This window comes from Acinetobacter sp. YH12254 (genome assembly GCF_013417415.1).
In the GTDB taxonomy this organism is placed as follows: domain Bacteria; phylum Pseudomonadota; class Gammaproteobacteria; order Pseudomonadales; family Moraxellaceae; genus Acinetobacter; species Acinetobacter pseudolwoffii.
Genome location: NZ_VPEB01000011.1, coordinates 1 through 45,372, shown reverse-complemented (window position 1 = coordinate 45,372; position 45,372 = coordinate 1). Strand labels below are relative to the sequence as shown.

The window sequence follows — 45,372 nt, the reverse complement described above, 5'->3', positions numbered from 1 at the left end:
TGAAACTTTATTACTCTCATATAATTAAACCACTGATTTTCTATTCAAATATTTCAAAACAAAATATGCAAATTTGAATCTTAAACCACCACCTTAATCTGCTATAATTTGTACATCATACTGATGTACAAATTGGTGGAAAAATATGACTAACTTAGCAACAGAACGAATAAATGTTCGTTCAACTGTAGATGCAAAGAATGTAATTGAGCAAGCTGCGAATTTATTGGGTCTTAGTGTGAGTTCCTTTATGATCCAGTCCTCATTTGAACGAGCAAAAGAATTACTTAAATCTAATCACGAGTTAAAAGTAAATAATGCTGATCGTGATATGTTAATGAATTTGCTTGAAAATCCACGCCCTGCAAATGATGAGATGAAAAAATTAATGAGTTTATTGGATGAAAATTGAGGTTTTACAAGCCCATCATCAGAAAAAATCATTTAATTGTGGGCAAGATGATTTAAACAAGTTCATCAAACAATACGCATCTCAGCATCAGAAATCAGGAACAAGTAAAACCCATGTTGCTATTGATGATGATACACAGCAGGTGCGAGGATTTTATTGCCTATCAAGTACCTCTATTGGATTTGATGGGGTTGATGCGGTTCTCACTCAACGATTACCTCGTTATCCACTCCCTTGTGTAGTTATAGGTCGCTTTGCCGTTGATCAAACTGCCCAAGGGCGAGGAATAGGAAAAGTGCTTTTAGCACATGCGCTTAAACAAGTTTCAAAAGTTGCTCAAATTATTGGTGTAAATTTTATTGTAATACATGCCAAGGATCAAAAAGCGATGGAATTTTATCAGCGTTTTGGCTTTATTTCATTAACATCAAATCCATTAACATTAATATATCCAGTGAGTGAAATACCTAATTTTAATTAAATGGCCTACTAGCAACAGGAGTGACTAGTAGTAGATTACGAACAAGAATAGGTGACGGACTTATTCAGCAATTTGCAATTTATGAAGACTAATGAGGAAAAGTCAGTTTTTCTCAAGCTGATTGATAAAAAACCCTAGGAAAATTAATATTTTGGCTACCAAACAATTCAATAGTAGCTCATTTTATTCTAGAGTTTTCACTGGAATTTAAAATCATACTTTCAAAAGTAAAGAATGAAACTTTATTTTTTTAAATTTTTCACAATAAGATGAAACATTTTAAAATTAACCAGAATAAATATAATTAAATTATAAATATCAATAATTTGAAATAAAAAATATAAAACAAAATATAAATTTCTGGAAAAAAGTAATAAAGATACATACCATATTGAATAATAAACAACCTAATGATATGCTCAAAAATATACTAAAGCAGGTTAAAAAAATATGTTAACCAAAGAGCAACAACTAAAATGGATAAAAGAAGGACGTGGTCAAGGCTTTCTAAGTAAATACAAACCCTTCTTGACAGTTAAGGATAATAAATCCCTAAACAACCGCTCAAGTCGAGTATATGGCTATAAAACCGGTCGAACTCATCACTTGTTTTCAGATTTAGAACTCGCTGTTTTTTTGATTTTAGATAGAAATATTTTTATCAAAGATATTCGAGAACAAATGCCACTGAATTTAAAAGAAACTGAGGATTTGGCGCGTACTTTTTCCCTTTATCATCCAATGAAAAATGGTATTGCACAAACACTAGTTTCTACATTTTTTATTGTCAGTGAAGCTACTAATGCTCCCCCTGTTTATGTCATCAGAGCTATTTCTCATACTGAATTAGAAAATTTAAATATTCTTGAAAGTCTCGAGTTAGAAAGACGCTATTGGCAAAAAGAAAATATCCCTTGGTATCTTGTTACAGAAAAAGATATCCCTCTGACGGTCGTTGATAATATTAAATGGTTATATCCTGCAAATTACTCAGAAAGTAAAAATCACACTCCAGATAAAATCAACTTCTATTATCAGCAATTTATAAGAAATTCTCATCTGAGTCTAATTGAACTATCAAAATATATTGATGTTCAATATTCATTAGAACCAGGAGAATCACTATTAGAAATCCGCGAGCTCATTGCTCAGAGGTACTTCGTATTTGATATCAACATTAGTTATAGAAAAATCACATGTGGCAATATAAAACTCAGTGAACAAGATTCATGGGAGGTCATCTGCAATGCTTCGAATCAATGATGTTTATGAGCTTGATGAGAAAAAGTATCGCATCCTCAAAGTATATACAGATCATATAATTTGGATAGAACTTGAAAATCAAAAAGCTTTACCTGAATTGTATACAAGATCTACACTCATCGAGGCAATTGAATCGGGCAACATAAAAATTACTACAGATCCTTTTGAAGACATGTCTTTGATGGTATTAGAAGAAAACTCTGTCTATCAAATCAAACGTGACAAGAATTTAGCTATTATAAAACCTATAATTGAACATGAAAAATTTTATGATTCAAACATACGTGCATCTTTGATTAATGAAATTGTAAATCAAAAGATTACCACTAAACAGACTATATATCGCTTACTTCGCCAGTATTGGCAAAGAGGAATGACCCCCAATGCCTTAATCCCTCAGTATTACAATTCTGGAGGAAAAGGTGTTAAAAAGGCTGTAAATAATAAAAAATTAGGTCGCCCTCGTATTATTTCTGAAGGGACAGGTGCTCTTATTGATGAAGATATTGAAAGACTATTTAGGAGAGTCATCAATCAGTACATGCTCAATGAAAACAAGCATACTCTACCCTACACATATCGTAAGTTTCTTAGTATATATCAAAGCCTATATCCCGACATTATTGAAACTGAAGTCCCATCAATCTGGCAATTAAAATACTTTTATGATCGTGAATATAGTCCTATTCTAAAAATAAAATCACGAACTAGTAAAATTGAATATTTAAAAGACAAAAGAGTTTTATATTCAACAGTTAATACACATGTTCTCGGACCAGGATCTCGTTACCAAGTAGATGCTACGATAGCTGACATCTATCTTGTTTCTGACTCAGATAGAGGCTGCATTATTGGACGTCCAACCATTTACTTTATGATGGATGAATTTAGCCGTATGGTTACTGGCATGTACGTGGGATTAGAAAATCCATCTTATGTTACGAGTATGCTAGTTCTTCGTATGGCGATGTCTGATAAGGTCGATTATTGTAAAAAATTTGATCATGAGATTACTTTTAATGATTGGCCATGTATTGGATTACCTGAGGCAATCTTGGCAGATAGAGCCGAATTACTTGGACATCAAATTGAGAATCTCGAAAAAAACTTTGCCATCCGAATAGAAAACACACCTGCCTATCGTGGTGATTTAAAGTCAATTGTAGAGCGCTATTTCCGCACTATCCAGGCTGAATTTAAACCTTATGCACCTGGTGTAGTCCAAGCAATCAAAGAAAAGAAACGTGGTGGTAAAGACTACCGACTAGATGCAACACTCACTGTTAAGGAATTTACCCAGATCATTTTAAATTCTGTTCTCATTTACAACAACACACATGAACTTTCTTCTTATGATCGCGACATTGATATGCCAACAGATTTACCCTGCATTCCTATTCATTTATGGAATTGGGGCATACAGAATCGAACAGGTAAGTTACGCTCAGCATCAGAAAAAGCGATTTATATTGCACTACTTCCCCGCACAGATGGCACCCTCTCTGAGCTAGGATTAAAGGTTTTCGGAGTCTTTTATAATTGTAAAGAACTCATTGAACGCGGCTTGCTACACAGGAAAAGTGCTTCAAGACAAAGGCCTAAATTTAAAGTTGCTTACGATCCAGCTAACGCTGAAAAAGTTTATATATTTCATTCTGAAGATCATTCAGATTATTGGGAAGCACAACTTTCAAATCGTTCTAGAGAATTTAGAGGTTGTAGTTTTTGGGAGGTATGGCAAGTTCAACTTGAGCAAAAAATAACACGATCTCGCTACAAAATAAATGCAAATCTTGCACGTGCTGATTTAGAACAACGCAATGAAGATATCATTGAAAAAGCGATTTCTTCAAGATCTTCTACTCAAAAAAGTAATGCTCAACGTCTTTCATCGATACGGAATAACCGTAATCAGGCAAGAACTGAAGAAAGAGAGGATTTAAAGAAATCTACCCAAATCCAAAGCTCACAAAATGCGAAGGTTAGAGACAATATTATTCCAATCTCAGGAATTAAAAAAGCAGAAGACGAAGAATCCACCTTACTTCTTCCAACCTATTACGAATCATTATTTGATGAAGATGATGATTAAAACGAGGTAAATAAAAATGAAAGTTAATGCAGTTTATCATCCAAGTTTTGGGCAGTATCAAGGAAATCCTCTTATAGAAGCATTACCACCTGTACGTGAATTTTCAGAGGTGAAAAATGCACTAAAAAGTACAATTACCATTAACCCATCAGAAAAACATGAATCAGGTGTAGTTAGAGGTCACCTAATTGCTCAATTGATGAATAATTTTTTTCAACCGATTGCACGGCATATTCAATTGGAACAAAAACTCTCCATTATGCTTCGTGAAGGTTACGTAGGGCGTAATCTTGCAAATGGCTCTCTTAATTCACATCTACAGAATGGTTATGAGCGAATGATGACTGGTGATGTAAATGCCATTCGCTTTGAAGCAGCTAAGTCCACTGCACGAAGTATGTGTTTTATTGGCTGTTCAGGAAGTGGCAAAACTACTACATTAAATCGAATTCTCGCTACTTATCCTCAGGTCATTTTTCATGAAAAATATAATTTTACGCAAATTGTTTATTTAAAAATTGATTGCCCACATGATGGCTCTTTAAAAAGTTTGTGCCTACATTTTTTCAGAGCAATCGATCAAGCACTAGGGTCTGATTATGAAAGAAAATATGCATTAAAAAGACATGGTATTGAAACATTACTCAACTTAATGCGCCAGATTGCCAATTTACATGCAATTGGATTGCTTATTATTGATGAAATTCAGCATCTAAGTGTGAACAAGTCTGGAGGTGCAGATAAAATGCTGAATTTCTTTGTCACTTTGGTTAATGTGGTTGGCTTGCCAGTCGTGATGGTTGGCACACCAAAAGCTCGATTTATTTTTGAAGATGATTTGAGATCTGCTAGACGAGGGGTGGGATTAGGCTCAATTCTGTGGGAACAGATTAAAAATGAAGAAAACTTTATTCACCCACAGACAAAAAAAATAATTAAATCAGAATGGGTCGGATTTACTGAAGCACTTTGGAAGTATCAGTGGCTCAAAAAAGCAGATCTTATGATAAGTGAAGAAATCAGGAACTGCTGGTATGATCTCAGCCAAGGCATTCCAGATATTGTGGTTAAATTATTTGTATTAGCCCAAATGAGAGCAATTGAATCAGGGCTGGAGCGTATCACGGTAAAATTACTGAAACAGACATATGAACAAGATTTAATCCCAATTCACCCAATGATTAAAGCGCTACGCTCAGGTGATGCCGAACAAATTTCACAATTTTCCGATCTGATTATTCCCGAAGTTGATAAAAAGCTACTCCTCTTACAAGCAAAACTAGAGCAAAAAAAAGAGTTCATGGAAGATATTGATATCTATGATGGACATCAAGAATCTATTCATTTACATCGCCTACTGATTGAGCTGGGATACGAATCAAATTTATTAGCACCTCTAGTTAAAAAAGTATTCCGAGAGAATCCTAAATTTGACATGAAATCAGTAATGCCGATTATCCTAAGCTGGCTGCATGAGCAAAATGAGGAGTTCTCTTCACCTTCTAGTGCAAATAAACCACAAGATACACAAAAGATAAGAAAACAGAGAATTCAATCCAAATTATGGCACTCTCTTGATAATGATGATTTACGTTTTCAGTTCAGTCAGAAAGAAAATAAACAAAGCTTTTATGAACATCTAAAAAACCAGACTGATTATGTCATCAATATGGAAACTTTAATAAAAGAGGCAGGATAAATATGCTAAATTTTCCGGTTCCTTATGCTAATGAGTTAATCTATAGTTCAGTTGCTAGAGCTGGAATACGATTAGCAATTAATAGCCCAAAACAACTTTTAGATGAGATTTTCCAAGATCGTGAAGTTGTAGCGACAATAGATTTGCCCGCAAATTTATCAAAAATTTTAAAGCTGTTACCTGAAACACAATTTGATGCAGAAAAACTAATTTATCAGCATACTCTTTTTCCTCTTTATGCCCCATTTGTTCCAGAAGAGCGAAGACAAGAATGCATGCAATGGATGCTGAATAAATCAAATGGTTCAGTACATTTAGCCCTAGGAATTAATGCATCTTACATAGCAACTCCCACCTATTTGCAATATTGCCCAAGATGTATAAATGAACAGCTTAAACAATATAAAGAATACTATTGGTCCAGACTTTGGCAAGTCCAAGGTGTTACTTGTTGTCAAAAACATGGTGAACTTATACAAACAAATATAGAGTTTAGGTCACCACACAAACATGAATTTATTGCAGCTGATGTTAAAAACTGCCCGATTGTCACTCAGTCAGCAGCCAAATTAGATGATCTGTTCATCTGTAAAAAAGTAGATGAGCTTTTACAGCTTTGTCCAAAACAATCTGCAAGTTTTGAGCAATGGAGTCTTTTTTATAAGAAACTTGCTCATCAAAATAATTGTGTCCGAGGAAACTCTCATATTTTATATGACTCCATTTATGAAAAAATTTCGACCCGCTGGTCTAAACAGTTTTTAAAGCAATATCATTTGGACAATTTCAGTTCTGAAAATAGTTGGCTACGTAGTATTTTCCGAAAACATCGTAAATGTTTTAGCTATCTTCAACATTTAATTGTAATTGAAGCTATGAATGCAGGTAGAGACTGGTCATTTAATGAGATCTTAGTAACTGTTAATTCTTTACAACCAGTCATTAAACCACAATCTATAAAATTACAATCCTCGGATATAACAGAATCTCAAAATACAATTATATTAGAAAAACGAAAAAAATGGCTTGAGGCAATCAATCAAGACAGCATCAATGCATCAAGAAAACAAAATAGTGCTCTATATGCATGGCTCTATCGCAATGATAAAGAATGGCTACTTGAAACAAACAGTCATTATCAGCAACCTCACATACCTACAGGAAATAAAATTGATTGGGGTACACGTGATCTTGAAACCGTTAAACTATTAATCAATATTAAACAACAACTTATAGAAAATTTGGATTTACCTAGAAAATCAAAAAACTGGTGGATCAAGCAACTTAGGAATCCAGCTACTATTGAAAAAAATTTAGATAATTTGCCATTAACTAAACAGTTTTTAGATCAATATAATGAGGATATTAGCTGCTTTCAGATTAGGCGACTAACCCGAGTATTACTGCAATCATATTCAGCAAATGAACAACTGTCACGCTGGATCATCTTACGAAAATCGGGTTTAAGTGAAGAAAGAATAACAACTGAAGCAAATAATTTTTTAACGAACGTTATTAAACTTATTCATTGGGAGAATTAATTTTGGTTATTAGGGGTTTTCCGTTAAACGCTAGAATTTCATATATTGGGGCAATTTTTAAGAATAAACAAGAGAGAGATTGGAATATTAATCTCGGATTAGAATATGAAAAACAAAGGTTTTTTAAACATACTCGATTTTCAAGCATGCACTTGGTCGCACAACGGAGATGCTTAAATTCCTCAGTTGAATTGAAAGATGAAAATCATTTAACACTAAAATTTAAAATTAGCGATCTCACAAAATGGCAGGTCAGCAATAATATTGCGACAAAACAATTTCAACTCACACAGAAATTAACTGACCTTGATCAAAAATTTAAAAATACAATTGTACATTTGCCACAATTGGAACTTGCTAGAGCATTATTTTTTCATAATGCTTATTTTGCGAGAAATGCACTTTCACAAAATTTTTTAAGTCTGGAATTTGACGTTCAAAGAGTTTCAGAAAACCATGTGCTGATTACAGAACTATCCTCGAGTAATTTTCCCCCATCTCAATATAATCATCCTGGCATGCGCAACTTACTCGCTTGGATTTTAATCAACCCTGAAATCAGAAGAAGCTATGAAAGTATTGCTACTCATTTTTTTAGTGAAAAAATACAAGGTACAAATAAAGAATGGTGGTATTTCAATTTTGATCCCCCTTCTTTAGCAAATGTAGAAATAACTGTTAAAGCCTATTATTCTAAAAAATTGAATCAAATTTATATCAATGAAATTGTAGAGATTAAAGGATTAGAATCGAACTTACCCAAGAAGATTGATTTTTCTAGTTCGCGATTTACTCAAAATAAAAATACATCGTCTACAGGGAAATCAGGTACTTACTCAACCCGACAAGAGTCCGAATCTCCAGAAATTGATGATAGTCAAGAGGCTAATAGTGATCGTAAAATCCTTACTTTGCCTAGCTACCCTGTATTACTCAGCTTTTCCGATCCAGTTCTCACCCGTAAAATTTATAATAAAAAAAGAGCCAAGAACACATCCTTGCCTTCGCTGGAAGAGGAAATCCAAGACTATGATGCTGTAGGGACTGATGAAGCGACTAGGGTTGGAACAATTGGTCGTGGTGAATTTGAGGGTTTAGAAGATGAGAGTAATAATTTAGATTTGCTTATGGATCGTTTTGAAGCCTTCAGATTCATGATAGAAAAGTTTATTGAGCAAAATAATATTAAGGCGACAACCTCAAAACTCTATAAACTTCCTAGATTGCAGCGATCTAAACTCCACATAACTTTGGATGGAAACAAGCGCTCTCTAATGATTTACAGGTTGGATAAACTATTCGATCACAATTTCATAATCTTTGAAATAGATGTCACAGATAATGTGAAAAAACTTTCAACCCTAGTCCTCTGCTTAAATGATATAAAAGAGTTTGATGAGACATCAATTGAAGCAATGATGAAAAAAATTATGCAGTGTTCACTAAGATGGCCGACTTTAAAATATTTTGCAGACTATGGTTTGGCAAAAACCTTACATCATCCTAAAAATCTAAATGAACTTAATGAATCAAGTCAGGAGTTCGAACGATGGGTTGAACGATTCGATAAAATAATTAAGGAATTACTTAAAAAAATTAGAAAAGAATGAGACAGTGTAGATAAGGATACTGAACCGTACCTACCGATTTGTCGAAGGTCAAATATTCCAGCATAATTTTGTCGGTGATATCACCTTCCTCTACAATGGCGTTACCGCTTCACGTTTAGACAAACGTTATGGTTTAGCCTCAGTGGGAATGTTTCTAAATTATCTTTGAATAAAAGACTTTAGCTCGCTTGAATCTATATCCTAAAACCTCTGTAATTTTTTTATGGGGTTTTTTGTTTTTTAATCTTGCCACATTATCTCTATACTATTTCAATACTTTATACCTTCGACTCTTTTTTGCGAATTTTGAGAAATCACATGACACAACTGACTTGCTTTAAAGCCTATGATATTCGCGGCAAACTCAGCACCGAGCTGAATGAAGAGATTGCCTATAAAATTGGTCGTGCCTATGGACAGATCTACCAACCGAAAACTGTAGTGATTGGCTGTGATATACGCCTCAGCAGTGACGGCTTAAAACAAGCCACCATTCGTGGTTTAAATGATGCTGGAGTCAATGTGCTTGATCTTGGCATGACAGGGACTGAAGAAGTCTATTTTGGTGCCTTCCACCTCGATGTGCAGGGTGGTATTGAAGTGACGGCCAGTCATAACCCTATGGACTATAATGGCATGAAATTGGTACGTGAAAATGCACGTCCAATCAGTGCAGCTACTGGTCTTAAAGAGATTCAGGCTTTAGCAGAATCAGGTCAGTTTATTGAAGTTGCACAAAAAGGGTATACTGAAAAATACAATATTTTGCCTGAGTTTATTGATCACCTGATGACTTATATTGATCCGGCAAAAATCAGCCCGATGAAACTGGTGATGAATGCCGGCAATGGTGCTGCAGGTCATGTCGTTGATGCAATTGAACAGAAGTTTCAACAGCTGCAGATTCCAGTGAAATTCGTGAAAATTCACAATGAAGCCGATGGCAATTTCCCCAACGGAATCCCTAACCCGATTTTAATTGAAAACCGTGACAGCACCCGTAATGCAGTATTAGAACATCAAGCAGACATGGGTATTGCCTGGGATGGTGACTTTGACCGCTGTTTCTTATTCGATGAAAAAGGCCAGTTTATTGAAGGCTATTATATTGTCGGTCTTTTAGCTCAAGCCTTCTTACTGAAACAGGCTGGCGAGAAAATCGTGCATGATCCACGTTTAGTCTGGAATACCTTTGATATTGTTGAACAATTCAAAGGTGAAGCAATTCAATCCAAATCAGGCCATTCTTTCATTAAAGAAAAAATGCGTGAACATAATGCGGTTTATGGCGGTGAAATGAGTGCCCATCACTATTTCCGTGACTTTGCCTATTGTGATAGCGGTATGATTCCATGGTTACTGGCAATAGCGGTACTATCTGAAACAGGAAAATCATTATCCTCTCTAGTCGAAGAAATGATTGCCAAATTCCCATGTTCAGGTGAGATCAACTTTAAAGTTGCAGATACTCAAACCACGATTCAAAAACTCTTTGATCATTATGCCGATCAAAAACCTGCTATCGACCAGACGGATGGAGTGAGTCTGGATTTTGGTGCATGGCGTTTTAATGTCCGTGCATCGAATACTGAACCTTTACTGCGTTTGAATATTGAAAGCCGTCGTAATCGTAACCCGCGACCGATGCAAGACTATGTTGATGAGTTAACTCAGCTAATTCAAAGTTAATTAAAATATTCATTAACAACTTAGATTAGCATTTGAAGTGCAACACCATGTTGTTGCCATAATACCTGACTCGAACTTTTAAAGCCGAGTCTTTTTCTTGGGCGGTGATTAAGGCGGTGAGTGATTTCTGCAATATAACCATAGCCGTAACTTCCAGCACTTTTTTGAACCTCATTCAGAATAATGCCTTAAAACAGCTTATGCTGCAAAAGTGGGTGATTCATGCAGATGAAACGCAGGTCACCATCATGCAGATGGGCGATGATGAGAAAAAACCGAAGAAAGGTTATGTGTGGGCCTATGCCACCACACAGTACAATCCAGTTCATGCGGTAATCTATGACTTTCAGGATAGCCGTTCAGGTCAGCATGCTGAAGAGTTCCTGAAAGGCTGGCAGGGCCATCTGGTCTGTGATGATTACAGTGGTTATAAAGCACGCTTTAAATCAGGCCAGGTCATTGAGGTGGCTGCATGGCGCATGCACGTCGTAAATTCCATGAACTGCATGTGACCAGGAAAAGTCAGATTGCTGAACAGGCATTAGTGCTGATTCAGAAACTGTATGCCATAGAAGCTGAACTCAGGAAAAAGACCGAGGGTACAGCAGAACACCGCCGCGAATACCGATAACAACATAGTCAACTGGTGATGCAACAATTGTATGAATAGCTCAACCAACATTATTTGACGGTGCCATCGAGTTCTCCAACCGCCAAGGCAATCAATTACAGTCTGAAGCGTTGGCTAGCTTTAAGTCGATATCTCGATGATGGCAATAATGATGTATCCATACCGCCATATTTGGCACGCTATTTATAAAAGGTGGCATTACTCATACCATTGTTCACGACAAAGGGCAGTTACAGGTGTCTCTGACTATGCCTATTTCAAGATGGACATGATGATCTGACTGTCAGTAAATTTAGATGTTTTCATGCAGAAGCTCCTACTTGTATAGAGAAAATTCTAATTTTAGATCCTATTATTTGTAGGGGGGATTACCAGGGCTGTCCTAAATATAAGTATTTAGTAGATAAGATCCACATATAAACTATCTTTATAAACTCCAGCTGGAGTCAAGGCAGAAGGTTGCTCAGCCAGCTGTACCAATACAACAAATTTATTTAGGTTAGTTGCCGGTTGAGATATCGGCATATTCCAACGAGATGAGGTCGCCCCAGAAATATACATTTGTGTTCTTATTTTATGATTGCGCTCATTAACCAAATAACTGCTGCCATTAGTGCTGGTTAAGTTTTTAGAATTAAATTGAATAGCATAACTGCTATCACACCTTACAATAAATGAAGTCGCAGCTTGACTCAGATAAGAAGAATTCAATTTAAGTTCTGATGCTGTCGACCGTTCAATCTGACAACGTTGGGCATGACTTAGATTGGTCAATAATAGAGAGAACATAAGTATAATAAATTTAAGTTTCATTATTTTTCATCCTTTATTTACAGATAAGCGTAGATAGTCCGCTTTCTTCTTTTTGATTTTCTGTAACCATTAATTGTGCAAAGCAAGTTTTAGATTCAGTGCTGGTGATTTTAATATTGTAAGTATTTGGAATAAGCCCATATAATGTGACCGTACCATCAGACGAGATAGGATAAACCTCCCCACCATCATTATTGATATATAATTCTGAACCAGCTGTAAATTTATTATTATTACTATCCACAGGTAAAATCGTGACCTGTTTTGTATTATATATAGGAAAGTTAATAATATAGCCCCGCTGATCTAAAGCGGTAAGCCTCTTGGTTGCATAAGGAATTTTATCTTCAACAGGTAACTGATTCTGATCAAAACTAATATCATAATTTACATAAGGGATTATATCATGAACAAAGGTATAGCCTTTCTTATTCGTCTTGTCTACTACAGATAAAGACCTTAGAACATCGACATCCTGATAATCTCCTACACTAACAACAGAAAATGCATTATCAACCAACTTGGTAAAATTAAATTTATTATTCAGAAAAATAACCGCTCCACGATAATTTAGTTGTGATTCAGACTCATTATCTCCTTCTATATGATAAAAACCTAAATCCCCAACATCTGTTTTCAATCGCCCATTAAAATTATATAGTGTTTCATCATCCAGCCTATTTACACCTGTTTCATAGTCAAATCCAACCTGATTAGGATTACTTTTAACAAATTGTAATTTAGTTCTTTCCTCTGTTGAATGACTAAAATAAACTGCTTTATCATCATCAAAACTATAACTGAGTGATAAGACAACTCCAGAATCCCGATCATCACCGAATGAGCTAAAATAACTTAAACCTAGGCTCCCCTTCCTACCTAACCGACGATTAAACCCTAAATTTAAAGTTTTACGATCATTTTGAAAAAATAAAGGAATCTCATCTTCCACGCGTATTTCTTGCTGATGAAAACTCTGGGCAGCATAATTCAAATAAATATTATGTAGGAGAGGAATATTGCTCATTCCTCCATAAATTAAATACTCATACTTAGGATAAGTATAAAAGTTATCCAGAGCATCACCTAAATATTTAAAATCTCTTTCTGTATATTTTGCACTTGCACCAAGTGAAACTCTTCCAAAATCCTTTGCAGCAGATAATCCATATGAATAATTAAACTTATTAAGTTCATCATGTGAAACTTGAACAACACTATCCAAAACCAAATAATGACTAATCGCTTGAGTCCATAGAAAGCCTAAATTTTGCAAGTCTTCGCTATAAGAAAAATTAGAACCAAGTGTTGTCCGATTAGATACCCCATAACGATAATAAAAGTTAGAGAAAAAATCACGATAGTCATCACTTTCTATATTATAGTTATAACGTAACTTCCCTAATGAAATATTATACTCACTGAGATCGGGCCTTAATAACCGATTTGTAACCAGAATAGGAAAACTTTGTACACTTCTATTTCCTAGTACATCTTCAACGACAATTTGTGCATTTCCTGCCTGTTGAATTTGTGTACCAGTTTGAAGATTAAAATCACCAGGACTGACTCTTTGACTATATATACTTACCCCATTAATATACAAATCAACTGTAGAAGGAACACGTGCACTTCCCTGTAAGGTTGGAGTATTCCAATAAATAAAATTTGGTCGCTCAGTAAAATTAGTTCCCCAGTTTAAACCGGCAAAACGTAAAGAATTAATTAATGGATTATATACTGTAGTTGTATCTCCTAAAGTAAGCTGAGTCATACTTTTAGGAAATTCAAAGTCAACACTAGTACTGAGTCGAGTAAAATACTCATTCAAAGGATGATTATAATAAGCTATTGAGTTCTTAAATATCCAATAATCTTTAAAAATACCGAGCTCTGTCATGCCGTTATATACAGAATTTGTTTCTCTGTGTATTTTTGAATTTAAATAGGTAAAATCATAATTTACAAAACTTCCAAAGCTGGCTTTCTCTGGCATAGTCTGTAACTGAGAGATCTGTGTACTTGACTTAAATAGAGGAGTAGGTATCGTCAGATTAATTGTTTGCTCAGAGACATCAAAATTCGATTGAATATTCTGATCTGAAATAAGACAAAACTCATCCCGAGAAGCCATTTTTGATAATTTAGATATATCAATGTCTCGTTCCAACAACACACTACACTCTATATAAAAATTATTATCACTTTTTATTAAAATAATATCTATATTATGATCAAGCTCATTTATCCAGAGATTAGCAAAAAACTCTTCATCAGGATTCTGGTTAGCATTAGCATTACATAAGAATAAAATATTGACTAAAAAAATTATTTTTCTGTTTAACTGCATAATATAATCCTTGATTATAATTTTAATCCATAAGCTTTAACTCTACTTCATCATTTGACTTATCTGTCATTAATTTAACAAAATAATTCTGAGGATTATTTATTTTAACTCCTCCCAACTCATAGAAAATATTCTTATCTTCAAGTGCATATTTCATATTATTGCTAGTAAAAACTTCTTTCTTATTCGAGTCTAAAATTTGTAACTTTGAAATTTGAACATGGGATTTTGCTTTATTTTTAACTACAAGCTTATCATTTTCAATATTAAAATTTAATTTTAGGTTATCTTGCTTTCCAATAAATAATGGCAGGTTAAAATTCATCAAAAAAGTAATAGATGATCCTTTTACAGGCTGAGGTAATTCCTCAATTATAATACGCCAGGCACCCTCTTCCCTACCATCTAATACAGATGCTATTGGACGATTAAACCCAACACGTATAACTTGTTTTCCATTAGGTTTCAAAATAAAATTTCTTGGATTAATAATAAGAGTGTTATCCTTCTCCAACACGTCTTCACCTTTATTATTTTGATCCCATTTAAATGCTTTTATTTCAAATATCTTTTTTTCTGCTTCATTTATAGATTCTAAAGTAAGTGTTGTTGTTTTTTGTTTTGTATCATTAAGTATATACATTTGTACTGGATCAATTGCCACATTAGCCTTTACCCCAGTCATAGAAAAAAAAGATATAATAAATAATTTAGCTATTTTTCTCATATTATAATTTTCCACTTAAAAATATAATAAGGCAACCTAACCCAACATAAATGTTAGGTTAGGTTGATTAAATAAATTAGTAGTAAGCTTTGATTAGATAGCGATCGGTATAATTACCTGCTAACTGTGTAGCATCAACTGCAGCATTAGTAACTGCAAGTGTATAATTATCAACTGCTTGACCGTTATGATTTGAATTACCAAACGGAACAGCGCCTGCACCTTGTTTAGTTGTCACAATTGTTGTAGAAATTGTTTCAGATGCATCTGTTTCATGTCTAACAAACGTATTATTACTAGCGCCAGCATTTGCAGTTTGCAAATTCAGAACATAAGGGGTGTTTGTTGTAATTGAATAATTTGTACTTTGAGTTCCACCGGCAGCAGATAATAGTATTGCATTTCCACCAGTTAAAATACATTTCTTGTTAATTTTAAGTGAAATTGGAATTTCTTTTTCACAGCCTAAAGTATTACATTTACTCCAGTCAATTGGTGGTTTAGGATTATGACCTGGGCGTCCTGCAGTTTCCGCATCTGCTGCATAAACAACTGTTGAGCCAAAACCAAAGCTTAGTGCTAATGCTGCTAATACTGCTTGAGTCATTTTATTCATGATCTTCTCCATTCCTTAAAAAAAGAATATATTTATTTGTTTGAGTAACACTGGCATAAAAACTCTTTCTCATGATGAGTAAGGTTATGCAGCGTGTAGTTATCTTATTATCATTGATTAAAAAACATACACATACTTTATTATTCACAATATATTTTTCCATTTCCCCCAATTATTATTTTTTGTATGCCATTATTTTATATTAAATTATTTAAAAATAAGAATTGTTACATATAATTCTTACAAAACTCCCTCTAAAGCTAAAAAAGAACTTAGAAAATAGAAACTAATCAATTATAACTTAACCATATGATTTTTATATTTTTTAGGTAATTACAATCTCAAACCATCAATAATTTTTACAAATACTTACAATTTACCCGCAGATAGGTAAAAATAGTGTGATTCTGTTGTGTTTTTTTTGTTATTTTTCATACATCATCGCATTTACCAAAAATCTCATTACTATAGTTACTACCAATCTGACTTGACTGTGTTGCAAAATCCTAGCACTGAAGGCTTCTTCAGCAATATAATTCTCTAATGAAACAAGCCTACACCCAAAATCTACCGTACAACCAATTAATCCACCTACAATAAAATGGGAGCACAATATTGCTCCCATTCTTATTCATGCCACTTCAAGCATTTTAATGATAGCCCTTCGGATTCTGTTTCTGCCAGTTCCAACTATCTGCCAGCATATCTTCCAAGCCATATTGTGGTGTCCAGCCCAACTCTTGTACTGCACGGGTATTATCTGCAAAACAGGTCGCCACATCACCTTCACGACGAGGCACTAACTCAAATGGAATAGCAACGCCATTCACCTGCTCAAACGTATTTTTCACTTGCAGCACTGAACTCCCATGACCGGTACCAATATTCCAGGCACGACATCCTTGTGCAGTCAGACGATTATTCAAAGCGCATAAGTGTGCATTGGCCAGATCCACGACATGAATATAATCACGCACACCGGTACCATCGACGGTGTCATAATCATGACCAAAAATAGACAACTTTTCACGACGGCCCACCGCAACCTGGGTTACGAATGGCATTAAATTGTTTGGAATCCCTTGCGGATCTTCACCAATTTTCCCACTTTTATGTGCACCGACCGGATTGAAGTAACGCAATAAAGCAATCGACCAGCGCTCATCCGAGATCGATAGTTTTTGTAATAACTGTTCAATAATCAACTTGGTATAGCCATAGTTATTGGTCGGCATTCCGGTAGGCATTTCTTCATTTAAAGGTGAAGGATTATTTTCGCCATACACCGTTGCTGAGGAACTAAACACCAGTTTAAAAACCTGTGCGCGTTGCATGGCCTGAACCAGGCTGATTGAACCGGCAATATTATTGTCAAAATAAGCCAATGGTATTTGCTGGCTTTCTCCGACCGCTTTCAGACCGGCAAAATGAATCACTGCATCAATCGAGTGTTGCTGAAATACCTGATCTAATAATTGAGCATCCCGGATATCCCCTTCAATAAATGTCAGGCTTTTCTGGGTCAACTGTTGCACCCGATTTAAAGACTCAGCAGCGCTATTGCACAGATTATCTAAAACCACCACCTCATAGCCGGCATTTAATAACTCAACACAAGTATGCGAACCAATATAGCCTGCCCCGCCCGTTACCAGAATTTTAGCCATGCTGCTTCCCTAATAAAATGTTAATTAAACCTTGAGTTGAGCCATCCAGACCACCTAGCTCAGACTGTTCACCATTCAAAATAGGCAGCAACTGGTTGGCAATTTCCTTGCCTTTTTCCACGCCCCACTGGTCAAATGGGTTGATATTCCACAGCACCGATTGCACAAAGACCTTATGTTCATATAGAGCAATCAGCATACCCAGACTATAAGGATTCAGCTCTTGCATCAACAGCGTAGTGCTCGGTTGGTTGCCTTCATACTGTTTATAGGCCGGCAAGCTCTCTAATTCTTTTTGGTCCAAAGCCTCATTACCAAAGGCCAGTAAACGTGATTGCGCCAAGCAGTTAGACAGGGCCAAATGATGCTGTTCCACCAGCGCTTCGGCACTGTCTGCATAGGTATATTGCTGACTGTTATAGCGCTTGACCGGCGCAATAAAGTCACAACTCACTGACTGCGTACCTTGATGGAGGAGCTGATAAAAAGCATGTTGCGCATTCGGTCCCACTTCGCCCCAAATAATCGGACAGGTATCCAGCTGAACTTTTTCACCATCACGTTGAATCGATTTACCGTTGGATTCCATTTCCAGCTGTTGCAAATAAGAAGCAAAGTATTTCAGTCGTCCATCATAAGGTAGGATGGCATGGGTCTGAATATCCAGAAAATTGTTATTCCATGCACCCAAGAGCCCCATCAACACCGGAATATTGCGCTCAAAAGGCTGATACTGAAAATGCTGATCAACCGCATAGGCACCGGCCAGCAGCTGCTTAAAACCGTCAATGCCGATACTCAGTGCAATCGGCAATCCGATACAGGACCACAGTGAATAGCGACCACCGACCCAATCCCATAATAAGAGCTGGTTTTCCGGAGCAATTCCCCAGGCCGTCATTTTCTCCGGCTTGGTAGAAACTCCAATAAAATGATGTTTCAGAATATAGGGATGCTGACCCAAGGCCTTTTCTAACCACAAGCGTACTGTCTGGGCATTGGTCAGAGTATCAATCGTGCCAAATGATTTGGACGAAATAATAAATAGCGTGGTTTCCGGACGCAGTTGATGCAACAACTCGGACAGCTGACTGCCATCCATGGTCGAGACGAAATGCACATTGAGTGGCTGGGCAGACTGGTATTTAAAATCCGATAAGGCATGGGTGACCATTAGAGGGCCAAGATCTGATCCGCCCACGCCAATATTGACCACATCCTGAATCACTTCCCCGGTGGCACCACGACGCTGCCCGGCATGAATTTGCTCGACCAAGGCATACATGCGCTCAAGTTGAGCATGCACATCAGCGGCCAGATCCGCATGCTGCTGATCCTGGACTGGCAAGCGTAATGCCCAATGCATGGCAGCACGTTGCTCGGTATAATTAATGTCCTGATTTGAAAATAAAGACCCGATCCAGGATCTTAAGTTTTGTGCATCTGCCCATTCAATCAGGTCCTCCATCACCGTGTTATCAATTCTGTGTTTACTATAATCGAAGACCAGCTGTTCAAACTGAATTGAATATTTGTTAAAACGCTGGGGGTCTGCGGCAAACAGTTCTCGTAGATGCACCGCATCAAGTTGTTCTTTGCTCGAGGCGAGTTTTTGACACACAGTTTCAGTATTTAGATCTGGTTTAAGCTGACTTAACATTAACGTCCCACCCCAATATAATTAAAACCACGCGCCTTGATATAGGCCGGATCATACAGATTACGCCCATCCAAAATCAGGGGATGCTGCATCAGTTTAATGAGGTGTGGATAATCTGGACTACCATACTGTTTCCAGGCAGTCATCAAACATAAGGCATCTGCCCCCTCAACTGCCTGATATTGATCTTCACACAGGATTAGATCCTGCCGTGTCCCATAGACTTTTTTAATATTGGCCAATGCTTGCGGATCATGCAGTTTGACCGTCACCCCTTGCGCCCATAATGCAGTGAGCATGGCATGCACTGGAGATTGCTGGATGCTCGGGGTATTTTCCTTAAAGGCTGCGCCCCAAATCGCCACCACTTTTCCCTGTAAATCGCCACGGAAATAATTCCATAGTTTGCGGAACAGTAATTCTTTTTGTTGTTCGTTAATCTCCCAGACCTGTTCCAGCAACTGGTTTTTTACCCCTGAATCTGCTACTGCATGCGTTAAGGTGCGGATATCATGCGAGAAGTTCTCTCCACCAAAACCGACGCCCGGAAACAAATAGGCCGAACCAATCCGGTTATCCGCCGCCATGCCTTGGCGCACCTGTTCAATATCGATGCCGAGTTTTTCTGCCACGCTGGCCAGATCATTCATATAACTGATCCGGGTGGCCAGCATGCCGGAAATACTGAGTTTGGTAAATTCGGCATCCAGTACCGGCATAAACAGATACTGCTGCGCACGCGGAAATAAGGGACGTAACAGCTCTCTGATTTTAGCCTGTGTATCTGCATGATCACAGCCCACGATCAGCTGGGCGGCCTGAACAAAACTACGCAGGGCATTACCTTCCTGAATAATATCGGGCAGATAAATCCAGTCATCATTCGGCAGCAGTTGTTGAAAACGTTGGGTGCCATGCAAGCCAAAGGTCGAAGCATTAATCATCAGCTTCGGATGAGCAAAACAGGCATGCCGAATGGTATCCAGCATCTGAAATGCCTGCTGCTCTTCGGTGGCGTTAAAACTAAAGAAAAAAACATCCTGATTAAAATCCAGATGCTGAAAATCACAACAGTTTAAAAAACCGGATTTTTCCTGTTTGTGCAGCAATGACTGCAAGGATTCATCCTGAAAATAAGTCCGGGCCGGCTCATCTGCACTGAAGCTGTTACACCACACCACCTGATGACCACATTCAGACAAAAGGGCCGAAATGACCCCGGAAAATAAGGTTTTCCCCAGTACTGCGACTTTCATAGTATTCCTTTGTTATTATTTTTTATTATAAAGCGAGTTCTTGGATCAACGCTTTAAACTCGTGACCGAGCTTGGGATGATCAACCCCATAATGTAATACAGCTTTAAGATAGCCAAGTTTGTTGCCACAGTCAAAAGTTTGACCTTTCATACGATAAGCTTCCACTGCTTCAGTCTGCTGTAACATGGCAATCGCATCGGTGAGCTGAATTTCATTGCCTGCCCCGCGTGGTGTCTGTTCCAGAAGCTGCATGATTTTTGCCGGCAGGACATAACGTCCAACCACAGACAGATTCGATGGTGCAGTGCCGACTGCCGGTTTTTCAACAATCCCTTGCATGACAATGCTTTCGCCTTCGGCCGGAGATGCGGCCACATCGACAATCCCATACTGGTCCACCAGATGTTCAGGTACCGCTTCGACCATGATTTGTGCTGCTTGAGATACATCATAGCGTTGAATCATGCGAGACAAATCATTTTCCGGATCCTGATCCTTGACCAGCACATCTGGTAATAATACCGCAAAATCTTCATCGCCAATCACGGCTTTGGCACACAGTACCGCATGGCCCAAGCCCAAAGGCTGCGGTTGACGTACACTAATAATACTTACACCGCTAGGCAGAATTTCAGTAATTTCTTTAAGTAAATCGGTTTTGTTTTTTTGCTCAAGCGTGGTTTCAAGTTCAAAATTACGATCGAAGTAATTTTCAATCGATGCTTTTGAAGAATGAGTCACCAAAATAATTTGTTCAATCCCGGCGGCTACCGCTTCACGGACCACATATTCAATCGCCGGACGATCAACCACCGTGACCATTTCTTTGGGAATCGATTTGCTGGCCGGTAAAAAACGCGTACCAAGGCCGGCCACAGGAAGAATTGCTTTCTTAATCATATCTATAAATAACCTAGTTCACTTGAATTTCGTTGCCACGGACATAACCATCGACATAGTATTCCAGCTGCGCCAATGCCCATTCAATATCAGATTGGGTCGCTGAAAGTTCATGCATCCGGTTAAAGACCTCCAGGATTTCTGCCAATGGATAATGCTTCTCGACTGATCTCAAAATACGCTTATGCGAGGTGATTTCTGTATTTTCTTCATCAATCAGCAGTTCTTCATACAGCTTTTCACCCGGACGTAAGCCGGTATATTGAATTTCAATATCGCCATTTGGATTTTTTTCTTCACGGACTTTGAGTCCACTGAGTGAAATCATTTGTCGTGCCAGATCCTGAATCCGTACCGGTTCGCCCATATCCAGCAAGAATACATCTCCGCCCGTACCGAGGGCACCAGCCTGAATCACCAGCTGCGAGGCTTCCGGAATGGTCATAAAGAAACGGGTCACTTCAGGATCGGTCACCGTGATTGGCCCACCCTTGGCAATCTGCTGTTTAAACAGCGGTACCACTGAGCCAGAAGAACCCAGTACATTACCAAAGCGGACAATACTGATCTGGGTCTGGTCCTGAGCTTCTGCCATGGCCTGACAATACAGCTCTGCCATGCGCTTGGTCGCACCCATCACGTTAGTTGGACGTACCGCTTTATCGGTTGAAATCAGTACAAAGGTTTCGACGCCTTTTTTCACCGCAGCATTGACACTAAATGCCGTTCCCACCGCGTTATTTTTCAGGCCTGCTAATGGGTTACACTCCACCAGAGGTACATGTTTATAAGCTGCTGCATGATAAACTGTTTGGATCTCATATTGTTCAATCACCCGCTCCAGCTTGCGTTCATCCAGTACTGAGCCCAGGATCGGAATAATGTCACATGATGCTGTGAGACGTAATTCTTTATCAATACTATATAAAGCAAATTCTGTCAGTTCATAAATAATAATCTTGGCCGGCTGGTTTTTAATAATCTGACGACAAAGCTCAGAACCAATTGAGCCACCTGCGCCTGTCACCATCACCACTTTATCTTGAATATTTTTGGCTAAAAGTTCTGCCACCGGAGGGACAGGATCGCGGCCCAAGAGGTCAATAATATCCACTTCCTGAATATCGGAAATTCGAATTTCACCGTCGACCAGTTTAGTCAGGCCGGGAATTTCGGTAATTTTAAGATGCGCCGGTTCTAAAGATTTAACAATTTCACTTTTACGTATCCGCCCGACTGAGGGCAGTGCAATCAGAATTTCACTAATCTTTAATTTAGGGAAATATTTCAAGGCAATATCTGGTAAATAAACTTGAATACCCCCAATATTTTGGCCATTTAAAGACGGATTATCGTCAATAAATATAATCGGCACATGCTCATTGGAGCGATTTAAGGTGGCTGCCACCTGCTGCCCTGCATTGCCAGCGCCGTAAATCGCGATCCGTTTTTTAGGCACTCCGGCCTGTAAATAAGAACGCACGATAAAACGGATAAAACCGCGGCTAAACCAGACCCAGGCAAACATCATAAAGCCAAACATCAACGGGATGGATGTCGGAATAAAGGCATGGGTGCTATAAGCCAATAAATACAGACCAATCACGGATAAGATCGTTGCCAAACCCAGTTTAACAATAAAAAATTCATTGAAGGTACGCACAATAAAGCGATATACACCGCAGAGAAATAGAGCCAATACAGCAATAGCACTGACCCAAACCGTACCAAAAGGAATATTGGGTACAACTTCTGCGCCGAGGTCAAACTGGCGGATGGCATAACACAGCCAGATTAGAACAGGGAAAATACAAAAGTCTAAAATGACTAAAAATGCGAGTTTTGCTGAACGTGGAGATTCGACTAAAGGCAGGATGATGGACTTCACGTGATATGTCTTCTCAATAGTACTTATAAGTTTCAATCCAATTTAGGTATTAGAATGACTAAATTGAAACTTGGGTAAATTTATCAAATGCACCTGTTGGTGCATTCTACGTGATTGAATCATGATTAGATTATATGCGACTAATGATCTGCTGGATGGCAGATTCAGTTGTTTGAATATTATTTTCTGTTAATGTCGGATGGACCAAGAACATCAAACTGGTTTCACCCAGTTTTTGCGCATTTTGCAAACGCTGTGTCGGTCGCCATGCTGTACCATCAAAAGCATGCTCCAAATACACCTCGGAACAAGATCCACTAAAACATGGCACACCCAAGGCATTCATCTCTGCCATAATCCGGTCACGTGACCAGCCTTCAGGCAACTGATCTGTATTGACCTGCACATAACATTTATATGCGGCATGGACATAATCATCGGATGGGCGATGCACGCTAAAATATGGACTGTCTGCAAATGCAGCATAAATTTTTTCCATATTGGCCATGCGTTTTGCAGTCCACTCCGGCATCATTTTAAGCTGAATACGTCCAATCACCGCCTGCATTTCCATCATGCGCCAGTTGGTACCAAATGAATCATGTAACCAGCGGAATCCCGGTGGATGCTGCTTGTTATAGATGCTGTCAAAGTTCTTGCCATGGTCTTTATAAGACCACATTTTTTTCCACAGGGTTTCATCATTGGTGGTGACCATACCGCCTTCACCACCTGTGGTCATAATCTTGTCCTGACAAAACGACCAGGCTGCGATATGACCGATGGAACCGGCCGACTTACCTTTGTATCTTGCCCCATGTGCCTGTGCACAGTCTTCAATCACATAAAGGCCTTTTGCCTGTGCCAATTGCATGATCGGATCCATGTCACACATCCAGCCTGCCAGATGCACACAGATAATCGCTTTGGTATTTGGGGTCAGTACTGCTTCGATGGTTTCAGCAGAAATATTCTGTGAATCCAGCTCAACATCAGCAAAAATAGGATTTGCTCCAGCCGTCACAATCGAACTGGCCGATGCCAGAAAGGTGCGTGAGGTGACAATTACATCATCCCCGGCGCCAATGCCTAAGGCTTTTAAAGCAACATCGAGTGCCACGGTTCCATTGGCTAAAGCCACTGCATACTGGGTTTCTGCAAACTGGGCAAATTCTTTTTCAAACTCACGGCATTCTTGCCCTGTCCAGTAGTTGACTTTATTCGACAATAAAACCCGGGAAACCGCATCCGCTTCTTTCTGGGTAAAACTTGGCCATGGTTCAAATGCAGTATTTAACATGATGTTTCCTGAATTTTTAAAATTTAAAAGCTTATTTTTTCTCTAAAATCCGTGCCGGATTACCAACGACCGTCACGCCCGGTGGCACACTTTTGGTGACGACAGCGCCCATGCCTACCACTGCCCCTTTGCCAATCACTAAAGGTTGATCTGGTGTGCCCTGTTTGATCACGGCACCCGTACCAATATAGGCATGGTCTTCAATATGAATATTGCCATTACATTTCACGCCGGGAGCAAAAGTGACATAGTCACCAATGACACAGTCATGCTCAACATAACTATATAAATTGGCATGAAAGCATTTGCCAATCTTGATATTAGAAGTGAGAGTCACAAACGGACTTAAAGCAGCACCGGGGGCAATTTCTATTGCATCCATACGTACGACATTATCTGCCTGAACCGTCCATAGCTCAATTGCATCTTGTTCAAGTTTTATCGCTATTTTTTCACGGATCTGACTATTGGCAATCGCAATGAGAACTGTCTTTCTATCCGCCTTTAGATTTTTAAATGCTGCGTAATTTAAGGCTGTATGCCCATTAACCGTCATTTCTTCGATCAAGCTGTCATCAATAAAATAGATTTCGGCATTTATATTCTGCCGCTGTAATTGTTGACGGGCGACTGGCATCAAACTGCGTCCACAACCTGAAGCACCATACACGGCATAGATTTCAATCATGAATTTTGTCCGTTTTTGTACCGGTAAATTTGGTCATGGTCGCTTCACCCTCGGCACTGATATCATCTTTTGCTAAAACTTTATGTACCGTTTTAAACATGATTTTAAAATCCAGCCAAATCGACTGATTTTCGACATACCAGGTATCCAGCTTGAATTTTTCTTCCCAGCCAATTGCATTGCGGCCATTCACTTGTGCATGACCTGTCATACCCGGACGAACATCATGACGTTTGGCCTGTTCAGGGCTGTAAAGTGGCAGGTATTCCATCAGTAGGGGGCGTGGGCCAACAATACTCATATCACCTTTAATCACATTCCATAGTTCCGGCATTTCATCCAGACTGGTAGAACGCAGCATTTGTCCAAAAGGCGTTAAGCGTTCACTGTCCGGAAGTGGATTGCCCTGTTCATCCACAGCATCTTTCATAGTTCGGAACTTGATCATTTCAAAAGGCTTGCCATGTAAACCGGGACGTACTTGACGAAATAGTACAGGCGAGCCCAGATTTTTTCGTACTTTATAGGCTACGAAAGCATAGAGCGGTGAAAGCAGGATCAGGGCAATGGAGGCGATGATAATATCGAGAAGGCGTTTTAGCATTTATAGACCTAGAATATTCACTAAACGTTGATTTACTTTTTCTGCATCAAACTTTTCAACAGCTATTTTATAGCTTTCGGCACCCATTAATTGAATTTGTTCAGGGTGTTCAATGAAATAAATCATTTTTTCTGCCAAAGCTTCTGAGTCCCATTTTGGCACTAAAAAGCCATTTACGCCATCTACAACCGTTTCTCTACAACCAGGTACATCTGTCGTAATAACTGCACGTCCAATAGCCATAGCTTCTTGTGTACTTCTTGGCACACCCTCACGATACGATGGCAATACAAATACATGACTATCAGCAATCCAGTCTTTAATATTACTCACATGACCAGGGTATTGAATAATATTAGAAGAAATTAAAGTATCCAATTCTTTTTGTTGTAAAGCGCCTAAATTATGATGGTCTATTGCACCAAGTACCGTAAATTGTGACTCAGGATATACTTTCTTTACCAATTTAGCCGCCTGAACAAATTCATGTATGCCTTTTTCTTTCAATAAACGACCAATAAATAAAAATTTAAGGGGTAAATGAATATTACTCAGTACTTGATATGAATAGTCTTGTAAGTTTAAGCCAATCCCCCCTAAAACCTCTACCTTTTTGACATTTATAGCATATTTTTCAAGTAAATCTTTAGGATCATCAGGGTTTAAAAAAATAAGCTGATCGAGTTGTGGTAATGCAATTTTATATAAAAAAACCTGTATCTTTTTTATGAGTTGAGTTTTTTTACTTAAGCCTTCTGGTTGTTCCGTAAATGTATAGCCTAAACCTTCTAGCATACCAACAACACGCGAAGCTCTAGCTAATTTGGCTGCCAAAGTACCAAAAATGACAGGTTTAGAAAAATAAGAGAATACTAAGTCTGGATTAATTACTTTAATTTTTTTTGAGAGCTTATATGTTGCAATCATATCTGCGAGTGGGTTTAGTCCACCACGGTTTAATGTATATGTAATTGGCGTAGCACCCAACTTTTCTATTTTTTTTAGGTCTTCTGCCGTATATTCCGAAGTAAACGCATAAACTTGATGACCTTTTTTTAAAAGTGTGCGAATTAAATCTGCACGAAAGCCATAGAAGCTTGATGCAACTGTGCCAATAAATGCGATACATGCCATTAATCAGCTCTCCCATATACGATGATATTTTTGAATCATCGTATGTATCTCAAAATTATTTTGAATATGCATTACACAATCATTTTTTCTAGCATGCCAATCAGTTGGCTTAAATTGTAATTCACTTAAAGCTGCAGAAATAGCATATGCTAATTTAATAGAATTCTGAGCAGGTACAATCCAGCCATATTTATCAATAATTTCTTGTGCATCTCCCACATCAGTTGAAACACAAGGTATTCCACATGCCATAGCTTCTGCTAATACATTCGGAAATGCCTCGCCAAGACTTGATAATACGTGCAAATCAATTGCATTCATTAATGCAGGTATATCATTACAACGACCATATAATGTTATATCTTCATTCAACTTTAAATTATTTAGAGAAATTAATTTCATTAACTCTTTATTATCTTCAGTCATACCTGTTCCCACCAAAACAGTATGAAAATAAGTATCTTTACTTTTAAGTATGGATAATGCTTGAAGTAAATTTTGGTGGTCTTTTTGAACATCGTAACGTGCGACCATAGCAATTACTGGTTTTTTATAATTAAATTTAATTTTTTGATCTAGCAGCGGACGAAATTTATTTAAATCATAGCCATTTTGAATAAGTTCAAATTTATTTTTTACGTAACCTTGATTTTTATGAGATTCAATTGCATCTCTAGAGCAACTAATAATTTTTTTAGGTATAAAATGAGAAAGAATAGCGCACATTTTCATTATAAAATATGTAGATTTTTTTATAGTTCCTTTACTTAAATTACTATGACGAATACCCCAGAATATTTTAGGCACTCCTGCTATTTTTGCAACCATGCCGCCTAAAAAGTCTGCATGATACATCCATGTTTGCACAATAGTAGGCTTTATACTACGAATTAAAGAGTATAATTCTATAATTTTTTTTAAATCAATTTTAGATGGATTTAAATTTAAACAATAAACTTTAACACCACCTTGCTCTAAAATTGGTCCATACTTCCCCATATCCATTAAAGAAATTACAATGTGCTTTCCTGGTTCAAGCAAACACATTCTAGCCAAAACACCTTCTGCGCCACCATCATTTAAACCAGTAATTATATGAAGTATCACTTTTCTTTACCTCTTCTATTCTCAATTTCACTATACTTCTCATAAAAAATTGAAAAAATTAAAAAGAAAATTACAGGTAGAAACATCCACTTTTGTCTCATAGCGATACCAAGGTTTGCTGTTGTAACCGACAAAAGAAACCATGTAATCAGAAAATAAGACCACAAATATACTCTATTTGAATAAATTATAGGCTTGTATCTTTTAATACCTCTATAAATACCTACTATTAACAATATTAAAATTATTATATTATCTAAACTTGAAATTAAAGCAAAAATACTATGTGCTTCAAAAGGAAGAGGTCTAATTAAATAAGTTAGTAATTGCATAGGTAATGACATAGATGAAATATCAACACTACTACCACCCTCTAAATTATAACTTTGCCTTTGGTCGATATAATCTTGAACATCACCTACTGAATTCCCATCATCTAAACCAGCATAATTTAATGCAAATGGAATTAAGATAGCAGTAACTCCAATACCGATACCCAAAGATAGAATCTTAATAAAAGAATTTACATCTTTTGAAAAAATCACAGAAATCATAAATGCTACCAACATGATTGCTGCTATATGTGGACGAACCAACAACATCAAGACTATCGCAATAACTAAAATTGAAAATTTTGTACGCTCTACAACTGCCCAAATTGACAAGCAAACAGCTAAAAATGAAAAAACATCTTTTCCTATTGCTACAGACCAAAAGCTTAAGGTAGGTAAAAAAACTAAAAGATAAAAGAGTATTTTTTTATTTTTATGATTATAAATATTTGTTTTAATTAGTGAACCTGCTAGAGCTAACACTCCCAAAAAACCAATAAAATTATAAATTAAAAAAACTCCCAAGTATGAAAACCCTAGATATTTAGAAAACAATGAAGTAAAAAAATAAATAAAATCTGTTCCAACTTTAGGAAAACCTTCAAAAATTAAAGATCTTTCAAAATATAATGTTGCATCTGCAATTGAATTTAATGAGTATAAAAAATAAATAAAACAAAAAAATGTATGCCACAAGAAAATTTTAAGAGAAAGCTTATCACCAACCAAAAATAATCTACCAACCCTCATAGATAAAACTAGAGTACTTAAAAATACAAAAAAAATACAAAAAATTTGCCAACTGTTATTAGAAATTAAAATATCCATGCACTACTCAAAATGATCTTAATAATTAAAATTCTTATCCAAAACCAGTTTCAAAGCTAACTCTTGCACCCAAAACTTACCTTGTCTAAAATCATAATTGTTTTCTGATAATCGTATATATTTACCAGCTACACCATTAATAGAAAGTTGTTCGCAAGTATCCACACCAATAAAAATAGATGATTCTATGATCAAAAATTGCTTTCTTTTTTCACTATAGACAAAGTCTGTAGCTAAACAAACGGATCCAAATTTTTCTTTGACTTGATAAGCCAACTCTAACGCCTCCACAGGAATTTCTTTCTTCTCATAGTTCCCAGCACCAGAGGCACGAAAGTCACCCTTATTAGGGTATCGATAATATCCAAATAAATCGTTACCTATACAAATAATACGCAAATCATAGGTAGCATCATCAACAAACTCTTGAAAATAAACATAGTTTTTCTGATTAACGTATCTAAAATAAGTTTCTTTCCCTTTATAGGAAAAAATCTGATCTACATTTTTTTTAGCTTGCTCGTAATTTTCAATTTTATCTACGCCAAAAGATGCTGAACCAGTTGAAATTTTAGCAATTAGTGGGTAATTTGCCTGCTCTAGATAAGCAAGAACATCTTCCTTACAATGACTAATAAAGGTAGGAATATGAGGTAAATTATATAGCTTATATAAATATGTAGCTCTTACTTTATCCTCATAGGACCATATTTCATCATAACTTGGCAAACTTTTTATTCCCATTTTCTCAAAAATGTAAATTTTACTTTTCGCAATATCTTGTGTAGAAGGATCTGAATCTGTATGCCAAACGATGAGATCAAATTTTTTTGCCTCTTCCATCCAATTCGACTTGAATGGATCATAATATTCATAGTAAATATTATTATTTTTTAAAAATCTTTCGTACTTTGGATAATAAGCACGCTCTTTAACTAAGCCAACATCTGCATAATTATCATCGTCTTTAACTAATCCTACTCGTATATTGACAGGATGTGTTAAAAGAACTTTTTCAGCCTCATTCAAATATTGATTCAATTGCTTAGTGTTCATTAAATCATTCTCAGATTTAATACGTCTTTTCAAATAAATTTTTTTTAACCAAGGGGTAGATAAAACCAACTCACGAATATACATTTTTGACATAATAAACCTAAAATTTAATTAAAAAAGGCAACAAGTTGATCTTTATTTAAATTTCCCAACCCCAGACTTTCTAAAGTACGAGATTCTTTCAAAAAGTCATATTGAACCAGTGATGAGGCTATCGTTATTAAAGAATTTGCTATTGGTGTATCTATATTTAGAACTTTACCAAGCATACTTAAAAGACATAGACCATTTGCCACATCTTCATGTAAGTATCTCGTTGATAAAGAATCTGGTCCTTTTGGTCCACCTGTTTCTGCATATCCTTTAAAAACTTCATAGGAATCCATATTCAGATCATCTGCGTTACGAAATTTACAGGCATCTAAATAGGATAGTTTTTCCCCTTTAAAGGCTTCAATGATTTTATTCTTTTCAGAATCTAAATCATGAATAAGATTCCAAATAGCAGGTGAAAATGACTCCTTGTACATCCAAAACTCACCCTTCATCATTTCAATACGACTAGCAGACATAATTACCCCTATAGTATGAACAACTAGATTAGGGTTATGTAAAGCAGATTCTACCAAATTTTGTCTTTTAAACTTGTAGGTATCAACTAGAGTAGAAATATACTCAAGACCTTCATCTGCTCTTGATTTTGGTAAAAATGAAACAGCATTACGTCTATTTTTGAATAATATTTTCACTACCCCAGGTTTCTCTAATCTTGCATCATAAGGTGTTGATTCACCTTCAGCATAGATAACTTTATTACCTATTTTTTTATATAAATATAATGATCCTAAATTACCAGGAATCGTAAAAATAATTTTACAAGAATCTGGAATAAAATGAGCTATTTTTTCAGCAACACTTTCATGATGAACGCTCTGGGTTAAAATTATAATCATTTCAGCATGCTGTAAACCATCTTTTATATTTCTTGTTATTTTAGAAATTTTTATAAAATTTTGACTATTATCTAAATCATGCAACCAAATACCTTGTTGTTGATTAATTACATCAAAATTTTCTTCATGTAAAGATTTAGATGTTTTAATTAAACTAACAATATGACCTTGTTGGGTAAACTTTGCAGCTAATGCACAGCCAGCATTACCCGTCCCTAAAATAGCTACTTTCATTTTAAATCCTTAGAATCTAATTGCATTTTTAATGATGCCATATAAAGATCTCGATGAGCTTCACACCTAATCATATTTAATTGACTTAACATTTTAGGTTTACTCAATAAACTTGGTAATATCCCTTTCCGATATGCCCCACTTAAAAGGTAACCAGGATATGGCTGTAAAGCAGATAAATAACTTCTTAAACGTTCGCTAGTGAATCGGGAAAATTCAGTATTTAATTTATTATCATCCTGAATTATCTTATTTAATAACTCCAAATCGTCAAAGAAATTTAATTTTTCCTGTTCTTTCAATAAAGTTAGAGTTACAGATTGACTAGATTGACTATAAGGATGAATATCAATTTTATTAATTACTGTATCAATCTCAATAAAGCAACCATAATTCCAAGGCTTATTATAAACTGAGGGCCAGTCAAAAATAAAATTTCCTAAACCATAGTATATATTTTTATTTTTATAAACTTCATAACCACTATGACAGTGAGCGTGATGACAAACTACTAAATCCGCGCCAACATCAACAAAGTATCTAAATATCTTTTTCATTCTTGGGCTAGGATATTTATAACCTTCATGTCCACCATGATATATTACAATTACATAATCACTCTTATCTTTTGCACTTTTAATATCATAATAATTGTTGACCAAATCTAATGGATTCGCTCCAGGAGAACAATCATGAGTTGTTGAAAACTCATTTTCCGTAATATTAATAATAGCAACTTTCTGATTCAAATCTGAAATAAATAGCGGCTCCCTTGCTTGCTCAAGACTTTCACCAGCACCTACATATTTTATAGAAGCATCTTGACATCCTTTTATACTACTAACTAATCCTTCATTACCATAATCCATAATATGATTATTACTTAAAGTAACTATATTTACATTTAAGTAATTAAGAAAATTAAAGGCTTTACTAGTTGTTTTTATTGAAGGACCGACTTTATCTATATTTGAATTTGTAGATTCAATAACAGGGCATTCTAAATTAACAATGTTGTAGTCCATTTTAAAAAACAAATCCACAACTTCTTTAGAAATGATTTCTTCAAATTTATTTTCTTCAAGAAGATTTTGAACTCTATTATATGGACAAAAATCACCAGTGATTATTAATTTCATAGTCAAGCTCCCATTTTTTTAGCAAAAAACATGGTTAAAAATCCTCTTATTGCCCATACCAATGTAATACTATAAGCAGCACCGACATACCCCCAGAAATATATAAAAATAGCAGTGACTAATGCTCCAACTAACGAGCAAAATATAATTATTTTCACTAATATGCTTTCTTTATTTTTTAGCACCAGAAAATTAGTGCCATATATATTCATCAAACTAATAAAAATTGGAGAAATTGACATAATTTTAATAACCTCTGATGCTTGCTCATACCCTTCACCAAACATAATAGAAACAATTATATCGGAAAATAAGAAAAGAATACTAGATGACACCAAAGCTAAAGCTAAATTTAATTTAATATAAAAATTATGAAAATTAATTTTCCTAGATAAAAGTGGGAAAAAAGCTCGAGATAACACTGAACTTAATGTTTGAGAAATTCCATTTATCTTATAACCAGCATCAAATATACCAGTTGCGAACTTACCATGAAATTGACTTAACCATATAAATGATATATTTGTATATAAATTTGGTATAAACAAACTTATAAACATATTAAAACCTGATTTTAGGTAGGTTATTAACTCTACAATAGGTATTACAACAAATTTTAAATTCAATTTACTTACAATTAAATAAAGAGAGATCATACCTGTTATCAATATGGATATCGCATTAATAACTGGAACTAGATAAAAATCCTCTGATTTTTTTATTAATAAAAAAATAGCGATAGTATACAAAACTTTTGAAATCAAAGATAAAAATGCTAACAGATGCATTTTTTCCAATGCTTGAAAAAGCCATTCCTGATAAAACACTGTTGAAAAAACTGAAAAAAAACTTAAATACAAAATTAGTGCATTTTTTTGGAAAAGTGGTACAAAAAAAACCAGTAATGAAAAAATTAAAAATGATATCAAGAACAAAATAATCTTTGAGTAGAAAACAGTTGATAAAATTTTTGAAAAAGCTATTTTATCTTCTTTAACTCGCGCCCCATCTCTAACAGCTGTATAATTAAACCCATAATCGACAACTGTAAGAAAAAAGACAATAATAGCTGAAGAGAAAGCCAATATACCAAAGTTTTCTACTCCAACTACTCGTGCAATATAAGGTAACGTTATAAAGGGTAGAATTAAGTTAATTAATTGCAATAAAGATAAAGAAATTAAGTTTTTAAAAACAACTAGAATATCTTTCTCTTTAAAAACTTTTCTTAAATTCATTGAGATAAATTCTCTACATACCAACTCATTGCAAATGCAATGCCTTTTGATATTTTATATTTAGCTTTATATCCTAAATTATTTTCAATTTTAGCTACACTGGCTTGCGAATGTCGAACATCCCCAGCACGGAAGTCCCGATATACAGGCTCTTTCGTATAAGTCACATCATTTTCATTTAATGCAGCTTTAATGGCATTAAACAAATCATTGAGTGTAGTACGATCCCCTACTGCCACATTATAAACCTGATTTTTGGCTTCATCATTTTGAGTGGTAGCAGCTAAAATATTGGCCTGAACCGTGTTTTCAATAAAGCAGAAATCACGACTGGTTTCGCCATCACCATTAATGAATACATCATCGCCAGCAATCATGGCTGCGGTCCATTTTGGAATCACAGCAGCATAGGCACCATTCGGGTCTTGACGCTTGCCGAAAACATTAAAGTAACGCAGGCCAATAGTTTTAAACCCATACGTCCGTGCAAAGACTTCTGCATACAGCTCATTTACATATTTGGTGACTGCATAAGGCGAAAGTGGCTTGCCAATATTTTCTTCAACTTTAGGCAGTGCCGGATGGTCGCCATAAGTTGAACTGCTGGCGGCATAGGTAAAGCTTTTTACTTCTGCATCACGTGCAGCAGTCAGCATATTTAAAAAGCCGGTAATATTGGCTGCATTGGTGGTAATCGGGTCAGCAATCGAACGTGGTACAGAACCTAAAGCGGCCTGGTGCAACACATAGTCCACTCCTGCACAGACTGTCTGACAATCTTCAAAATTACGGATATCACCTTTATAAAACTTGAAGTTTGCCCACTGTTCAGGCTTGACCAGACTTTGCACTTCATCCAGATTATGCTGATGACCTGTAGCAAAATTATCCAGACCCACCACATTTTGGTTCAGCTTTAATAGGGTTTCCAGTAAATTTGAGCCAATAAAGCCTGCCACACCGGTAATTAACCAGGTTTTTGGTGCTTGTTGTAATTGCTCGCATACAGTTTGATATTGGCTCATATTTATGGTCCCTATAAATTACAGACGAAGGTCAGATTCAGAATGATCCAGTACATATTTCAGGTCATATAAAATATGTGCTGACTTGCCCAAGGCACGTAATGCTTCAGTGCCCATAGCTTTAAACTGATCATGGGCAACGGCCAGAATCACAGCATCATACTGATCCTGTTCCAGATTTGCGACTGGAGTAATTCCGTATTCATGTTGAGCTTCGCTTGCATCTACCCATGGATCATACACATCGGCAGCAATATTGTATTCTGTTAGTTCATTGACAATATCAATAATTTTGGTATTACGAATATCCGGGCAGTTTTCTTTAAAACTTAAGCCTAAAACCAGAACCTTGGCACCTTCGACCTGAATTTTTTTCTTGATCATGGCCTTGACCAGCTGGGTCACTACATAAGCCCCCATACCGTCATTTAAACGGCGACCCGCCAGAATAATTTCAGGGTGGTAACCGATAGACTGCGCTTTATGGGTTAAATAGTACGGATCAACACCAATACAGTGTCCACCGACCAGACCTGGACGGAATGGCAAGAAATTCCATTTGGTACCGGCAGCCTGCAATACTGCTTCAGTATCAATACCCATTTTATTAAAGATCACGGCCAGTTCATTAATCAATGCAATATTGACATCACGCTGAGTATTTTCAATCACTTTCGCCGCTTCAGCCACTTTAATGCTAGTTGCTTTATGCGTACCTGCCTCAATCACCAGGTTATACACCTGATCGACAAATTCAGCGACTTCAAGGGTAGAACCTGAGGTAATTTTCAAAATATTGGTGACACGGTGCAGTTTATCGCCCGGATTAATTCGCTCTGGACTATAACCGGCAAAGAAGTCCTGATTGAACTTCAGGCCTGACACTTGCTCCAGAACCGGAATACAGGTTTCTTCAGTCGCACCCGGATATACCGTAGACTCATACACCACCACATCGCCTTTTTTCAGTACCTGTCCAATGCTGGTCGAGGCCTTAACAAGCGGAGTTAAATCTGGCTGTTTAAATTCATCAATTGGCGTAGGTACAGTGACAATAAAAAAGTTACAGCTTTTTAAATCTTCTAAATTTGCTGAATAACTCAGCTGATTTGCCTTTTTGAGTTCTTCTGGAGAAACTTCTAAGGTATGGTCTTGGCCACTTTTAAGCTCATCAATTCTTTTCTGATAGATATCAAAACCAATTACAGGTACTTTTTTCCCAAATTCAACCGCAAGTGGTAAGCCTACATAACCTAACCCAATGACCGCGATTTTTAAATCTGCAATAGATAGCATTTCAACGCCTTATTTATGTACTGTACTTATGAAGATTAAATCTTTCGGCAGGCATACTAGCAGAAAACCATGAAATTTCTATTATGATTTGTGCTCAAATCCTATTAAAAAATAGCATAGTGTATATTTTTTGTAAGAATTACTTATTTTATTTATAACTATTAAAATCATTTACCCCAATCTCAACTTTTTAAGTGATTGAAATAAAAAGGACATAACCCTATTTTAGTTTCCACCAAGAAATTAAAGCAAAGTTATGTCCATTGAAGAATTTATCATTTTTGTCTATGTAATCATAGAAGAACTTTATCCCATTGTTGTTACTCAGCCCCTGAGAACTCGTGGTTTTCCGCCTGCTGTTACTGATGCAGAAATCATCACTATGCAAATAGTAGGTGAATTTCTTGGTTTAGATACAGACAAAAATATTTGGATGTATTTCAAAAACAATTGGTTAGAATGGTTTCCAAAATTAGGATCTTATCCCAATTTCTGTAAACATTGTGCAAACCTGTGGCATGTCAGTCAATCCATTATGGCACAGCTCATTCAGCGTTATGGTTCAGATAACATTCACTTTATTGATGGCTTCCCACTCCCTGTCTGTAGTTATACCAGAGCTAGAAAGCATAAAAACTTTAAAGAATACGCAGGTTTTAGTTATTGTGCTGCAAAACAAGAAAAATATTATGGTTTCAAAGCTCATATCGTCATTAATCTTTCAGGCATGATTTCGGGTTATACCTTTGCACCTGCTCATTGTGATGAGCGAGATGTTGCACCTGAAATTACGAATGATATTTACGGTTTACTGGGAGCAGATAAGGGCTATTTAAGACCAGAATTGAAACGATATTATGAATATCAGGGTATTGATTTACAAACACCCTTTAGAAAAAACATGATAGATTTCAGACCTAAAGAGACACTGCAAATACTGATGAAAGCAAGAAGAAAGATTGAAACAGTGATTGGTCAATTAACAGATCGCTTTCACATTCAGAAAGTGAGGGCAAAAGATGGCAGAGTAAAACTTGAAGTGCGACATAAACCACCTAATTAATTTAAAGGGTTTATGGAGTATATAAAATTGTCATACCATCATCTTAACTTTGAAGATCGTACTGCATTAATGCTTGAGTCAAGAAAAGAAGGCTTTTCACCCAGAAAATTTGCTGAACTCATTAAAAGACATCCTAGTACGATCTATCGTGAACTTAAAAGAAATAGCATCAATGACGTTTATCAAGCTCAATATGCTTCTGATAACACCTTCGCTAGACGTAGACGTGGTCATAGAAAACTCAAAATCGATTCAATCCTCTGGAATTTATTGTTGAAGCGATCCGTTGTTTATGGTCTCCTCAGCAAATAGCAAAGCGTTTAAAGAGATTTCCTGATTTGGATCAAACAATGAATGTAAGCCATACAACGATTTATTCAACGATACGAGCATTACCAAAGGGTGAGCTGAAAAAAGACTTACTATCCTGTCTGCGTCATGAAAATAAAAAGCGAAAAGCTAACGGTGAACCTAAAAAAGATTCTATATTACAGGATATTAAAACTATTCATGAGCGCCCAACCGAAGTTCAAGAAAGAAAAATACCGGGTCATTGGGAAGCCGATTTAATTAAAGGTAAAGACAATAAAAGTTCGATAGCAACACTTATTGAACGAAATACACGGCTCTGTATCTTGGCAACATTACCTGATGCAAAGGCAGAATCAGTGCGCAAGGCTTTAACTGAAGCTCTGAAATATTTACCCGCAGAACTGCGTAAAACATTGACCTATGACCGTGGACGTGAGATGTCAGAACATAAAATCCTCGAAGAAGATTTAGGCATAGATGTATATTTCTGTGACCCACATTCGCCATGGCAGAAAGGCACATGCGAAAATATGAATGGTTTAATTAGGCAATATTTACCTAAAGGGATTGATTTAAACCAGGCAGATCAGCATTATTTAAATCAAGTTGCCATGTCACTGAATACTCGCCCTAGAAAAGCGTTAGATTGGCTTACACCATTAGAGAAATTTGCTCAGCTTGTTGATTATCATAAGGCTTTTGAAACTGTCGCACCTCATGTTTGAATTCGCCGATCTATGGCATTTAACCCACCGCATAACTCGTAAAATTCTGTCGCATACAATTTGTGTGGTGCTAAATAAAAAGCTTGGTCATTCACCAATTCAATTCGAAAATCTTATTTTAAGTTGAGATTGGCGTATCATTTACATTTTTAATACCATTCAGCTTTATATAAACCAGAAGATAGTTACAAATTGCTATGTATATGTTCAATAACATGGGTAGAATAACTTCAATTTTAAAATTTAAAAATAATCTTTGGGAAAACATGTGCGACACTTTCAACTAGCTGCTTTATTGGCATGTGGCATTGCTACTACAGGGTGTGCAGTCACCTCTGGTTTACAAACATATGACTTACCTAGCGAAGGCGTTTTTCAAACCGACCTCGGCACGACAGTCAATGTCATAAAACTCACTCAAGATTCTATGCTGGCTGTTCAGCCTGCTGTACAGAATATTCAACAACAATATGCCCATCTGTTTAACACACAGCATCGTAACTACAGCCTGAGCCCAGGTGATATTTTGTCAATTTATTTATGGGCTTATCCTGAACTCACCTCTCCAACTATTAGTAGTGATCAATCCGCACAAGCGAATGGTTTCCAAATCGATTCGGAAGGCTATATTCAGTTTCCCATTATTGGCCGTTATAAGGCCGCTGGAAAATCACTAGCGCAAGTCAATCGTGAATTACGTAATCAGCTATCACGTTACCTAAAAAATCCAGATGTAATCGCACGAATAGTATCGTATCAAGGCCAGCGTTATTCAGTGCAAGGTAATGTGATGAATGGAGGTCAGTTTTACTTAAGCGACCAACCTGTCAGTGTTTATACTGCTTTGAGCATGGCAGGTGGTGTAAATGCACAGCAAGGTGACAACACCTCTATTACTCTAGTACGTCAGGGACGATCATATAGCCTAAATACCGTAGAACTAGAAAAAGCAGGTTTTTCGCTGCATAACTTATTGATTCAGCCAAATGACACATTATATGTAAACAACCGCGAAAACCAGAAGATCTATGTCATGGGTGAGTCAGGTAAAAACCAATCTTTACCATTACGTGACCAAGGCATGAGCCTCAGTGATGTATTAGGCGAAAGTCTGGGCTTAAATCCACTTTCTGCCAGTCGTAGTAAGGTGTATGTGGTGCGTAGCCAACCAAATACTGCCCACACTGAAGTCTATCAGATGGACTTGACCAGCATTGCTGATTTTGGTCTGGCCAACCAGTTTAAAATGCACAGCAATGATATTGTCTATGTCGATGCATCCGGCCTAGCGCGCTGGCAGCGTGTCGTAAACCAGGTTATTCCATTCTCAAATGCGTTGTATAATTTAGATCGTTTGGGGAATTAATGAAAATTAATAATATTTTAGTGGTCTGCATTGGCAATATTTGCCGTAGCCCCATGGCAGAATACTTTTTAAAACAGCAATATCCGCACTTAAAGATTGAGTCTGCAGGTATTGCTGGCGTCGTCGGACATGCAGCAGATGAAAAGGCTAGTCTATGCATGCAACGTTTTGGGATCGACATGAGTCCACATGTTGCAAAAAAACTCAATGCTGAACTGATTAAAAAAGCTGATTTGGTTCTGGTCATGAGTCAGAACCAGCAAAAGCATATTGAACAGACCTGGCCATTTGCCAAGGGCAAAACTTTTAGACTGGGGCATTGGCAAAGTAAAAATATTGCCGACCCTTATCAGCATGATCAGACATTTTTTGATGATACCTGTCAATTAATTCAAGACTGTATTGCTGACTGGAAAAAATATATTTAATTTTTTTAATATTTTCACTTTTTGATATTTAAATTATGAGCCAAACCGCCAACACCGAAGATACCATTGACCTCAAGGAATTGTTTTTTTCCTTAATTGCGCAATGGAAACTGATTGCCCTGTGCATTATTTTAAGCTTGATCTGTGCCTTACTCTACTTAAGAACCACACCAGATACATATACAGTAGATGCATTGGTACAAGTTGAAGATAGTAAAGGGACTTCAGCTGCACTATTGGGTGATTTATCCGGCATGATCGACCAAAAATCTCCAGCGCAAGCCGAAATTGAGATTTTAAAATCGCGTTTAGTGCTCGGCGAAGTCATCAACCATTTAAATTTAAATATTCGCATATCTGGTACAGAAGACAGTTTCTGGAACCGGTTAATGGCCAAGCATAAGTACAGCACCGAATACTCAAAAAAATCAGTATTATTTAAAGATAATCAGAATAGTTTTGATGTTCGCCAGTTTGATATTCCACAATATTTCCAGGATAAAAACTTAATTTTAAGTTTTAAAGAAGGCAAATATAGCCTGACTGATGAGACAACTAAACAGGTGGTTTTTTCTGCGCCTCTAAACCAGATCAGTCAATCCTCATCTGAATACGGCCTTTGGAAAGTAGGTGTTTTTAGTCAAGACCGTTTCGATGCCGCTTATAATATCCGAAAGCAAAGCTTGCCTGCTGCGATGCAGACTTTAACCGCCAGCTATTCCGTCGCTGAAAAAGGAAAATTGACTGGCGTATTAGGTCTCAACTATGAAGGTGAAGACAAAAAGCATATTACGCAAGTACTAAATGCTATCCTTACCGCCTATAGCCAGCAGAATATTGAGCGCCGCTCTGCAGAAACGGCTCAAACACTCAAGTTTTTAGAAGATCAGTTACCTGAGCTAAAACAGCAACTGGATGTTGCAGAGCGTGAATTTAACCGTTTCCGTCAACAATCAAATACAGTTGATGTCACCAAAGAATCAGAATTATATCTAACCCAAAGTATTGCTTTAGAAACACAAAAAGCTCAGATAGAACAGCAAGTGGCAGAAGCTTCTTCCAAATACACTAATGAACATCCCATGATGCAGCAAATGAATGCACAACTCGGTGCAATCAATAAAAAAATTGCAGAGCTGGATGGGACTTTAAAACGTTTACCTGAACTACAGCGCCAGTACTTACAATTATTCCGTGAAGTTGAAGTCAAACAGCAACTATATACAGGTTTACTCAATTCATACCAGCAACTTCGTATTGCCAAAGCCGGTGAAATTGGCAATGTACGTATTGTCGATACTGCAGTTGAACCTATTCAACCGATTAAACCGAAGAAATTACAAATCCTGATTTTGTCGATTTTTCTGGGAGGATTCCTCGGTACATTATTAGCACTGTTACGTAATATGATGCGTTCAGGCATTAAAGATGCTGCTCAGATTGAAAATGAGCTGGATCTGCCAGTATATGCCACCGTACCACGTTCTTTAATTCAAGAAAGTCATATCAACCTGCTGAAAAAGAAAAAGAATATTCCTATTCTTGCAGTGAAAGACGGCGGTGATATTGCGATTGAAAGCTTGCGCAGTATGCGCACCGCAATTCACTTTGCCTTAATGAATGCCAGCAATAATGTGATTGCACTGTCAGGCCCTGCCCCTGAAATTGGGAAATCTTTTATTATTGTTAACCTTGCAACCATTTTGGCGCAAGGTGGAAAACGGGTACTCGTCATTGATGGTGATATGCGTCGTGGTTATTTGCATAAATATTTCAATGCAGAGCTAAGCCCTGGCTTAGCAGAACTGTTAAATCTTCAAAATAGCTATGAAGATATTGTCCAAAATTCTACTGTAGAAAACCTGTTCTTTGTTACTCGCGGCAAGAGTCCAGTCAATCCGTCTGAACTGTTAAGTACCGATAAATTCAAGGCTTTCCTGGATCAGGCATCTGCTCATTTTGATCACATTTTAATTGATACCCCACCAGTCCTTGCTGTGACCGATGGTATTATTATTGCGCAATATGCAGGGGTCAATTTACTGGTTGCCCGTCATGGAAAAACGCAAATTAAAGAACTTGAAATTACGGTGAATCGTTTTGAACAGGCCAATGTAAAAGTTAATGGCGTCATTCTCAATGATGTACAAAAAGGTGCAGCGGGTAGTTATGGTTATAATTATGCCTATGCCTATACTGCACATAAAGATAATGACTAATCTATTCTAAACTCAAATTTCACACTCTGTCTGAGCAGGGTGTGAAATTATCCTTCCTTACATTTATTGCAAATGATTGTTGTTGAAAAAATCAACTAAAAAACCTATCGTGGTTATAGTTTAAAAGTCCTGAGAATATACAAGAATGTTATCCAAAACACTGCTCGCTACCTTGGCATTAAGTTCTTCCCTCGCCTTTGCACAAGGCATCGTTTTAAATGACCAAAACTTACGTACCGATTTAAACTGGCTCAATCAGCAGGGTGTGATTCAAATCAGTACTTCCACTTGGCCCATCAGTGGTGATGAAATTCAACGTGCTCTTGCCCAAGCTAAAATCAACAATAATATTCAGCAAAAAGTCATTGATACTGTATTAGCACATTTGAATGCCAATAACCAGTCGCTCAAAGCATCCTTATTTGCAGAAACTGATCAAAAAAATATTCCTCAAGCCTTTGGCGATCAGCAAAAAGCGCAATATCAGGCAGGTATCGAGCTAAATGCGGGTAACGAGAACTGGGATGCCAGAATTCGTGTGAATGCAGAAAAAGATCTACAGATTGACAATGATCAAGATTTTAATCTTGAAGGCTCATATATCGCTGGAAAATTATGGAATCAATGGTTGATTGCTGGACAGATCCCGACCTACTGGGGTCCTGCACATGATGGCAGTTTAATTCGTGGTGATGCCAGCCGCCCTGTCTATGGCGTGACGATGCAGCGTGCCGAACAGAATGCTTTTGCAAACAAATGGTTGGCTTGGATTGGACCTTGGCAATATCAAGCTTTTGCAGGGCAGTTGCAGGATTATGATGCTGTGCCTGATGCCAAACTGATTGGCTTACGTGTCACTGCACAACCCTTGCCTTATTTAGAACTGGGTGCATCGCGTGCTATGCAATGGGGTGGTGAAGGTCGACCTGAAAGCCTGAGCTCACTTTGGGATGCTTTTGTTGGCAATAAAGACAATGGTGGTACAGGTGAACCTGATCCATCAAATCAAATTGCCGGTTTTGATGCACGCTTAAATCTACATCCCCTCGTGCAAGTCCCGATGGGTATCTATGCGCAATATGTCGGTGAAGATGAAGCAGGCGGCTTGCCGGCCAAAAAAATGTATTTGGCTGGAATCGATTATTCATCAAGTTATAACAATATGCCTTTCCAACTGTATACCGAATGGGCAGATACCCGTACCAATGGTAAAGTACAAGGCATTTCCTATAATCACACCAACTACACCGATGGTTTTTACCAGCATGGTTATCCCTTGGCGCATGCCATAGGTGGTGATGGTCAAATGCTGTCTGTAGGTGGCGATATTCGTTTGGATCATCTCAATCGTATTAATACACGCATCCTATTTGCGAAATTTGATCAAGCAGCTAATCGACGTGATAGAGGCATTACTAATTTAGCTTTTCCAGCGCAGGATGAATTAAAAGCGCTAGATCTAACCTGGACACATTATCTACGCCCAGATATTCCACTTAAACTGAATGGGTGGGTGGGTGACTCTGATGTACACGGTAACGATGGCGGTGTATCAATTGGTATCGAATTCCCCTTAGAAAAGGGCTTATTTTCCTATTAAGACCTATTCAACACTCAAGTTCGGGTGATAGCGACAACTTTTCCATACCTTCCAAAATACTGATGAAACTGAAAATAAAAAAACCAGCACTTGCTGGTTTTTTTATTAAGTATCCGGTAATGCATCGAGCTACCCTACACCGACTGAACCAGTCTTTAAAAAAGTAATCGACCCCAGCCCGCTGATAAATCAGCTACTGATGAGAGAGGGGGCAATAATCAACATACTTATCAACTCATATATGGCTCAGTAGCTCAGGACTGGCTATACTTTTTTTAATCACTTGCGTCAGCATCAATTTTCTAACCTGAATGTCACATTGCTCTCAAACCACTTGTCATACACTTAGTATTTTTTGTGGAACTGTCAATCTAATATTCAGTTTTTCACTCGTATCTCATTCGATACCTGTAGCTGGTAGCCATAGATACATTATGCGGTGGTGTTTCAAAAAGTATGCTGAAACAAAGCAGGTTGAATTTTGATAAAATAGAGAAATGCGAATAACTCTAGAAATCAAATGTCCAACCTGCCTCAGTGACAGTATAAAGAAAAATGGCATCAAAGTAGATGGGAAACAAAACTATCAGTGCAAAGACTGTAAACGTCAGTTTATTAGTGACCATGCTCTGAGCTATCTAGGATGTAATTCAGGCATTACTCGAAAAATATTACAGTTGATGGTCAGAGGTAGTGGTATACGAGATATCGCTGAAGTTGAGCGAATCAGTATCGGTAAAGTTTTACGTACTTTAACCGAATCGACCTACCAAATTCAGCCTAAACAAAGTCATTATGAGTCTCTTGAAGTTAATGAGTTTTGGACTTTTGTGGGAAATAAAAATAATAAACAATGGCTTATTTACGCCTACCATCGAGAAACAGGTGAGATTGTTGCTTATGTTTGGGGTAAAAGAGACTTAGCTACAGTTCAACGATTGAAGACAAAGCTTAAACAATTAGGTATTCACTACACCCGAATTGCAAGTGATCATTGGGACAGTTTCATAACTGCTTTTAAAAACTGCAAGCAAAGTATTGGTAAATTTTTTACTGTAGGTATTGAAGGTAATAATTGCAAAATAAGGCATCGAATTAGGCGCGGTTTTAGAAGGAGTTGTAATTTTTCAAAAAAGATTGAAAACCATTTTAAAGCTTTCGACTTAACCTTTTTTTACATCAATAATGGCTTCATTTAATGTCAGCATACTTTTTGAAACACCACCCATTATGCTAATACTCGCTTATGCTCAAAATTAATAGTTTAGATAGGCTTTGTTGCACAAACCTATCTGTAAAGGGTTTTTCAGCGATATAATTTTCAAATGAAGAAGCCTACACACAAAATCTACCGCACAACCAATTGGCCCGCATATAACCGAGCACTCATGAGTCGCGGAAATATTGCCATTTGGTTTGATCCTGCTAC

At 37.0% G+C, this 45,372-nt stretch carries 34 protein-coding genes and 5 pseudogenes; 18 read left to right on the top strand and 21 right to left on the bottom strand.

Annotated features, from left to right (window positions below):
* Positions 1 to 145 precede the first annotated feature (145 nt).
* From FTV29_RS10040 to FTV29_RS10000, 9 genes and pseudogenes are all read left to right on the top strand, one after another.
* Positions 146 to 412, top strand: coding sequence for a DUF1778 domain-containing protein (locus FTV29_RS10040; RefSeq protein ID WP_010325590.1), 267 nt, complete (start codon positions 146 to 148; stop codon positions 410 to 412).
* The gene (locus tag FTV29_RS10035; protein ID WP_180075473.1) at positions 402 to 893 is read left to right on the top strand and encodes a GNAT family N-acetyltransferase; all 492 of its coding nucleotides are present in this window, start codon (positions 402 to 404) and stop codon (positions 891 to 893) included. Before FTV29_RS10040 ends, FTV29_RS10035 begins: the two co-directional genes overlap by 11 nt.
* A gap of 450 nt (positions 894 to 1,343) precedes the next feature.
* A complete protein-coding gene (locus FTV29_RS10030) occupies positions 1,344 to 2,156 on the top strand; it encodes a heteromeric transposase endonuclease subunit TnsA (RefSeq protein WP_010325588.1) in 813 nt (270 codons plus the stop codon).
* Positions 2,140 to 4,248: a Mu transposase C-terminal domain-containing protein gene (locus FTV29_RS10025; RefSeq protein ID WP_180075472.1), complete on the top strand. Its 2,109-nt coding sequence runs from the start codon at positions 2,140 to 2,142 to the stop codon at positions 4,246 to 4,248. Before FTV29_RS10030 ends, FTV29_RS10025 begins: the two co-directional genes overlap by 17 nt.
* A gap of 16 nt (positions 4,249 to 4,264) precedes the next feature.
* On the top strand, positions 4,265 to 5,947 hold the full coding sequence (locus tag FTV29_RS10020; protein ID WP_071850531.1) for an AAA family ATPase: 1,683 nt from the start codon (positions 4,265 to 4,267) through the stop codon (positions 5,945 to 5,947).
* Positions 5,948 to 5,949: 2 nt separating this feature from the next.
* The gene (locus tag FTV29_RS10015; RefSeq protein ID WP_180075471.1) at positions 5,950 to 7,488 is read left to right on the top strand and encodes a TnsD family Tn7-like transposition protein; all 1,539 of its coding nucleotides are present in this window, start codon (positions 5,950 to 5,952) and stop codon (positions 7,486 to 7,488) included.
* Positions 7,476 to 9,098, top strand: a complete 1,623-nt coding sequence (locus FTV29_RS10010; RefSeq protein WP_257224500.1) for a Tn7-like element transposition protein TnsE — start codon at positions 7,476 to 7,478, stop codon at positions 9,096 to 9,098. The genes FTV29_RS10015 and FTV29_RS10010 overlap by 13 nt, the downstream gene beginning before the upstream one ends.
* A 318-nt stretch (positions 9,099 to 9,416) precedes the next feature.
* On the top strand, positions 9,417 to 10,787 hold the full coding sequence (locus tag FTV29_RS10005) for a phosphomannomutase CpsG (RefSeq protein WP_180075470.1): 1,371 nt from the start codon (positions 9,417 to 9,419) through the stop codon (positions 10,785 to 10,787).
* A 182-nt stretch (positions 10,788 to 10,969) separates the two neighbouring features.
* Positions 10,970 to 11,565, top strand: a pseudogene (locus FTV29_RS10000) (IS66 family transposase); the annotation flags it as partial.
* Between the two features lie 249 nt (positions 11,566 to 11,814).
* Here FTV29_RS10000 and FTV29_RS09995 read toward each other — a convergent pair.
* The 21 genes from FTV29_RS09995 to tviB form a co-directional block, all read right to left on the bottom strand.
* A complete protein-coding gene (locus FTV29_RS09995) occupies positions 11,815 to 12,231 on the bottom strand; it encodes a hypothetical protein (protein WP_159123838.1) in 417 nt (138 codons plus the stop codon).
* Positions 12,232 to 12,244: 13 nt separating this feature from the next.
* Positions 12,245 to 14,581 (bottom strand): fimbria/pilus outer membrane usher protein, encoded by a 2,337-nt coding sequence (locus tag FTV29_RS09990; RefSeq protein WP_180075469.1) that lies wholly within the window; start codon positions 14,579 to 14,581, stop codon positions 12,245 to 12,247.
* A 22-nt stretch (positions 14,582 to 14,603) separates the two neighbouring features.
* On the bottom strand, positions 14,604 to 15,308 hold the full coding sequence (locus tag FTV29_RS09985; protein ID WP_180075468.1) for a molecular chaperone: 705 nt from the start codon (positions 15,306 to 15,308) through the stop codon (positions 14,604 to 14,606).
* Between the two features lie 76 nt (positions 15,309 to 15,384).
* On the bottom strand, positions 15,385 to 15,924 hold the full coding sequence (locus FTV29_RS09980; RefSeq protein ID WP_159123841.1) for a hypothetical protein: 540 nt from the start codon (positions 15,922 to 15,924) through the stop codon (positions 15,385 to 15,387).
* A gap of 650 nt (positions 15,925 to 16,574) precedes the next feature.
* Complete coding sequence (gene galE / locus FTV29_RS09975) at positions 16,575 to 17,591, bottom strand: UDP-glucose 4-epimerase GalE (protein WP_180075467.1); 1,017 nt, start codon at positions 17,589 to 17,591, stop codon at positions 16,575 to 16,577.
* Positions 17,584 to 19,251 (bottom strand): glucose-6-phosphate isomerase, encoded by a 1,668-nt coding sequence (gene pgi, locus FTV29_RS09970; RefSeq protein ID WP_100357682.1) that lies wholly within the window; start codon positions 19,249 to 19,251, stop codon positions 17,584 to 17,586. The genes galE and pgi overlap by 8 nt, the downstream gene beginning before the upstream one ends.
* Positions 19,251 to 20,507 carry a nucleotide sugar dehydrogenase gene (locus FTV29_RS09965; protein ID WP_180075466.1) on the bottom strand — a complete coding sequence of 419 codons (1,257 nt, stop codon included), beginning with the start codon at positions 20,505 to 20,507 and terminating at the stop codon, positions 19,251 to 19,253. Before FTV29_RS09965 ends, pgi begins: the two co-directional genes overlap by 1 nt.
* A gap of 25 nt (positions 20,508 to 20,532) precedes the next feature.
* The gene (galU, locus tag FTV29_RS09960; RefSeq protein WP_180075465.1) at positions 20,533 to 21,408 is read right to left on the bottom strand and encodes a UTP--glucose-1-phosphate uridylyltransferase GalU; all 876 of its coding nucleotides are present in this window, start codon (positions 21,406 to 21,408) and stop codon (positions 20,533 to 20,535) included.
* 13 nt (positions 21,409 to 21,421) lie between these two features.
* Positions 21,422 to 23,296, bottom strand: a complete 1,875-nt coding sequence (locus FTV29_RS09955) for a nucleoside-diphosphate sugar epimerase/dehydratase (protein ID WP_180075464.1) — start codon at positions 23,294 to 23,296, stop codon at positions 21,422 to 21,424.
* A gap of 130 nt (positions 23,297 to 23,426) precedes the next feature.
* Positions 23,427 to 24,596, bottom strand: coding sequence for a DegT/DnrJ/EryC1/StrS aminotransferase family protein (locus tag FTV29_RS09950; RefSeq protein WP_180075463.1), 1,170 nt, complete (start codon positions 24,594 to 24,596; stop codon positions 23,427 to 23,429).
* 31 nt (positions 24,597 to 24,627) lie between these two features.
* Entirely contained in the window at positions 24,628 to 25,284 is a 657-nt protein-coding gene (locus tag FTV29_RS09945) for a NeuD/PglB/VioB family sugar acetyltransferase (protein WP_180075462.1), read from the bottom strand.
* Complete coding sequence (locus FTV29_RS09940; RefSeq protein WP_180075461.1) at positions 25,277 to 25,888, bottom strand: sugar transferase; 612 nt, start codon at positions 25,886 to 25,888, stop codon at positions 25,277 to 25,279. Before FTV29_RS09940 ends, FTV29_RS09945 begins: the two co-directional genes overlap by 8 nt.
* On the bottom strand, positions 25,889 to 27,022 hold the full coding sequence (locus FTV29_RS09935; protein ID WP_180075460.1) for a glycosyltransferase family 4 protein: 1,134 nt from the start codon (positions 27,020 to 27,022) through the stop codon (positions 25,889 to 25,891). It lies immediately after the preceding gene.
* 3 nt (positions 27,023 to 27,025) lie between these two features.
* The gene (locus tag FTV29_RS09930; protein WP_180075459.1) at positions 27,026 to 28,129 is read right to left on the bottom strand and encodes a glycosyltransferase; all 1,104 of its coding nucleotides are present in this window, start codon (positions 28,127 to 28,129) and stop codon (positions 27,026 to 27,028) included.
* The gene (locus FTV29_RS09925; protein WP_180075458.1) at positions 28,126 to 29,289 is read right to left on the bottom strand and encodes a hypothetical protein; all 1,164 of its coding nucleotides are present in this window, start codon (positions 29,287 to 29,289) and stop codon (positions 28,126 to 28,128) included. The genes FTV29_RS09930 and FTV29_RS09925 overlap by 4 nt, the downstream gene beginning before the upstream one ends.
* Before the next feature lie 18 nt (positions 29,290 to 29,307).
* Positions 29,308 to 30,438, bottom strand: a complete 1,131-nt coding sequence (locus FTV29_RS09920; RefSeq protein WP_180075457.1) for a RimK family alpha-L-glutamate ligase — start codon at positions 30,436 to 30,438, stop codon at positions 29,308 to 29,310.
* A gap of 14 nt (positions 30,439 to 30,452) precedes the next feature.
* Positions 30,453 to 31,532, bottom strand: coding sequence for an NAD/NADP octopine/nopaline dehydrogenase family protein (locus tag FTV29_RS09915; RefSeq protein WP_180075456.1), 1,080 nt, complete (start codon positions 31,530 to 31,532; stop codon positions 30,453 to 30,455).
* A complete protein-coding gene (locus FTV29_RS09910; RefSeq protein ID WP_180075455.1) occupies positions 31,529 to 32,671 on the bottom strand; it encodes a CapA family protein in 1,143 nt (380 codons plus the stop codon). Before FTV29_RS09910 ends, FTV29_RS09915 begins: the two co-directional genes overlap by 4 nt.
* Before the next feature lie 2 nt (positions 32,672 to 32,673).
* The gene (locus FTV29_RS09905) at positions 32,674 to 33,909 is read right to left on the bottom strand and encodes an oligosaccharide flippase family protein (protein ID WP_180075454.1); all 1,236 of its coding nucleotides are present in this window, start codon (positions 33,907 to 33,909) and stop codon (positions 32,674 to 32,676) included.
* On the bottom strand, positions 33,906 to 34,934 hold the full coding sequence (locus FTV29_RS09900) for an NAD-dependent epimerase/dehydratase family protein (protein ID WP_180075453.1): 1,029 nt from the start codon (positions 34,932 to 34,934) through the stop codon (positions 33,906 to 33,908). Before FTV29_RS09900 ends, FTV29_RS09905 begins: the two co-directional genes overlap by 4 nt.
* 18 nt (positions 34,935 to 34,952) lie before the next feature.
* Entirely contained in the window at positions 34,953 to 36,230 is a 1,278-nt protein-coding gene (gene tviB / locus FTV29_RS09895) for a Vi polysaccharide biosynthesis UDP-N-acetylglucosamine C-6 dehydrogenase TviB (protein WP_180075452.1), read from the bottom strand.
* Positions 36,231 to 36,486: 256 nt separating this feature from the next.
* On the opposite strand from tviB, the pseudogene FTV29_RS09890 reads away from it, so the two are divergent.
* From FTV29_RS09890 to FTV29_RS09850, 9 genes and pseudogenes are all read left to right on the top strand, one after another.
* Positions 36,487 to 37,251: pseudogene (locus FTV29_RS09890) on the top strand (IS982-like element ISAba9 family transposase); the annotation flags it as partial.
* A 111-nt stretch (positions 37,252 to 37,362) separates the two neighbouring features.
* Positions 37,363 to 38,330: pseudogene (locus FTV29_RS09885) on the top strand (IS30 family transposase).
* A gap of 7 nt (positions 38,331 to 38,337) precedes the next feature.
* Positions 38,338 to 38,457: pseudogene (locus tag FTV29_RS09880) on the top strand (IS982 family transposase); the annotation flags it as partial.
* 141 nt (positions 38,458 to 38,598) lie between these two features.
* Positions 38,599 to 39,696: a polysaccharide biosynthesis/export family protein gene (locus tag FTV29_RS09875; RefSeq protein ID WP_180075451.1), complete on the top strand. Its 1,098-nt coding sequence runs from the start codon at positions 38,599 to 38,601 to the stop codon at positions 39,694 to 39,696.
* Complete coding sequence (locus FTV29_RS09870; RefSeq protein WP_129717794.1) at positions 39,696 to 40,124, top strand: low molecular weight protein-tyrosine-phosphatase; 429 nt, start codon at positions 39,696 to 39,698, stop codon at positions 40,122 to 40,124. The genes FTV29_RS09875 and FTV29_RS09870 overlap by 1 nt, the downstream gene beginning before the upstream one ends.
* 35 nt (positions 40,125 to 40,159) lie before the next feature.
* A complete protein-coding gene (locus tag FTV29_RS09865) occupies positions 40,160 to 42,343 on the top strand; it encodes a polysaccharide biosynthesis tyrosine autokinase (RefSeq protein WP_180075450.1) in 2,184 nt (727 codons plus the stop codon).
* A gap of 145 nt (positions 42,344 to 42,488) precedes the next feature.
* A complete protein-coding gene (locus FTV29_RS09860) occupies positions 42,489 to 43,943 on the top strand; it encodes a capsule assembly Wzi family protein (RefSeq protein ID WP_180075449.1) in 1,455 nt (484 codons plus the stop codon).
* 497 nt (positions 43,944 to 44,440) lie between these two features.
* On the top strand, positions 44,441 to 45,142 hold the full coding sequence (locus FTV29_RS09855; protein ID WP_180075448.1) for an IS1-like element ISPa14 family transposase: 702 nt from the start codon (positions 44,441 to 44,443) through the stop codon (positions 45,140 to 45,142).
* Positions 45,143 to 45,268: 126 nt separating this feature from the next.
* Positions 45,269 to 45,372 (top strand): annotated as a pseudogene (locus FTV29_RS09850) (IS5/IS1182 family transposase); the annotation flags it as partial.

Coding starts and splice junctions, on each gene's coding strand:
- FTV29_RS10040 (WP_010325590.1), top strand. CDS start 146: ATGACTAACTTAGCAACAGAACGAATAAATGTTCGTTCAACTGTAGAT.
- FTV29_RS10035 (WP_180075473.1), top strand. CDS start 402: ATGAAAATTGAGGTTTTACAAGCCCATCATCAGAAAAAATCATTTAAT.
- FTV29_RS10030 (WP_010325588.1), top strand. CDS start 1,344: ATGTTAACCAAAGAGCAACAACTAAAATGGATAAAAGAAGGACGTGGT.
- FTV29_RS10025 (WP_180075472.1), top strand. CDS start 2,140: ATGCTTCGAATCAATGATGTTTATGAGCTTGATGAGAAAAAGTATCGC.
- FTV29_RS10020 (WP_071850531.1), top strand. CDS start 4,265: ATGAAAGTTAATGCAGTTTATCATCCAAGTTTTGGGCAGTATCAAGGA.
- FTV29_RS10015 (WP_180075471.1), top strand. CDS start 5,950: ATGCTAAATTTTCCGGTTCCTTATGCTAATGAGTTAATCTATAGTTCA.
- FTV29_RS10005 (WP_180075470.1), top strand. CDS start 9,417: ATGACACAACTGACTTGCTTTAAAGCCTATGATATTCGCGGCAAACTC.
- FTV29_RS09995 (WP_159123838.1), bottom strand. CDS start 12,231: ATGAAACTTAAATTTATTATACTTATGTTCTCTCTATTATTGACCAAT.
- FTV29_RS09990 (WP_180075469.1), bottom strand. CDS start 14,581: ATGCAGTTAAACAGAAAAATAATTTTTTTAGTCAATATTTTATTCTTA.
- FTV29_RS09985 (WP_180075468.1), bottom strand. CDS start 15,308: ATGAGAAAAATAGCTAAATTATTTATTATATCTTTTTTTTCTATGACT.
- FTV29_RS09980 (WP_159123841.1), bottom strand. CDS start 15,924: ATGAATAAAATGACTCAAGCAGTATTAGCAGCATTAGCACTAAGCTTT.
- galE (WP_180075467.1), bottom strand. CDS start 17,591: ATGGCTAAAATTCTGGTAACGGGCGGGGCAGGCTATATTGGTTCGCAT.
- pgi (WP_100357682.1), bottom strand. CDS start 19,251: ATGTTAAGTCAGCTTAAACCAGATCTAAATACTGAAACTGTGTGTCAA.
- FTV29_RS09965 (WP_180075466.1), bottom strand. CDS start 20,507: ATGAAAGTCGCAGTACTGGGGAAAACCTTATTTTCCGGGGTCATTTCG.
- galU (WP_180075465.1), bottom strand. CDS start 21,408: ATGATTAAGAAAGCAATTCTTCCTGTGGCCGGCCTTGGTACGCGTTTT.
- FTV29_RS09950 (WP_180075463.1), bottom strand. CDS start 24,596: ATGTTAAATACTGCATTTGAACCATGGCCAAGTTTTACCCAGAAAGAA.
- FTV29_RS09945 (WP_180075462.1), bottom strand. CDS start 25,284: ATGATTGAAATCTATGCCGTGTATGGTGCTTCAGGTTGTGGACGCAGT.
- FTV29_RS09940 (WP_180075461.1), bottom strand. CDS start 25,888: ATGCTAAAACGCCTTCTCGATATTATCATCGCCTCCATTGCCCTGATC.
- FTV29_RS09935 (WP_180075460.1), bottom strand. CDS start 27,022: ATGGCATGTATCGCATTTATTGGCACAGTTGCATCAAGCTTCTATGGC.
- FTV29_RS09925 (WP_180075458.1), bottom strand. CDS start 29,289: ATGGATATTTTAATTTCTAATAACAGTTGGCAAATTTTTTGTATTTTT.
- FTV29_RS09920 (WP_180075457.1), bottom strand. CDS start 30,438: ATGTCAAAAATGTATATTCGTGAGTTGGTTTTATCTACCCCTTGGTTA.
- FTV29_RS09915 (WP_180075456.1), bottom strand. CDS start 31,532: ATGAAAGTAGCTATTTTAGGGACGGGTAATGCTGGCTGTGCATTAGCT.
- FTV29_RS09910 (WP_180075455.1), bottom strand. CDS start 32,671: ATGAAATTAATAATCACTGGTGATTTTTGTCCATATAATAGAGTTCAA.
- FTV29_RS09905 (WP_180075454.1), bottom strand. CDS start 33,909: ATGAATTTAAGAAAAGTTTTTAAAGAGAAAGATATTCTAGTTGTTTTT.
- FTV29_RS09900 (WP_180075453.1), bottom strand. CDS start 34,934: ATGAGCCAATATCAAACTGTATGCGAGCAATTACAACAAGCACCAAAA.
- tviB (WP_180075452.1), bottom strand. CDS start 36,230: ATGCTATCTATTGCAGATTTAAAAATCGCGGTCATTGGGTTAGGTTAT.
- FTV29_RS09870 (WP_129717794.1), top strand. CDS start 39,696: ATGAAAATTAATAATATTTTAGTGGTCTGCATTGGCAATATTTGCCGT.
- FTV29_RS09865 (WP_180075450.1), top strand. CDS start 40,160: ATGAGCCAAACCGCCAACACCGAAGATACCATTGACCTCAAGGAATTG.
- FTV29_RS09860 (WP_180075449.1), top strand. CDS start 42,489: ATGTTATCCAAAACACTGCTCGCTACCTTGGCATTAAGTTCTTCCCTC.
- FTV29_RS09855 (WP_180075448.1), top strand. CDS start 44,441: ATGCGAATAACTCTAGAAATCAAATGTCCAACCTGCCTCAGTGACAGT.